Genomic DNA, 47,786 nt, shown 5'->3' with positions numbered 1-47,786 from the left:
TGGTGGGCGTCGCGCAGGACGACATCGGTAATGGCAACGGTCATGAATTCCTCCGTGAATTAAGGGTGAAGACGGCGATGGTGGTGAATGGCGGCGACAATCGCCGGCGTTAAGCGGGCGAAGTCGCCGGCGGGCGCAACGGCGGGCAGTGGCGTCGCTTTCGGCGCCGCAGCCGGTTCGGGAAAGAAGCGGTTGACGGCGGCGGACATCCCCCGGATGGCGAAAATCAGCAGAAACAGAAACGCCAGCACAAAGCCCATACCGAGAAACATCAGGGTGAAGCCTTCACCTAACAGGACGGCATCAGTCATACTCCACCTCAAAACATGGTAGAAAGAGAGGATATAAATTTAGGTAAGGTGTTAATCAAGGCGACGAGAGTGAGTAACAAACAAAAGAGATAGCTGATCACCATACATATTTGTAATAACCTTGGCGTCTTATATCCTTTATTAATATCCTTTCGCCACAGCAGCAGGCAGATAAACAGACCCGCGACAGGCGTCGACACCGCCGTTGCGACATTCGCTAAGTAAATTAACTGCACCGGAGAGCCGCCGAAGCTAAAGCAAATTAACCCCGCAACCACCAGCACCACCATGGATCCCCACTGCACCGCTTTACTTTCCAACGCAGTAGACTTATTGAACCCCGAATTAAGCAGAACAACCCCACGCTGAGTGTTTCCCAGCAATGATGAGAAACCCGCCCCCAATAACGCCACCCCCATAATGTATTTCGCGGCACGCCCCATGCTTGGCGTCAACAAATCCGCCAGTTGCGCAGGCGTATTAATCGATATCCCTTGGGGAAAAAGGACGATGGCCCCCACCAGAATAATCGCCCCGCTGATCAGCAGTACGCCGATGATATGGGCGACGGTATCGGCCACCATCACGCCATTAAAAAGGTCATCTTTCTTCCATTTTTTCTCTTTACCAAGATAGGTACCGTATATCCCGGTCGTCAGAGAGGCATTGGTGCTAATAAAGCCCAACGCCGCGACTAAACTGCCCGCGGGAAAGATCCAGTGCGTTAATCCTTCGCCACTGGCTTTCCAGTCCGGTCCTCCTGTTCCCACCAGCGTGATATAAAAAGCAAAAATCATTGCCACAATACAAATGGTGATCCCCTTCTCGACTTTGGAATAAACACCTTTAGAAAAATAGCAATAGATCATCACCGCAATCATTATTAGCGCGCCGAGCTTCCAGTCGATGCCGAAAACCAGGTTCATGCCGGCTCCGGTCCCCGAGATATTCCCCATGGTAAAAAAAAGGCAAGCTAAAAAAGTGGCGATGCCGACAAATCCTGCGGCGACTTTGCCATAATAATGACGGATAGCTTCTATCGACGGCATCCCAGTGAGCATGGAGATACGATAGGTCGTCAACATGAAGGTGATCCCCATAAAGGCAATGGGGATTAGCAGCCATAGCAGGGAATAGCCATAGTCCGCCCCTAACATCGATGCGGTGGTGATGGCGCCGGGACCGACCACTACGCCGGTGAGAACAATTCCCGGACCAATACGGCGAATTAATTGAGAGAAGGGCAGTATTTCTATTTGTGCGGGTACAGCGGTAGATGTTTTTTCTAAATTACTCATGACAGCCTCATTATAGTATCTTTATAAAAGATTATACGGCCACACTGATATACTGAATAAAACCTGATTATCTGTATTAAAATCAACCCGTATTCATAATGAATACGGGCTCGGTATTCAAATAATAAATTAAATAACCGCTTTTTTAATTCCTGCAGCACGGATAGCCGCTTTGATCTCTTCTTCTGCGCCCGGTTCAAGCGGCAGCAGAGGTGAACGAACGGTCGCATGTTCCAGAATGCCACGTTCAACCAGGGCATGTTTCAACGCCACGGTACCTTCCATATGCGATCCGCGATGATAAACGGCCTTAGTAACTGGCAGCAGGCGATCGTGAACCGCTTTGGCCTTCACATAATCCTGCGCTTTACCGGCTTCCAGCAGTTCCAGCAGGAGTTCCGGAGCAATATTGCCATACCCCACAAGGAAACCATCAATATCAAAGGCGGTATGCAGCAGATATTCATCATGACAGCTGAGGATCTGTAAATCAGGGCGTTCGCGGCGAATAACCGGAATTTCCGTATCCCAGCGGCGCATATTACGCACACCATTTTTCATCGCAAAGACCCCGGGTTGCGCGGAAATATCCAGCATCGTTTCGAGGTTATACGTGGCTTTAGTGACATCCGGATACTGGAACAGAATAAGGGGTAAGCCGCTCTCTTCGTATACTACGCGATAGCGATCCTGCGGAGCGCCTTTTTGATAGCCAAAACGCAGCCAGCCGTGTGAGGGATACAGCAGACCCGCCGAGGCGCCAGCTTCGACGGCGCGCTGCGCTTCCAGCGCCGCCACTTCCGTCCCTTCGCCAGTAATACCGGCGATCACTGGCACACGGCCATCGGTCGAGTCAACAAAACTACGGATGACGTCGGCCTGCTCCTGCTGAGTCAGGAAGGTACCTTCCCCGGCGTGTCCCAGCACCACCAGGCCTTTCACCCCTTTCACGCTGCCAAGCCAGGAACCTAAGCGTTTGATCGCTTGATGATCGATGCGGCCATCACGGGTAAAAGGGGTAACGGGGGCTGGAACAATACCACGCAAATCAAGTGCTTTCATGTTAACTCCTTTCAAATCTCAATAGATAAAGATGATAAACCTTCTTTCTTGAAATCGATTGCAGGAACGATTGCAAGTCAATTGAAATGTCTTCCCTTTACCTCCCAAGATCAAGGGGACTCTGCTAATAAATGCAGTTGGAATCACAAAAATGAGCGGCTTAAATGTTTATCAATCTGCATTACGTGATCTATTTCCCACATTGTTACTTACCACCGCTCGCGCCAATTAAGTTGCGTGGAAGAAATAACTACGAATACAATCTCAGCTGAATTTAAACAGGGAATGGGCCATGGGAAATCAGTCATCTTCAGAACAAAACGGAAGAACAATCACGATGCAGGATGTGGCCCGCGCCGCAGGTGTGAGTGTTTCAACTGTTTCGCGCGTGCTGGATGAACGCCTTCCCCCTTCCCGTAGCCCCTCCGCTGAGAAAATACGTGAAGCGGCGAAGCAGTTGGGCTATCGACGAGACTACGTGGCGTCCAGTTTGCGCCGTGGCGATACGGGCACGATAGGCGTTCTGGTCCCGAGATTGACCGATACCGTCACGGCGATGTTCTATGAAGCGGTCTCTCAGGCCGCCGCGCGTCAGGGTTATTTCACGGTGGTAGCAACCTGCGGCAACGATCCGGAAACCGAAGAGCGAGCCACGCAATCTCTGCTTGATCGTCGGGTGGACGGCCTGATCCTTTCCACTTGTCGGCTGGGTGACCGCCTGCCCCAGCAGCTGCGGGAAAAACAGATCAACCATGTTTTAGCATTAAGGACCGACGGCATTAGCCCATCAGCGGTGGGTGATGACGAACTGGGGGGCTATCTGGCGACCCGCCACTTACTGGATTTAGGCCACCGGGAAATCGGCATCATTGCCGGCCCGAATTTCTCATCGAGTACGTTAAACCGGCAAAAAGGTTTCCTGCGCGCCATGCAGGAAGCGCAGGCAGAGGTGAATCCCCACTGGTGGCGAGATTCCGACTTTACCATTGTGGCTGGTGAAAACGCCGGTTATGAAATACTGAATAGCCCTTCCCGCCCCAGCGCTATTTTCGCCGTCAATGATGACCTGGCTATCGGGGTGATGGCCGCCGCGCACCGGCTTGGCCTGCAGATTGGCAACGACGTGTCGTTGGTAGGCTATAACGACATTCCTTTGGTCAGCCGCCTGCCGATACCCTTAACGTCGGTGAAAACGCCCCTCGATCAGCTTGCCAGCCATGCCGTTGAGCTGCTGCTAAGCAATCACGCGGAAAATCCCCAGCGCTATTCTCTGCCCACGCTGATCCCCCGCGCCTCCACGCGACCATATCGCTAAACGGCGCGCAATCCTGGCCCAAAGGCGTGACTGGGCCAGGGGAAGCAACCAATATTATTTCTTGCGCGTCAGGGTGAGATTAAAGCGTAAACGTCATTCCAATTCGATACCGGGACTCTGAAATTTTATTTTGGCCGTCATGGTAACCCTGTTTCCCGAGATAATCATATTCGATATAGGGACTGAACCAGTCATTCCATTTATAGCGTAGCGTAAAGGCATTTTCTGTCGCCGACGATTTGTCATTCCTGTATTTATAATCGTCATTAACGTGTCGATAAACGGTGCCTTGATATAAGGCGCTCCATTGCGCGTTAAATTTATAGTTAACATAGATATCCAGGCGATTGACGCTGTCCCGATGCGACTCGCCGGCGCTATTGACCGTTTCGTAAGTGTTGTAGTCATAGCGGTAACGCAGGCCAAAGGTGAGGTCGGGCGTGGCTTTAACATTAACGCGCAGATAAGGCCGCAGTTGGGTACCTTTGCTGCTCCAGTGATAGATCCCGCCTGGTTGCAACGTCCATTTTTCGGCGAATGGCCAACTATAGTTGACCTCTATTTCATTGTAATCGACCGTGCTGTCGCCAAAGGAGTGGGACCCATCGGCTTTATCGGTACCATTTTTTCCCTGGTGGTTATTTTTATTGTTTTTATTATCCATCTCCATACTCGCCCACCAGCCGTTTTGCCACCCCTGGCTGACTTTATAGCGAGATTCGTAGGAGTGACTCCCTGCGCGATATCCACCTCTGACATCAAAAGTCAGGGCGTGACTGACTGCAGGTATCCCAAGCGCGCAACATACGATAAAACCGATTTTTTTATGCATATTTCATCCCTAAAACTGATCATTATTCAATGAAACGGAAAATAATATGACGGCACTAATATATTTATAAAATTAATGTGAGAACGTTTGCTATATCGTTTTCATTGGCCGGTATGATTCAATTTCCGAATATAAATGGTCAACCCGGTAAAAATATCCTTGCTATTGTCCTCACAAATTTTCAGGTTTTTTTATCAGGCGCTGCGCATTTTTGTGATCCATGCGCACCCTCTATTACCAGAGTGGACCTCACCTTTCGCCAGATCGTCAGCACGCTTCCTGCTGTAAATAACTATTCACTCTCTTATCATCATATGTACGCTTTTACGATGAGGTGCGGAGGTGAGATACCCGCGTAATTAACAATGATTAATCAATACTCTGGCGATTTTACCGACTGTTACGCTATACTAGCCTCTGAAATTGCCAGCCCGCGCCTGTGGGCGGGTGTTCAAGTAGCTTCCTTTTAGTTCGATCAACTTCCCTTCCGAGGATCTGACCTCAACGGTCAGAAAAGATATGTTAAACAGTATTTTAGTAATACTCTGTCTGATAGCCGTAAGTGCCTTTTTTTCGATATCGGAAATCTCACTGGCCGCCTCACGTAAAATCAAACTGAAACTGCTGGCCGATGAAGGCAACGTCAACGCACAGCGGGTGCTGAAGATGCAGGAGAACCCGGGCACCTTCTTTACCGTTGTGCAGATTGGCCTTAACGCCGTCGCCATTCTGGGCGGTATCGTGGGCGACGCGGCCTTCTCCCCGGCGTTTTATAGCCTGCTCAGCGGGTATATGTCACCGGAGCTCTCCGAGCAGCTGAGCTTCATCATCTCTTTTACCCTGGTCACCAGCTTGTTCATCCTGTTTGCTGACCTGACTCCGAAACGCATCGGTATGATTGCGCCCGAAACCGTGGCCCTGCGCATCATCAACCCGATGCGCTTCTGCCTGTTAGTCTTCCGCCCGCTGGTGTGGTTGTTTAACGGCATGGCTAATATGATCTTCCGCATCTTCAAACTGCCGATGGTGCGGAAAGACGATATCACCTCCGACGATATCTATGCCGTGGTTGAGGCCGGCGCGCTGGCCGGGGTGCTGCGCAAGCAGGAGCATGAGCTGATTGAGAACGTGTTCGAGCTGGAGTCCCGCACCGTTCCTTCCTCCATGACCCCGCGTGAAAGCGTCATTTGGTTTGATTTGCATGAAGACGAGCAGAGCCTGAAGAATAAAGTGGCCGAGCATCCGCACTCAAAGTTCCTCGTCTGTAATGAAGATATCGACCATATTATCGGCTACGTCGATTCCAAAGATCTGCTGAACCGCGTGCTGGCGAACCAGAGCCTGGTGCTGACCGGCGGCGTGCAGATCCGCAACACGCTGATCGTCCCGGATACCCTGACCCTCTCCGAAGCGCTGGAAAGCTTCAAAACCGCCGGGGAAGACTTCGCAGTGATCATGAATGAATATGCGCTGGTGGTCGGGATCATCACCCTCAACGACGTGATGACGACTTTGATGGGCGACCTCGTCGGCCAGGGGCTGGAAGAGCAGATCGTCGCTCGCGATGAAAACTCGTGGCTGATCGATGGCGGTACGCCGATTGATGACGTGATGCGCGTGCTGGATATCGACGAGTTTCCGCAGTCCGGGAACTACGAGACCATCGGCGGCTTTATGATGTTTATGCTGCGTAAAATCCCCAAGCGCACCGACGCGGTGAAGTTCTCCGGCTATAAGTTCGAGGTCGTGGATATCGACAACTACCGTATCGACCAGCTGCTGGTGACCCGCATCGATAACAAGCCAACGGTGCTGGTGCCCAAGCAGTCGGAAGCGGCGGAAAGCCAGAACGCCTGAGCGTCATCTTTTCTCTCTCTTAAGGGCGGATGATCATCCGCCCTTTTTATTGCCCGAATGTGAAGCGGCTCACGCCCCTCTGCCGATAGCAGATTATTACTGCTCCATAGCGAAACGTTCATGACTCCCCCGTGCGCAAAAAGGTAACGTTGCTCGCGTCTACACGATCATATTCCTGAATAAAGGAAGCGAGGGTTACCATGATAACGTCGAATAAAAATTACTTTATCAGCTGTCTGTTTTTCCTGTTTTTCTTTATAGGCTGGGGATGCTGCTACCCCTATTTATCACTGTGGTTAACGGAAACCATCGGTATTAACTACACGGACGTCGGTCTGGTTTATTCTTTCACCGCCATTGTGGCCGTCTGCGTTCAGCCATTATTCGGTTTTATATCGGATAAGCTGGTGTATCGTAAGAATTTGATGTGGATGCTGGCGATCATTATCACCTTATTCGCCCCATACTGGATCTATGTCTTCGCGCCTCTGTTAAAAATAAATGTGTTCCTCGGCGCACTGGCTGGCGGCCTCTATATTGGCATGGCCTACGGCGCAGGCTGCGGGATTTGCGAAGCCTACATCGATAAGGTCAGCCGCGCCTCCGGCTTCGAATTTGGTCGGGCGAGGATGTTCGGCGGCATCGGCGCCGCGATCGGCACCTTTGCGGCAGGAAAGCTCTACGGCATCGATCAGAACATGATTTTCTGGCTGGCCAGCGCGGCAGGTGTCTGCCTGCTGGTGATTGTCTGGAAAATGCAGATCAGCACCCATCAGCAGCAGGGGCTACTGTCTGGCAAAACGTCTCCGGTCACCCTCCGCGATGCCGCCTCGCTGCTGAAAATTAAAAAATTCTGGTTCTTCGCGCTCTATGTGATTGGCGTGGGCGCGGTCTATGAAACCTATGACCAGCAGTTCGCTATCTACTACAGCCACTTCTTTGAGAGTAAAGCCCGGGGCGCAGAAGTCTTCGGTTATTTAACGACAGGGCAGATTTTCCTTGATGCCGTCGTCATGTTCTTTGCGCCGTGGTTTGTGAATAAAATCGGCCCCAAAAATGCGCTGTTATACTGCGGGCTGATTATGAGCTTGCGCATTATCGGTTCCGCGTGGGCTATTGGCCCGATATCCATCAGCCTGATTAAACTTCTCCATGGATTTGAAAGCTCGGTGTTACTCGTCGCGGCGCTTAAATATATTACCGCTAACTTTAACCCCCTGCTTTCAGCGACGGTTTACTTAATTGGTTTTCAGTTTTCAAAAAGCTTTAGCTCTATTTTCCTCTCCACCGGCATCGGCCATATGTACCAGAGAATGGGCTTTACCAGCAGCTATATCGTGCTGGGAAGTATCGCCCTGTGCTTCACGCTCATTTCGTTTATCACGCTGGATAAAGCGCGCGTGTTCTCTTCACAACCTGTGCCCGCGAATTAATGTCAGGAGGTAGTCTGCATGTCTCAGTTATTTTATGGCGTGGCGTATTACGATGAATATATGCCGGAAGATCGGCTGGCCAAGGATATTGCCTTAATGCGCGAAACCGGCATTAACGTAGTGCGTATCGCCGAGTCCACATGGAGTACGCTGGAGCCCGAAGAGGGCCAGTACAATTTCTACCATATCGACCGGGTGCTGGCGGCGATGCATGAGGCCGGCATCGCGGTCATCGTCGGGACGCCGACCTACGCGGTCCCGGCCTGGCTGGCGGCGAAACATCCCGATATTCTGGTCACCACCGTCACAGGGCAGCAAAAGTATGGCCCACGGCAGATCATGGATATCGTCAACCCGACCTTTCGCCGCTATGCCGAAAAAATAATCCGCACGCTGATGGCGCATGTGCAGCACCATCCGGCAATTATCGGCTGGCAACTGGATAACGAAACCAAGCATTACGACAATATCGGCCGCTATATGCAGGAGGGCTTTGTGCGCAGCCTGCAGGAGAAATATCCTGACCTCCGGCAGCTAAATCACGATTTCGGTCTGGATTACTGGAGCAACCGCATTGACCGCTGGCAGGATTTTCCGCCGGTGGAAAATACCATCAACGCCAGCCTCGCCTGCGCCTTTTTCCGTTATCAGCGCCAGCAGGTCACCGAGTATCTGGCCTGGCAGGCGGAGATCGTGCGCGAGTACGCCCAGCCGCACCAGTTCGTCACCCACAACTTCGATTTTGAATGGCGCGGTTACTCTTACGGCGTGCAGCCGCGGGTCGACCATTTTGCGGCAGCGCAGGCACTGGATATCGCCGGTGTTGATATCTATCACCCGAGCCAGGCGCACCTGACCGGGCGGGAAATCGCCTTCGGCGGCGCCATCACCCGCTCGCTTAAGCCGGGCCAGAACTACTTCGTGCTGGAAACGCAGGCGCAGGGTTTCGCCCAGTGGACTCCCTTCCCGGGCCAGCTGCGCCTGCAGGCGTTCAGCCATATCGCCTCCGGCGCCGCCATGGTCTCCTACTGGCATTGGCATTCAATTCATAACGCCTTCGAAACCTACTGGAAGGGGCTGCTCAGCCACGACTTCTCGCGTAATCCGACCTGGCAGGAGGCCACCACTATCGGGGCTGACTTTGCCCGCCTGTCGCCGCAGCTGGCGGAGCTGAAGGCCGAAAACGACGTTGCGCTGCTGATAAGCAATGAGGCAATGGACGCCCTTAACCAGTTCCGCCCCGGCGACGCCGAGGGCAATATTTATAACGATATTTTCCGCCGCTTCCACGATGCGCTGTATGACCACAATATCAGCCTCGATATCATCCACGACGTCAACGAGGAGACTTCTCGCTACCGGGTGCTGATCGTTCCCGGCCTGTACGCTGCCGATGATGGCCTGCTGGCGCGTATCAACCACTATATCGCCGAGGGCGGCAGAGCGCTTATCGGCTTTAAATCGGGTTTTAGCGATGAAAACGTCAAAGTGCGCCGCAGCGCGCAGCCTGGGATCCTTCGGCAGAGCTGTGGCGTCAGCTACAGCCAGTTCACCCTGCCGGAAGGGACAACGGTAAGCTCATGCTGCGCGGATATTGATTGCCGCAACGACAATCAGGCGGAGCTGTGGATGGAGCTGCTGACGCCCGATGCCGGGACCCGCACTCTGCTGCGCTATCAGCATCCGGCATGGGGCGAGTACGCGGCCGCCACCGAAGCGGATTATGGCCGGGGACGATCGATGTACGTTGGCTTCCTGCCGCAGAAGCGATTGATTAGCCAGCTGTTTGATGTACTCACTGCCGATCTCGCATTGCGCTCGCGCACTTCCGCCTATCGCTACCCATTAGTGGTCAAAAAGATGCGTAATCGCGCCGGGAAAACCATCCACTTCCTGTTCAATTACTCTGGCGAGACGCTCGATTTCGGTAGCGAAACGGCGGGGAACGACCTGCTGAGCGGGGAAACAGTGCGCAGCGGCCAGCCGTTGCGCCTCAGGGCATGGGAATTTACTATCATCGAAAGGTAATGACGCTGCGACGCTCAGGTGGGAGAGAGAATGGAACTTGATATCAATGAGCTACTCAATTTCTCGCCATTGATGAAAACCTTTACCTTCAATGCCTGGGTTGTCGCGGGCTTCACGCCGATAACCCGCGGCTCCAAACTGGACTACTACATTAATCGTCCGCAGGGGATGAAAGGTTACATCATCAATCTGACCCTGCGTGGCCAGGCGCGGGCGAAAGCGGGCGATGGCTTTCTTCTGTGTCGGGAAAACGATCTGCTGCTGTTTCCCCCCGGCGTGCCTCATCATTACGGCAGAGACGAACACAGCGAGTATTGGGACCATCTCTGGATCTACTTTATTCCCCGCCCCTACTGGATAGACTGGCTAAAATGGGACCAAACCACGCACGGCATCGGCAAAACGACCGTTGCTGACCCCGACCAGCTCCAGCACCTGCGCGATCTGTTCCATGAAGTGATACGCCACCACTCGGCCTCCGCGCCGCTGTCGGAAGCGCTGGCGATGAACGCCCTGGAAAGGTTGATCCTCCGCTGTTTTCAGCAACAGCCCATCAGCAACCGCCACGCCCACGATCCGCGAATTAACGCCGTCTGCGACTACCTTAACGCCCATATCGCGCAAGAGGTAAAAATCGAGACCCTGGCGGCGATGGTATTTATCTCTCCTTCACGTCTGGCGCACCTTTTCAAAAATGAGCTGGGGCAGACGGTTTACGCCTGGCGGGAAGCTCAGCGCATCAACCGCGCCAGGTGGCTCATTCAGAGCACCACACTCCCGCTTAACAAGATTGCCTTATCGGTGGGTTACAGCGATCCGGTCTATTTCACCCGCTTGTTTCGTAAACATAACGGCATTCCACCGGGGGAGTATCGCAAACGCTATGCGGAGATGAAGGGCTGAAAACATCAACGGCCCCCATCGGGAGCCGTCTTTTACCTACTACGTACTGCTACGTGTCAGGTTATGCCATCTCAGTTTGCAGACGCAACACCTGACGATTGACTTCGGACATCACTGACAGATGCAGCTTGTCCTTGACCTTCGGGATAAGGATTTTGCCCTTATCAAATTCAAATGCGCCAACGTCCTTGATGTACAACCGTCCACGAAACAGGATCTTCACGTACTTCGCCACTTGCAGCGGATTGTAGCGTTGGAAAATTTTCATTCTTCTCTCCTGCCAGGGTTACGCTCCTGTGGTGCCACAGTTAGCCCACGTATCGGGAGCGCAAATTTTAATGCCCTAAAACTATAGTCCAGAATCTCAGAGGGACCCAGTGTGTATAAGTTTATTTACCGTTTGATGACAATAATTCAGAATTTTCGTTTCGGACATACGATGAAGTAAGTATAAGTCGCCGTTTTTCGACTAATTTGTGCGTCAACACGCAAACTGGCATCCTCATTGCGGGTAATCGTCGCCAATCGCACTTATCATTAAACGAGACCAAGTGGTCGGATCACCTGCACAAAAATGATTAAGGATTCCGCATGACCCTACGTAGCATACTGGCCGCCTCGTTACTCCTCTTCCCGCTGCTGGCCTCAGCGCATAACTTTGTCGACGGCCAGCGCGTGGCGCCGGTCGGCGTCGCGGATCGGGGCGAACTTATTCTGGATAATGATAAGTTTAGCTATAAAAACTGGAATAGCTCGCAGCTGGTGGGAAAAGTGCGAGTCATCCAGCACATCGCTGGACGCTCGTCAGCAAAAGAGAAAAATGCCAACCTGATCGAGGCGATTAAAGCGGCGAGCTTCCCACACGATCGCTATCAGACCACCACCATTGTCAATACCGACGATGCCATCCCGGGCACCGGCATGTTCGTGCGCAACAGTATCGAGAGTAATAAACAGCTCTTCCCGTGGTCGCAATTTATCGTCGACAGCAACGGGCTGGTGCGGAAAGCCTGGCAGCTGGACGAGAAGAGCTCCGCGATTGTGGTGCTGGATAAGAGCGGGCGCGTACAGTGGGCCAAAGACGGCGCGCTCACCCAGCAGGAGGTGCAGCAGGTGATCGACCTGCTGCGTAAGCTGCTTAATAAATAGAGACCCGGAAGCCGGGGTTGAGGAAGGATTCACGCGGCGTGTAGTCGAGGGTTTTCCCCTGCCAGTCGTGAACATGCGCCCCGGCGGCGACCGCGACCGCATGGCCGGCGGCGGTGTCCCAGGTGCTGGTCGGCCCGAAGCGCGGATAGAGCTGGGCCTGACCTTCCGCCACCAGGCAGAACTTCAGCGAGGAGCCGATAGAGGTGGTCTGGTGCTCGCCCAGCTGCTCAAGGTACTCCTGCAGCTCCGGATCGTTGCCATGGGAGCGGCTGATCACCACCAGCGGCGGACGGGCATCGCGGACCTGGATCTGCTTGCGCACGCCGCACTCTTCTTTCCAGGCTTTGCCTTTTTCCGCGCTGTACATCACCTTCATCACCGGCGCGTAGACCACGCCCAGCGTCGGCTTGCCGTTTTCAATCAGCGCGATATTGACGGTGAACTCGCCGTTACGCTTAATAAATTCTTTGGTGCCGTCCAGCGGGTCGACCAGCCAGTAGCGCTGCCAGTGCTGACGCACTTCCCAGGCCGGCGGGTCCTCTTCCGACAAAACAGGAATGGTGGCATCCAGCGCCTGCAGGCCGCTGACAATGACTTTATGCGCCGCGATATCCGCCGCCGTGACCGGAGAATCATCTTTCTTGCTGGCGACGTTGATCGGTTGGTTTCCATCGTAAACTTCCATGATGGCATCGCCCGCGTTCCGTGCAAGCTGACATACTTGTTCTAACATTCTCCACCTCGTCTGGTTACAGTGGCGTTAACTCGTTGTTTTATTTATATCGCATCACCGCAAGATCCGCTATCTGTGATAACGATGGCGGTTTCGCTGCCCACTTTTCTGGCAAGATTCACATTTCTGTAAGCAACAGAATATAAATACATTTTCTTCTGTGCTATCGCTCATAAAAAAAGGACGCCTCTGATGATTAAGTTTAGCGCAACGCTCCTGGCCACGCTGATCGCCGCCAGCGTCAGCGCCGCAACGGTCGACCTGCGGATCATGGAAACCACCGATCTGCACAGCAATATGATGGACTTTGACTATTACAAAGATGCCGCCACGGAGAAATTCGGCCTGGTGCGTACCGCCACCCTGATCGAACAGGCGCGGGCAGAAGCGAAAAACAGCGTACTGGTAGATAACGGGGATGTGATCCAGGGGAGCCCGCTGGGCGACTACATGGCCGCCAGGGGGCTGAAAGAGGGCGATGTTCATCCAGTGTATAAGGCGATGAACACCCTGAATTATGCCGTCGGCAACCTGGGCAACCATGAATTCAACTACGGCCTCGACTTCCTGCACAAAGCGCTGGCGGGGGCGAAATTCCCCTACGTGAACGCCAATATCATCGATGCCAAAACCGGCAAACCGCTGTTCACCCCCTACCTGATTCAGGATACCCCGGTTCAGGACAGCGACGGTCAATCCCACACCCTGCGCATCGGCTATATCGGCTTTGTGCCGCCGCAGATCATGACCTGGGATAAAGCCAATCTTAGCGGCAAAGTGACGGTCAACGACATTACCGAAACCGCGCGCAAATATATCCCGGAGATGCGGGCGAAAGGCGCTGACGTGGTCGTAGTGGTCGCGCACTCCGGCCTCTCTGCCGACCCGTATCAGGCGATGGCCGAGAACTCGGTCTACTACTTAAGCCAGGTGCCCGGCGTTGACGCCATCATGTTCGGCCACGCCCACGCGGTGTTCCCCGGCAAAGACTTCGCCAACATTAAAGGCGCGGATATCGCCAGAGGGACGCTGAACGGCGTGCCGGCGGTAATGCCGGGAATGTGGGGCGATCACCTCGGGGTGGTCGATCTGGTGCTGAACAACGACAGCGGAAAATGGCAGGTGACTCAGAGTAAAGCGGAAGCGCGGCCAATCTACGACGCGGTGGCGAAGAAATCGCTGGCGGCTGAAGACGGCAAGCTGGTGGCGGTGTTGAAAGCCGATCACGACGCCACTCGCGAGTTCGTCAGTCAGCCGATCGGCAAGTCCGCCGACAACATGTACAGCTATCTGGCGCTGGTGCAGGACGACCCGACGGTGCAGGTGGTCAACATGGCGCAAAAAGCCTACGTCGAACACTACATTCAGGGCGACCCGGACCTGGCGAAACTGCCGGTGCTCTCCGCCGCCGCGCCGTTTAAAGTCGGCGGGCGTAAAAACGATCCGGCGAGCTTCGTGGAAGTGGAAAAAGGCCAGCTCACCTTCCGCAACGCCGCCGACCTCTATCTCTACCCCAACACCCTGGTGGTGATGAAGGTCAGCGGGAAGGAGGTCAAGGAGTGGCTGGAGTGCTCCGCCGGGCAGTTTAACCAGATAGACCCGGCCAGCAGCAAGCCGCAGTCGCTGATCAACTGGGACGGCTTCCGCACCTATAACTTCGACGTGATTGACGGGGTGAACTACCAGATCGACGTCAGCCAGCCGGCCCGCTACGACGGCGAGTGCCAGATGATCCATCCGCAGGCAGAGCGCATCAAGGGCCTGACCTTCAATGGCAAACCGGTCGATCCGCAGGCCACTTTCCTGGTCGCCACCAATAACTATCGCGCTTACGGCGGTAAATTCGCCGGCACCGGCGAAAGCCATATCGCCTTTGCCTCACCGGATGAAAACCGTTCGGTGCTGGCGGCGTGGATTGGGGCGCAATCGAAGAAGGATGGCGCGATCCATCCGGCGGCGGATAACAACTGGCGCCTGGCGCCGATCCACAGTAAGACACCGCTGGATATTCGTTTTGAGACCTCGCCTGGCGACAAAGCCGCGGCGTTTATCAAAGAGAAAGCCCAGTATCCGATGCGCCAGATGGCCGCCGATGATATCGGCTTCGCCATTTATCAGCTGGATTTGCGTCAGTAATGCCTGTTCCCCGGTGGCGCTGCGCTTACCGGGGCTACAAACCGGAGCTGACGGGTAGCCCGGATAAGGCGCCAGCCGCTATCCGGGTACATCTCCCCGGTGGCGGGGCTACAGGGAGTGATACATTTTCACTCCCCGTGGCTCGCCAGCACCGCGGGCAGATTAACCTCGATCCAGTCCGCCAGGGCGGCCACCTTATCGCTCACCTGCAGACCGAGCGGCGTCAGGCTATATTCAACGTGCGGCGGCACCACCGGATAAGAGACGCGGTCGATAAAACCATCCTGCTCCAGGGCCTGCAGCGACTGCGCCAGCATCTTTTCGCTGACCCCGCCCATTTTGCGCCGCAGATCGCTGAAGCGATGGGTCCCCTCGCGCAGCGCCACCAGAATCAACACGCCCCAACGGCTGGTGACATGTTTAAGCACATCGCGCGACGGGCACTGTTCCGCAAACAGATTGCCGTTGCGCAGTTTATCGCTCAGCGTCGGTTCGGCCATTTTCATACTTACCTTTTTGTACGTACTTACTAAAAGTTAGTTAAGGTGTTAGCTTACCACAACTGCCAATAAACACGAAGGAGAAGCCCCATGATCGCCCTTACCGGTGCCACCGGCCAGCTTGGCCACTACGTTCTGCAAGACCTGCTTAAAACCGTTCCTGCCAGCCAGATTGTGGCGATTGTCCGCAACCCGGCCAAAGCCCAGGCGCTCAGCCAGCAGGGCGTCGTCGTCCGCCAGGCCGACTATAGCGACGAAGCGGCATTGACCGCCGCGCTGCAGGGCGTGAATAAACTGCTGTTAATCTCCTCCAGCGAAGTCGGCCAGCGTGCCGTACAGCACCGCAACGTCATCAACGCCGCCAAAGCCGCTGGGGTGACATTCATCGCCTATACCAGCCTGCTGCACGCCGACACTTCGCCGCTGGGCCTGGCCGCAGAGCATATTGAAACCGAGCAGATGCTGGCCGACTCTGGCATCGCTTACGCCCTGCTGCGCAATGGCTGGTATACCGAAAACTATCTGGCCAGCGCGCCGCCGGCGCTGGAGCACGGCGTGTTTATCGGCGCCGCCGGCGAAGGTAAAATTGCCTCCGCTACCCGCGCGGATTATGCCGCCGCGGCCGCCCGCGTTATCGCCGGTGAAGGCCATGCAGGGAAAGTTTACGAACTGGCGGGCGATAACGCCTGGACGCTGAGCGACCTGGCTGCCGAGCTGAGCACGCACAGCGGGAAAAACGTGGTCTATCAGAACCTCAGCGAAGCCGACTTCGCCGCCGCGCTGAAAAGCGTCGGCCTGCCGGCGGGTCTGGCGGATATGCTGGCGGACTCCGACGTCGGCGCCTCGAAAGGCGGGCTGTTTGACGACAGCCACACCCTGAGTACATTGATTGGCCGTCCGACCACTTCCCTTGCCGAAAGCGTGAAAGGCATTCTGTAACCGCCCCTCTCAGCTTTTGCGGTTGCGTCCCGGCGGTTCCTCTCTCATATTGAAGAGATCAACCGTCGGGAGGCAGGCATGCAGGGCGTACCACCCCAATTTAGTGATGAAAAAGATCGTGCGCGCTTTCGCCATCTCGAACAGCTGCCCGGGGTGGAGCTTTACCACGCCCATATCTCCCGCTACGCCTTTGAACCCCATACTCACGAAGCCTTCGGCATCGGCGTGATTGAGCAAGGCGCCGAGCGCTTTCGCTACCGTGGCAACCAGCATATCGCCGCCGCCAACGCTATTGTCACCATGAATCCCGACGAGCTGCACACCGGCGAAGCGGAAACCGCCGACGGCTGGCGCTACCGGATGATTTATCTGGAGCCGGACCGTCTGGAGGCCATCACCGGGGTGCGCGACTGGTGGTTCAGCGAGGTGGTCCGCGAGGATCCCCTGCGGTCCCGGCGGATTGGCCAGCTAATATATGGCCTGTGGCACAGCGACGATGCGCTGGCCCAGCAGGGAATGCTGCTCGACCTCATCGACACCTTCCGCCCTCTGGCCCACCATGCCTCGGCGCAGGGCGAGACAGGACATCGCTTCGACCGCGTGCGCGACTACCTGCACGATAACTATATGCGCCCCATCACCCTCGACGAGCTGGCTCAGGTGGCGGCGCTTAGCCCGTACCACTTTCAGCGCCAGTTTAAAGCCCACTATCATGTGACGCCCCATCAGATGTTGATGGCCATCCGCCTGTGGCGCGCCAAGGCGTTTCTCACCCACGGCATGCCCGCCGCCGAAGTGGCGATAGCCGTCGGCCTTACCGACCAGTCTCACCTGACCCGCGCCTTCACCCAGCGTTACGGCATTACGCCGGTACGCTATCAGAAGCAGGTCGCCAGGCGCTGATGCGCAATCTCATACAATATTCCCGCCCGCCCTCCTTCTACACTGCAGACAACCGTGATGACAATGGATGCAATGATGATTAGTGGTGTGTTGTACGCCCTGCTGGCGGGGCTGATGTGGGGATTAATCTTTGTCGGGCCTTTGCTGGTGCCCGAGTATCCGGCGATGCTCCAGTCGATGGGACGCTATCTGGCGCTGGGTCTGATCGCCCTGCCGCTGGCATGGCTCGGGCGCGCGCGTTTGCGCCAACTGAGCCGGAACGACTGGTGGACCGCGCTGGGTCTGACGATGATGGGAAATCTTATCTATTACGTCTGTCTGGCCAGCGCCATTCAGCGCACCGGGGCGCCGGTCTCCACCATGATTATCGGCACGCTGCCGGTGGTATTGCCGGTCTTCGCCAATCTGCTCTACAGCCAGCGCGACGGAAAGCTGCCGTGGCGGCGCCTGTTTCCGGCGCTGGTCTGCATCGCCGTCGGCCTGATCTGCGTTAACGTCGCGGAACTGCGCCAGGGTTTGCCTGATTTTAGTCCGTGGCGCTACGGCTCCGGCATTGCGCTGGCGCTGGGGTCGGTGGTCTGCTGGGCCTGGTATGCGCTGCGCAACGCCCGCTGGCTGCGGGAGAATCCGCATCAACCGCCGATGATGTGGGCTACCGCTCAGGCGCTGGTGACGCTTCCGGTTTCGCTGGCCGGTTATCTCGCCGCCTGCGCCTGGCTGCACGGTCAGCAGGCCGGGTTCCCCCTGCCCTTCGGCCCGCGCCCGGCGGTGTTCATTACGCTGATGCTGGCCATCGCGGTGCTCTGCTCATGGGTCGGCGCGCTGTGCTGGAATATTGCCAGTCAACGGTTGCCGACGGTGATCCTCGGGCCGCTTATCGTTTTCGAAACCCTGGCCGGGCTCCTGTATACCTTTCTGCTGCGACAAAGCTTACCGCCGCTGTTAACCCTGAGCGGGATCCTGCTGCTGGTGCTCGGCGTGGTCTCCGCCGTACGCGCCAGGCCGGACAAACCGACGTTGCAACCGCTGACGCACGAAAAAAAGTAGCCGGGCCCTCTTAAGGGGTATTCCCTCGCCATAAAGATGCATTTAAAATGCATCTTATATTCCTGATGACGAGGTAACTGCTATGGCTTTCCGTGACCAACCTTTAGGCGAGCTGGCGCTGTCCATCCCCCGCGCCTCCGCCCTGTTCCGTCAATACGATATGGACTACTGCTGCGGCGGCAAACAGACGCTGGCGCGCGCCGCATCGCGTAAAGCGCTGGATGTCGCGGTGATCGAAGCCGAGCTGGCGAAACTGGCCGAGCAGCCCGTCACCCACGACTGGCGCGCGGTGCCTCTCGCGGAGATTATCGACCATATCATCGTTCGCTATCATGATCGGCACCGCGAACAGCTGCCGGAGCTGATCCTGCAGGCCACCAAGGTGGAACGGGTCCATGCCGATAAACCGAACGTGCCGAAAGGGCTGACGAAGTACCTGACCATGCTGCAGCAGGAGCTCTCCAGCCACATGATGAAAGAGGAGCAGATCCTGTTCCCGATGATCAAACAGGGGATGGGCGCCCAGGCCGGGGGCCCCATCAGCGTGATGGAAAGCGAGCATGACGAAGCGGGTGAACTGCTGGAGGTGATCAAACATATCACCCATAACGTGACGCCGCCGCCGGAAGCGTGCACCACCTGGAAAGCGATGTATAACGGTATCAACGAGATGATTGACGATCTGATGGAGCACATCAGCCTGGAAAATAACGTGCTGTTCCCGCGTGCCCTCGCAGGAGAATAACGAAAAAGGCGCCCGCAGGCGCCCTCGACATTGTCCGTCTTATTTGGCCACTCCGGGTGGCCTTTTTTATGACGGTCCGTTGCAAGCAACGTTAAAATGCTCTTTTATTTCGCCAGACGCTTTTTGCCGGCAAACAGCCAGCCCGCACCCAGCAGAACGAACCACAGCGGGGTGACCATCAGCGCTTCACGGGTATCATCTTCGAGGGTCAACAGCACCAGTACGAAGACGAAGAAGGCCATGCACACCCAGCACATTAATTTGCCCAGCGGCATCTTATATTTGGACTTCTCGTGCAGCTGCGGACGCTTTTTACGGTAGACCAGATAAGAGCAAAGGATGATGGTCCAGACGAACATGAACAGGATCGCCGACACCGTGGTGATCATGGTGAACGCGGCGATCACGCTCGGGTTGACCATCAGCATCACCACACCGCCCAGCAGGCACATGCAGGAGAAGGTTAAGCCCTTCGCCGGCACCGCACGCTTCGACAGCTTGGCGAACATCTTCGGCGCCTGACCATCCTGCGCCAGACCGAACAGCATACGGCTGGTGGAGAAGACGCCGCTGTTGGCCGATGAGGCTGCGGAAGTCAGCACCACGAAGTTAATCAGGCTCGCCGCCGCCGGCAGACCAACCAGCACGAACAGCTCGACGAACGGGCTCTTGCTCGGCACCACAGAGCTCCACGGCGTCACCGACATAATCACAATCAGCGCGAAGACGTAGAACATAATGATACGCAGCGGGATGGAGTTAATCGCCCGCGGCAGGGATTTTTCCGGGTCTTTGGTTTCGGCCGCGGTGGTACCGACCAGCTCAATCCCCACGAAGGCGAATACCGCAATCTGGAAGCCGGCGAAGAAGCCGCTCAGCCCTTTCGGGAACCAGCCGCCGTCATTCCACAGATGCGCGAAAGAGGCTTCGACGCCGGTCGGCGATTTGAAATGCATCATGACCATCACCAGGCCGACCACGATCAGCGCCACGATGGCGACGATTTTGATCATCGCGAACCAGAACTCCATTTCGCCAAACATTTTAACGGTGGCGAGGTTCAGGCCCAGCAGCAGCAGGATCACCGCCAGCGACGCGACCCAGTCGGAGAGTCCGGGAAACCAGAACTGCGCGTAGGCAGTGATCGCCACCACGTCCGCCATCCCCGTCACCACCCAGCAGAACCAATAGGTCCAGCCGGTAAAGTAGCCCGCCCAGGGGCCCAGCAGATCGGCCGCAAAGTCGCTGAAGGATTTATATTCGAGGTTCGACAGCAGTAATTCGCCCATGGCTCGCATAACGAAAAACAGCATAAAACCGATAATCATATAAACAAAAATAATGGATGGCCCGGCAAGGCTGATGGTTTTGCCAGAACCCATAAATAATCCAGTGCCGATCGCCCCGCCAATTGCAATCAGCTGAATATGTCGGTTTGTGAGATTTCGCCGTAGCGATTGTTCAGTCGGCTCCTGCTCGACAGCAGCGACTTTAACCTGATCTACCATGTGATTTCTTCCTGTTGTACCTGTCTGTGTTGTTCAGGCTCTGATGGCCTGTCGTCTGTCATTAACCCCAGCAAGGGCTAGTCGATATTAGGTAAGAATCGGAGGGATGAATACTATGATTTAGATATAATGTTAATTTTATGTTTAAAGTGAGTGTTATATCACTCATCTAACGCGAAATAGCTCACAAAAATACACCCATACGCGATGAATGCAAAACATAATTCCAATTAATTTTTAACTTAAGGATTTTACGCTATTTTTGTGGCTTCCCCCGCCGCTGGGGAAGAGGAAGCCTCTGCTGTTTAGATAATATCCAGCAGTTCAACTTCGAAGATCAGAGTGCTGAACGGAGGAATCGACGCGCCAGCGCCGCGCTCGCCGTAGGCGAGGTTGTGCGGGATGGTCAGTTCCCATTTGGAACCTACCGGCATCAGGGTCAGCGCTTCAATCCAGCCGCCGATTACGCCGGTCACCGGGAACTCTGCCGGTTCGCCGCGAGCGACGGAGCTGTCGAAGACGGTACCGTCGATCAGTTTACCGGTGTAGTGCACGCGTACGCGGTCGGTACGGGCCGGGATCGGACCTTCGCCCTGGGTCAGCACGCGGAACTGCAGACCGGACTCGGTGCTGTTCACACCCTCTTTCTCGCGGTTTTCATCAAGGTATTTCTGGCCGTCAGCGGCCATCGCCTGGAAACGCTCGCGACGCACGGCGTCGGCGCGCTCGTGGATTTCACGCAGCGCACGGTGGACGGCTTCTACCGGCACCTGCGGCTGGTTACCTTCCAGCGCATCGGCGATACCCGCCACCAACGCTTCCGGCAGCAGCCCCTGCAGGCCGGATTCGCTCAGCTGTTGTCCAACCTGCAAGCCGATACCGTAACTTGCCTGCGCTTCGATAGTGTCAAAAGTTGGGGTTGCCATCTTTGTTCCTTTTTTGGGTGATAAACATCAAGAGAAAAGCGTCCGGAAGCATAACAGCCATAGCGAAATGGGTAAAACTTTGTCGGCGGATGATGACAAATCTCAGCGAAAAAGAAACAATAGGCGGCATCAGGTTAACTTCACTTTGTTCCGGTCATCAGGACGTTAGCCATCTATACTCATAGGCAGGATAAAAATATGCGGAGCAGGAGGAAAGCCATGCCCGGGCGCTTTGAACTGACATCTACCCTGGCGAAAATCTGGCACGCCCCGGATCATTTTCGCCTCCTGGACCCACTGCCCCCGATGCACCGCCGGGGAATTATCGCTGGCTTCCTGTTGGTGATTATCGGCATTCTGCTTCCCTCAGACGATAGCCAAAACCCGGCGTCCACCAGCCGTGAAGCAAACCTGAATCTGCAGTCGCAGTCCCAACCGCAAGCTGGCGGCAATCAGGCCGTTCCGCTGCCGCCGATCACCAATACGCCTACCGTGAGCGATGCCGACCAGATGGCGCCGGTCGCCCCGGAGCCGATTCAGGATGAGCAGCCGGATCAGGCGCAGACGCAGCAGCCCGCCGCCTCCCAGCCCTATCAATCCTCATCGCAGCAGTCCGCGCCGGGTATTGAACAGCAATGGCGGACCTATCGCATCGAGTCAGGCAAAACCCTGGCCCAGCTGTTCCGCGATCATGGGCTGCCGGCCACCGACGTTTACGCCATGGCGCAGGTTGAAGGCGCAGGTAAACCATTAAGCACGTTGCAGAGCGGACAGACGGTGCAGATTCGGCAGAACGCCAACGGCGTGGTCACCGGGCTCACTATTGATACCGGCAACGGCCAGCAGGTGCTGTTTACCCGCCAGTCGAACGGCAGCTTTGTGCGTGCGCGCTAGCAGCGAAGACGACAGCGAGCGTTACGCCGCCGCAAAATGAAAGGCGCTAAAAAGCAAAACGCCGGCACAAGGCCGGCGATTTGTTGTTACCAGAACGTCAGAGGCCGATTACTCAGCAACCACGTTGATGATAACTTTAGCGAAAACTTCGCTGTGAACCTGGAAGTCCACTTCGTGCTCGCCAACGTTACGCAGAACGCCGTTCGGCAGGCGAACTTCGCTCTTAGCAACTTTAACGCCTGCTGCAGTGACAGCGTCAGCGATGTCGCGAGTACCGATGGAACCGAACAGTTTACCTTCGTCGCCAGCTTTAGACGCGATGGTTACGGATTCCAGGGCGTTGATCTGCGCAGCACGAGCTTCAGCAGCTGCCAGAACGTCAGCCAGTTTGGCTTCCAGTTCAGCGCGACGTGCTTCGAAGAATTCAACGTTTTTCTTGGTAGCAGGAACAGCTTTACCCTGCGGGACCAGGAAGTTACGAGCATAGCCCGCTTTAACGTTAACCTGATCACCCAGGCTACCCAGGTTTGCTACTTTATCAAGCAGAATAACTTGCATTACCTTATCCTCTCAAAGTCGTATTAATGGACCGTGACCGATTACTGATGACGATCAGTGTACGGCAGCAGGGACAGGTAGCGAGCGCGTTTGATAGCGCGAGCCAGCTGACGCTGGTATTTTGCACGGGTACCGGTGATACGGCTCGGGACAATCTTACCGCTTTCGGTGATGTAGTTTTTCAGCGTAGCGATATCTTTATAGTCGATCTCTTGAACGCCTTCCGCGGTGAAACGGCAGAACTTGCGACGACGGAAATAACGTGCCATATGGCTAGTCTCCAGAATCTATCAATTCAATCTGCTCGGCATGCAGAACCATTTTGCTCAAGCCGTTCTTTGCCTTATGGCAAGAGATGAACCCTCGAACGGTTACTGCGCTACCGACCGTTATACTGTGAGTAATGGCCTGGTTCTCGTGACCGCTAATAATAACGGGCATTTGACACCATGCCTGCCGGTGAAAACCGGCTTCCTCCTGCACTGAACGATGCTCAAGCACGAACTGGCAGTGAGGAATTCCTGACGGGCTGACCTTACGAAGTGGAGTCCTGCAAATAATGCCGGACAGCTCCAGACGGTTGGTCATCAGGATTACTCTTCAGAATCCCCAGCTTCAGAATCATCTGCGGTTTCGTTGGCGAAATCTTCGCGACGCTCACGGCGCTCGTCTTTCGCTTTAACCATCGGAGATGCTTCGGTAACAGCGTGCTTAGTACGCATTACCATGCTGCGGATAACGGCGTCGTTGAAGCGGAAGTTAGTTTCCAGCTCATCGATCGCTTCCTGCGGCGCTTCAACGTTCAGCAGAACGTAGTGAGCTTTGTGCAGTTTGTTGATCGGATAAGCCAGCTGACGGCGGCCCCAGTCTTCCAGACGGTGGATCGTACCTGCTGCTGCAGTGATTGCACCAGTGTAACGTTCGATCATGCCCGGAACCTGTTCGCTCTGGTCAGGATGGACCATAAAAACGATTTCGTAATGACGCATCGAATTGCTCCTTACGGATTATTCAGCCTCCTGTCTGGGTCAGCCGCGGCCCATGGAGGCAAGGAACGTGTTAAAGGGCGGCTGAAAAATTGACGCGTCATTCTAATGGCGGCCCCCCAGGAACACAAGCGCATTTGCACAAATAATTCGCACTAAGCGCCAAGTGGCGCTAAGTGGGTGATTTAAAATTAACCAGCAAAGGAAGCGGCATTTTTTTGAACAACTGCATCAGAAAAGGTCGCGATACGCCGTTCAATCAGCGATTACACTTAAATCAGAAACCCAATGACCACAGGAGAGCCCCGAGTCAGCGTCAGGACTGTCAGTCAGGAGCGTAGTATATGAAACTGAAAATCATCGCCATGATGGCTGCGCTTTTCTTCAGCGCCAACGCGTTGGCAGCTATCCAAATCACCGAACGACAGGCCCGCAACATGGACGATGTGCAGAGCCTCGGCGTTATCTATATCAATCACAATATGGCCACTGAGCACGAGGCCGAACAGGCCCTTAGCCAGCTGAGCGATGCGCAGGGGGCGAAATATTTTCAGCCCATCCTGATGCACGAACCAGAAACCAACGGCCCGCTTCGCGCCAGCGCGGTGATTTACCGCTAATGTCGGGCCCATTCTTCGCCTCTCCTCGCGAGGGGCGAAGCAAGGCCAGCGGCTAAACGCAATTGAGAATAATTTTATAAATCAACTTATCAGCGTCATCGCAACCTGATTTAATCAGCCACTCGCCATTTGATATTCAGGAGTGATTGATGGTTCCGCGTTTCGCCACCTTAGGCCGCATCCCCAAAGGCGTTTGGGTGCTCGGCGGCGTCAGCCTGCTGATGGATGTGTCGTCCGAGATGATCCACAGTCTCTTACCGCTGTTTATGGCCACCACCCTCGGCGCCAGCGTGATTATCATCGGTCTTATCGAGGGGCTGGCGGAAGCCACCGCCCTGATCCTGAAAATCTTCTCCGGCGCGATCAGCGACTACGTCGGTAAGCGCAAAGGGCTGGCGCTGCTGGGCTACGGCCTGGGCGCGCTCAGCAAGCCGCTGTTTGCCATCGCCCCGACCGCCGGCGTGGTGTTTAGCGCCCGCATGATCGACCGCGTAGGCAAAGGCATTCGCGGCGCGCCGCGCGACGCGCTGGTCGCCGACGTCACCCCACCGGAGATCCGCGGCGCCGCCTACGGGCTACGTCAGGCGCTGGATACCGTTGGCGCCTTTCTCGGCCCGCTGCTGGCGGTGCTGCTGATGTTTATCTGGGCCAACGATTTTCACGCTATATTCTGGGTGGCGGTTATTCCCGCCGTGCTCTCTATTCTCCTGCTGGGTTTTGGCCTGCAGGAGCCAAAATCCGCCATCGACCATCAACGCAGTAATCCGCTGAAGCGCGAAAATCTGCAAAAGCTCTCCGCCGCCTACTGGTGGGTGGTCGCCATCGGCAGCATCTTCACCCTCGCCCGCTTCAGCGAAGCCTTTCTGGTGCTGCGCGCCCAGCAGATGGAGATCCCGCTGTTTACCATTCCGCTGGTAATGGTGGCGATGAACCTGGTCTACAGCGTTACGGCCTACCCGTTCGGCAAGCTCTCTGACAGCATGAGCCACAGCAAACTGCTGCAGTGGGGACTGCTGGTGCTGATCCTCGCCGATATCGTGCTGGCCCTCAGCGCCCACTGGAGCACGCTGCTGGTCGGGGTCGCGCTGTGGGGAATTCATATGGGGATGACCCAGGGGCTGCTGGCGGCGATGGTCGCCCATACGGCGCCGCCGGCGCTACGCGGCACGGCGTTCGGTATGTTCAACCTGATGAGCGGCCTGGCGCTGTTGCTGGCCAGTACCGGCGCAGGCGTGCTGTGGGAAACCTTCGGCGCCGCTTCGACGTTTTACGCTGGCGCGATAATTTGCGTGGTCACGCTCATCGGCATGCGCGCTATGCCGTCGGCTTATCGTCAGGGCTAAAAACGGCTCCGGGGCCAGGCCAGTTGCTTTACCGTGACGGTGAAAGCCCCGGAGCGCGTCGTTTACTTCTGCCCGTAGTAGGCGTTCGGCCCGTGTTTACGCAGAAAATGTTTTTCCATCAGCCAGCTGTCAATCGGCTGCAGCCGCGGATTAATGCCGCGGGCAATCCACGCCATGCGCGCCATCTCTTCCATCACCACCGCATTGTGCACCGCCTCGTGGGCGTCTTTCCCCCAGGAGAACGGCCCGTGCTGATAGACGACGATCCCCGGCGTATGCAACGGGTTTGCCTCGCCCAGCGTTTCGATCATCACCTTCCCGGTGTTCAGCTCGTAGCCCTCATCCACCTCCTGCGCGCTAAGCGCCCGGGTGCAAGGGATATCACCGAAAAAGTAGTCCGCATGGGTGGTGCCGAGCGCCGGGATCGCCAGCCCCGCCTGCGCCCAGGCGGTAGCGTGCGTCGAATGGGTATGCACCACCCCGCCAAGGCCGGGATAACGGCGATAGAGCGCCAGATGGGTAGCGGTATCAGAGGAGGGACGCCAGCGTGATCCGCGTTTAAAGATGCTGCTGGAAAAAGGCGACCGTCGTGGCCAGCGCCTCCGGGGTGATACGATGGCGGACGCCTTTCTGCCAGACGCAGGTCAGCCTGGCGGCAAGATCGCTCTGCCTGAGTGCCTGCTCAAGCCGGAAGGTCTCTGCCGGCGGCACCACGTCGTCGGCATCGCCATGCCAGAGCAGCAGCGGCCGCCGGGCGAGCGACGCCAGCTGATGACTGACATCCCACTCGCTGAGGCTGTCGCCATCAAAGCCAGGCGAGGGAAACAGGGTTTGCGACAGCGAACGAAAATAACCCGACCCCATCAGGCAGGCGACGCTGTTCAGCTCGGGATGATGCGTCATGATACCCAGGGCCGTCATTCCCCCCATCGACGCCCCCGCCACCGCCAGTCGCTCTCCTTCCAGCCAGCCTTCGGCGATAATCGCCTCGCGCAGCGCGGGAAACTCTCTGAAATTCTGCTGCAGGATCGGCCAGAAGCGCTGCATCCGCCCGGTCTCATCACCGTGATAGCGCGCGCCATGCTCCGGCGCGTCCGGCATAATCACCCGGAAACCCGCCTGGGCCAGCGCCACTGCAAAGTAGCTGTAAACCAGTTTTGACGAGGTAAAGCCATGATAAAAGACGATACAGGGCAGTGGCTTATCCAGACTCTCCTGCGGGCAGGCATGCAAAATTTCGCCACCGCCGAGGTTGCGCATTTCGAGTGCAATCATTTATCGTCTCCCTTATCTATTGTGGTTAGGCAGCATGGGAAAATGCATTCACCAGGCAACCCCGTTTGCTACGATTCATAATGTTGAGAACCCGGTTACGCTTTCACAACATTTTCATTCGAAAATCGCGTCAGAGATAACAGTTCGGGAACATTCCCCGGAAATCCTGTTAAGGCTACCACTACACTATCACTATCAGGAAACGAGATATGGTTATGCGCAGGTTTTGTCCGTGGTTACTGGCTATCGTCCTCAGCGGGTGTAGCGCTCTGCAGGGAACGCCGGAAGCCCCGCCGCCCGCCACCGACCATCCGCAGGAGATCCAGCGCAACCAGACGGCTGGCCTGCAGAAAATGGCCACGGTGAGCGTACTGATGTACGGTTCGCCGATGGATGTCGAAGCGGCGCTGAAGGCCAAAGCAGAAGCGGCCAAAGCCGATTACTACGTCATCATCATGATCGATGACACCATGGTACCCGGCCAGTGGTATTCGCAGGCGATCCTCTATCGTCGATGACGAGACGGCGTCTTTAAATCTGCTTTACACAGCTTTGCGTCCATTCACGTTCTCCTGTGCATAATAACGTTCGGCCAGCCACCTGGCAGGACGTTAGCAACGGACTGCCCTTGGGACTACGTGAAATGGAGCTGACGATGAAACGATCTTTTACCCTATCCAGCCTGCTGTTAACCACTGCGACGGCCAACACCTCCGCGCAGTCAGCCGAATTCGCCAGCGCGGATTGCGTCACCGGCCTGAATGAAATCGGTCTGATCTCCGTCGCTAATCTTTCCGGCAGCCAACAGGATGTGGAGCACGCCATTGCCCGCAAAGCGGACGAGCAAGGCGCCTCCTGGTATCGCATTATTCAGATGTACGAGGAACAACAGCCGGACAGCTGGCGCGTGCAGGCCATTCTCTACGCCTGAGGCGCCTGACGCCCCCGCCCCATGGCCCGCAGCAGCAGGTCGTCGAGGGTCGGCGCGTCAAGACGTATGCCGCCGCGCGTGTCGAGCATCATCCGGCACCAGGCTTCGGCCAGCGGCGGCGAAGCGAAACGCAACATCTGCGCTCCCGCCCCCAGACGATAGACCAGCCGGGCAATCTCTCTGCCCTGCTCTTCGGCGGGTCGTTTCAGCAATTGCTGCAGCTGACGCCATGCGCGGTCGAGATGGCGGTTCTGTCCTTTCACCTCCGCACACTCCGCGGCCAGCAGCTCCATCGCCGCCGGCTGCTTGCTCAGCACCCGCATCACATCGAGGCACATAATATTGCCGGAGCCTTCCCAGATGCTGTTGACCGGCATCTCGCGATACAACCGCGGCAGCTCACTCTCCTCGCAATAGCCGATCCCTCCCAGGACTTCCATCGCCTCAGCGACGAACGGGATGCCGGCCTTGCAGATGGCAAACTTGGCCGCAGGCGTAAACAGACGCGCCCAGGCGCTTTCCCGGGCATCATCCCGACGGTCCCAGGCCCGCGCCAGACGAAACAGGAACGCGGTTTGTCCTTCAAGACGGAGCGCCATTTGCCCCAGCAGCTGGCGCATCATCGGTTGATCGACCAGATTTTTACCGAACGCCTGGCGCTGTAACGCATGATACAGCGCCACCGAGAAGGCCCGGCGCATCAGGGCATGGCTACCCAGCGCGCAGTCAAAGCGGGTCAGGCCGCCCATCCTGAGGATCTGCCGCACGCCGTCGCCCTCGTCGCCCACCAGCCAGCCGCAGGCGTCATAAAACTCCACTTCGCTACTGGCGTTGGAGCGGTTGCCGAGCTTTTCTTTTAAGCGCTCCAGCCGCACGCCGTTGCGCTGTCCGTCGGGCAGCAGGCGCGGCACAAAGAAGCACGACAGGCCCGCAGGCGCCTGGGCCAGCACCAGGTGGGCATCGCTCTGCGGCACCGAGAAGAACCATTTGTGTCCCACCAGCCGGTAAAACCCTTCCGCCGTTTTCTCCGCGCGGGTGGTATTGCTCAGCACATCGGAGCCCCCTTGCTTCTCGGTCATCCCCATGCCAATCAGCAGGCCGCGCTTCTGGCCGCCCGGCGCGAGGTGGGGATCGTAACGGTCGCTCAGCAGCGGCGACAGCCAGTCGCCAAAAGGCGCAGGCAGGGCGTGCTGCAGCAGAGGCGTCGCGGCGAAGGTCATGGTAATCGGGCACAGCGTTCCGGCCTCTACCTGGGCGTGGAGCAGAAAGCGAGCGGCGCGCGCGACAAACGCGCCTTCACGGGCCTCCTCCTGCCAGGCGAGATTATGCACCCGGTTCGCGCACAGCCCCTGCATCAGCAGGTGCCAGGCGGGGTGGAAGCGAACGTCGTCCAGTCGGGCGCCGGTGGCGTCATAGCGCAGCAGCTCCGGCGGGTTGCTGTTGGCCAGGCGTCCCAGCTCCAGCGATTCTGCGGTCCCCAGCTGCTGGCCAATGCTGGCGAGCAGATCGCCATCCCAGCCGGCGCCTTCACGGACCACCGCTTCACGCAGGGCGGTATCAGACAGGAACAGATTGCTGTTATTCAGCGGGGTCGGTTGATTAAAAACGGTGTGCGTTTGCCAGTGCATCGTGTCTCCCTCCATCAATGGCGATAACCATAAGTATGGTTATCCGGGGAGATACTCGCCCGCGAGAGCGGTCACAAAAAAGCCATCCCGGAGGATGGCTTTTCAGTTCCGTCAGCGGATCAGCTTAGCTGCGCTGGCGTACCGCCTCAAACAGGCAGATACCAGTGGCCACCGAGACGTTCAGCGAGGAGACGCTGCCCGCCATCGGGATGCTGATCAGCTCATCACAGTGCTCGCGGGTCAGGCGGCGCATACCTTCGCCTTCCGCGCCCATCACCAGCGCCATCGGCCCGGTCATTTTGCTCTGGAACAGCGTATGGTCGGCTTCACCTGCGGTTCCGACGATCCAGACGTTCTCCTCCTGCAGCAGGCGCATGGTGCGCGCCAGGTTGGTGACGCGGATCAGCGGGACGTTCTCCGCCGCGCCGCAGGCCACTTTCTTCGCCGTCGCATTCAGCTGCGCGGAACGATCTTTCGGCACAATCACCGCGTGCACGCCGGCAGCATCGGCGCTGCGCAGGCAGGCGCCGAGGTTATGCGGATCGGTCACGCCGTCAAGGATCAACAGGAACGGCTGATCGAGCTGCGCCAGCAGATCCGGCAGATCGTTCTCCTGATACTGACGCCCCGGCTTCACACGGGCAATGATCCCCTGGTGTACCGCGCCTTCGCTCTTCTCATCGAGGAACTGGCGGTTGGCCAGCTGAATCACCACGCCCTGCGCTTCCAGCGCGTGGATCAGCGGCAGCAGGCGCTTATCCTCACGGCCTTTCAGAATATAAACTTCCTGAAAACGCTCAGGTGCGCGCTCCAGCAGTGCCTGCACCGCATGGATGCCGTAAATCATTTCACTCATTGATGTACTCGTTTTAGGTTCTGTTATCCGCCCTTCACCCCGTTCTGCGTCAGCAGACTTCAGAGTGAAGGGTGGTCAATCACTCGGCGCTCTTCTTCTTTGCCGCGCGCTTGGCTTTGGTCGCGGCGGCGATTTTCTGCGTTTTCGCCGACGGTTTTTTCGCTTTCTTCTCGCCTTTCGGTTTCGCTTTCGCCTGGTCTTTTTCTTTGCGGAACGCGCTGTCCGGCTCGAAGTTCACCTGCTTACCAACCTGACGACGACGGCCGCCCGGTTTGCCGGAGGTGCTCTTTTTCGCTTTCTCACGGGCGGTTTTGCCGACATTACGCGGCGCGCGCTCGCTGGAGATCAGGGTAAAGTCGATTTTACGCTCGTCCATGTTGACCGCTTCCACACGGACTTCCACGCGGTCGCCCAGGCGATAGGTCTGCCCGCCGGACTCGCCGATCAGACGCTGCCCCACCTGGTCGAAACGATAGTAGTCGTTATCCAGGGAGGAAACATGCACCAGGCCGTCGATAAACAGATCGTTGAGACGAACGAAGAAGCCAAAGCCGGTCACGCTGGCGATAACCCCGGAGAAGATATTGCCTACCTGATCCTGCATGAAGTCACACTTCAGCCAGTCGGAGACTTCGCGCGTCGCTTCATCGGCGCGACGTTCGGTCATCGAGCAGTGCTCGCCCAGCTGCAGCATCTCTTCCATGCTGTAGTGCCAGCCGCCGGTCTCCGTGCTATTGCCTTTATGCCCCTGCTCTTTGGCCAGCAGATATTTGATGGCGCGGTGCAGCGACAGATCCGGGTAACGACGGATCGGCGAGGTGAAGTGGGCATAGGACTGCAGCGCGAGGCCAAAGTGGCCGCGGTTTTCCGGATCGTAGACCGCCTGCTTCATCGACCGCAGGAGCATCGTCTGCAGCATTTCCGCATCCGGGCGATCGGCGATGGAGGTCAGCAGTTCGGCGTAATCGCGCGGCTCCGGCTTGTTGCCGCCCGGCAGTTCCAGACCCAGCTCCGCCAGCACGCTGCGGAACGCGGTAATCGCCTCGGTGCTCGGCTTATCGTGAATACGGAACAGCGCCGGCTCCTGCGCCTTCTCAACGAAGCGCGCAGCGGAGATGTTCGCCAGGATCATGCACTCTTCAATCAGCTTGTGCGCATCGTTACGCTGGGTCTGTTCGATACGCTCGATACGGCGCTCGGCGTTGAAGATGAATTTAGCTTCTTCACTTTCAAATGAGATACCGCCGCGCTCTTCGCGGGCGCCATCCAGCACCTTGTAGAGGTTATGCAGTTCTTCAATATGCTTCACCAGCGGCGCGTAGTGCTCACGCAGCTCCTGGTCGCCCTGCAGCATATGCCACACCTTGGTATAGGTCAGGCGAGCATGTGAACTCATCACCGCTTCATAGAATTTATAACCGGTCAGACGGCCTTTTGACGAAATCGTCATCTCGCACACCATGCACAGGCGATCGACCTGCGGGTTCAGCGAGCACAGACCGTTAGACAGCACTTCCGGCAGCATCGGCACCACCTGCGACGGGAAGTAGACCGAGGTTCCGCGGCTGCGCGCTTCAGCGTCCAGCGGCGTCCCTGGACGCACGTAGTAGCTGACGTCGGCAATGGCTACCCACAGGCGCCAGCCGCCGCCGCGTTTCTTCTCGCAGTACACCGCGTCATCGAAGTCGCGGGCATCTTCGCCGTCAATGGTGACCAGCGGCAGGGAGCGCAGATCGACGCGCCCGGCTTTCGCCTCTTCCGGCACCTGCTCTTTCAGGCCGGAAACCTGGTTTTCTACCGCCGGCGGCCAGACGTATGGAATTTCATGGGTGCGCAGCGCCATATCGACGGCCATGCCGGTACCCATGTTGTCGCCCAGCACTTCGACGATTTTCCCCACGGCTTTGGTGCGACGGGTCGGGCGCTGGGTCAGCTCGACCACCACCACGTAGCCCATCCGCGCGCCCATAATCTCTTCCGGCGGGATCAGGATATCGAAGCTCAGGCGACTGTCGTCCGGGACGACGAAACCGACGCCAGCGTCGGTAAAGTAGCGGCCAACAATCTGGCTGGTTTTCGGCACCAGGACGCGGACAATGCGCGCTTCGCGGCGGCCCTTGCGGTCCGCGCCCAGCGGTTGGGCCAGCACCTGGTCGCCATGAATACAGGTTTTCATCTGCTCTGACGACAGGTAGAGATCGTCTTTGCGCCCTTCAACGCGCAGGAAACCATAGCCATCACGGTGGCCGATAACGGTTCCTTTGAGGAGATCAAGGCGCTCCGGCAGCGCATAGCACTGACGGCGGGTGAAGACCAGCTGACCGTCGCGCTCCATCGCGCGCAGGCGGCGGCGCAGCGCTTCGGTTTGCTCTTCGCCCTCGATATTTAACTCGATGGCCAGCTCATCGCGGCTGGCAGGCTTTTCCCGTTTGGTTAAATGTTCGAGGATAAATTCCCGGCTCGGGATTGGGTTCGCGTACTTCTCAGCTTCGCGTTCCTGGAATGGATCTTGTGACATATCGGTTCCTCCGTTGTCATCTCCGGCAGAGTGGCGTCACTCCACCAGCAATAATTTATAAAGCGGTTGATTCTTCTCAACCAAATCAGCCAGCGTATAGTTATCCAGTTCCTTGAGAAAACTCTGCGCGGCTTCAGCTAGCGCCTGTTTCAAACGACAGGCTGGTGTAATGTGACAAAACTCGCTGCTGCAGTTGACCAGCGATAAGGGTTCAAGGTCGCGCACCACGTCACCGACGCGGATCTGTCCTGCTGGTTTGCCGAGGCGAATGCCCCCGTTCTTCCCCCGCACGGCAGTTACGTAGCCCATGCGACTTAACTGATTGATTATTTTAACCATATGATTACGGGAGACGCCATAGACCTCGGTCACTTCCGAGATACTGGTCATCCGTCCTTCCGGCAGCGACGCCATATAAATCAGCGCCCGTAGTCCGTAATCGGTGAAACTCGTTAACTGCACATAAACCTCAGGGAAAAGAAAACAGGGTATGTCGAGCGACATCATTATTATTGATGATAAACCAGCCAGCGCTCAGGCCGCTAATTTATTTAAAATGGGGCGGGCGAACAGCAAAAACAAGGGCGCCCGAACGGCGCCCCTTGCGAGTGATTATGCGTCGAACGGGTCGCGCAGAATCATGGTCTCGGTACGGTCTGGACCGGTAGAGATGATATCAACCGGAACGCCGGTCAGCTCTTCAATACGCTGGATGTAGTTCAGCGCTGCCTGCGGCAGGCCGCTGCGCTCTTTCACGCCGAAGGTGGTTTCAGACCAGCCCGGCATGGTTTCGTAGATAGGCTCGATACCTTCCCAGTTGTCGGCTGCCAGCGGAGTGGTGGTCACTTCGCGGCCATCCGGCATACGGTAGCCAACGCAGATTTTCACTTCTTTCAGGCCGTCGAGGACGTCCAGTTTAGTCAGGCAGAAGCCGGACAGGGAGTTAATCTGCACCGCGCGACGAACCGCGACGGCGTCCAGCCAGCCGGTACGACGACGACGACCGGTGGTGGCGCCGAATTCGTTACCCTGCTTGCAGAGGAACTCGCCGGTTTCATCAAACAGCTCGGTCGGGAACGGACCCGCGCCTACGCGAGTCGAGTAAGCTTTGATGATACCCAGAACGTAATCCACATAACGCGGGCCCAGGCCGGAGCCGGTCGCCACGCCACCGGCGGTGGTGTTGGAAGAGGTTACGTACGGATAAGTACCATGGTCGATATCCAGCAGCGTGCCCTGCGCGCCTTCGAACATCACGAAGTCGCCACGTTTACGCGCCTGATCCAGCAGGTCGGAAACGTCCACCACCATGCCGGTCAGGATGTCGGCAATCGCCATCACATCGTCCAGCACTTTCTGGTAGTCAACGGCTTCTGCTTTGTAGAAGTTCACCAGCTGGAAGTTGTGATATTCCATCACTTCTTTCAGTTTATCGGCGAAGGTTGCTTTATCGAACAGATCGCCAACGCGCAGACCGCGACGAGCGACTTTATCTTCGTAAGCCGGGCCGATGCCGCGACCGGTGGTGCCGATCGCCTTCGCGCCGCGCGCTTTTTCACGCGCCACGTCCAGCGCCACGTGATAGTCAAGGATAAGCGGGCAGGCTTCAGAGAGCAGCAGACGCTCGCGAACCGGGATACCACGGTCTTCCAGGCCCTTCATCTCTTTCATCAGCGCAGCCGGAGACAGCACGACGCCGTTACCGATGATGCTGGTGACGTTTTCACGCAGAATGCCTGATGGAATAAGATGGAGAACGGTTTTTTCACCGTTGATTACGAGAGTATGGCCGGCGTTGTGACCACCCTGGTAGCGCACAACATATTTAGCCCGTTCTGTCAGGAGATCGACGATCTTCCCTTTACCTTCGTCACCCCATTGGGTGCCCAGTACGACGACGTTGTTACCCATTTTTCAAAATCACCGTTTGCTTAAAAATGGATTCTACCATCGCTTTTTCAGAGTTACAGCACTTTTTGCATCCAAAATAAGGCAAATCCGACCACTTTTTGATCAGCCAATCGATTTCCTCAACATGTAGTAGATCACAATCCCGGCAACCACAAGTCCGCCGCCAAAGCGCCGCAATAAATTATCCGGGAGCTGGCTCAGGCTGGCGACCATCTTGCGCCAGGCGCGCGGATAAAGTAGCGGGCCAAGCCCTTCGAGTACTAAAACCAGCGCCAGCGCCAGCCAAATGGTGGAGTTCATCGTCAACCCTAATTGAAAAGTATCATCGCCGCCTTCGCAGGCGTCATCGGCCAGCACAGTGAATTCATTCACTCATTTCACATTGTCCCGTATTTCAGCTTCATTATGAACCAGCAAAGTGAAACATAATTCACAACTAATTGTATTGATGGATATTTTTTAAACTGTAACTATGCCGTCGCGTACTACAACCCGGTACGTCTACATAATCAGGAAGATTATCATGAGAGAATTAACCGCATTTGAAATCGAAAATGTGAGCGGCGCAGGTTGGTTACAGGATGGCCTGGCCTCCTTAGGTAGTAAGGTCGGCGCCGCCGTATGGACGATGGGCACCGATGCCCTGAGCATCAACCTGCCGCTGCTTGGCACCATTAATCTGGCCGATCTGGCGCCGGACCTGGGCAAAACCCTGGGCGAAAGCGTTGGCTCATCTATCGGCGGCACCATCGAGAGTACGCTGGCGAGCCTGCCGGTGATCGGTGGCCTGCTGAACAAGCTGCTCGGCAACTAATTCACGCCGTCGTAGCATAAAAAAAGGCGCCTGTCTCAGGCGCCTTTTTGCATTAACCACTGTAGGTTACTGTCATCTTCGACTTATTTACGCACCGAATCCGGTGAACGCATATAGCGGAAGAAATCGCTATCCGGGCTCAGGACCATGACATCCTGATTGCTCTGGAAGCTCTTCTCATAGGCGCGCAGGCTACGAATAAAGGAATAGAAGCCCGGATCCTGGCTGAACGCGTCGGCAAACAGTTTTGCCGATTCCGCATCGCCTTCACCACGCAGGATACGGCCCTGGCGCTCGGCTTCCGCCAGCGTCTTGGTGACTTCATAGTCCGCGGTCGCGCGCAGTTTTTCCGCCTCTTCCTGACCCTGTGAACGGTGGCGACGAGCAACCGCTTCACGCTCCGCGCGCATACGGTTGTAGATCGCTTCCGACACTTCCGCCGGCAGGTTGATCTGCTTGATACGCACGTCGACGACTTCAATACCCAGCGCCGCCATACTGTTCGGGTTGATCACCTGCACTTTGCCGTTGGTTTCAGCTTCCACGCGCTCTGCCGCTTTGGCAATCGCGTCGTCAGCTGCCGGCGTGCTAACCTCGTCTTCCGTACCGGCCGACCCTGAGTTCAGCGCATCACGCACTTCCAGCGTCAGACGGCCACGGGAGTCGGTGACGATGTCTTTCACATCCAGACGGCCGATTTCAGAACGCAGACGGTCCGAGAATTTACGCTTCAGCAGCACCTCTGCCTGGGAGACGTCGCCGCCGCCGGTGGCCAGGTAGTAACGGCTGAAGTCGCTGATGCGCCATTTAATATAGGAGTCGACGATCAGGTCTTTCTTCTCTTTGGTGACAAAACGGTCAGCCTGGTTATCCATGGTCTGAATACGCGCATCCAGCATTTTCACCGATTCGATAAACGGGATCTTGAAGTGCAGGCCTGGCGCGTATACCAGCGGCTTGTTTTCGTCGTCGCGCAGAACTTTACCGAAACGCAGCGTGATACCGCGCTCGCCCTCCTTCACGACAAAGACTGACATGTAGAGCACTACCAGCACGATGACAATGATCGCGATAACAGATTTACGCATCGTTATTCCCCCTGACGCTGGTAGTCGTTACGCTGCGCGTTAGCGCGGCGTTGGTCCATAATGCTACCCCCGGTTGAGCTCGAGGTTGATGAGGTGCTGGCGCTGCCAGTGCTGGATGCAGGCGGCAGACGCAGCAGATCGCTGGCGTCACTGCTATCGCTCTTTGCTGCCGGCGCAGCGGCGCCTTTCAGCATCTGGTCCAGCGGCAGAACCATCAGATTGCCGTTTTTGCTGTCATTAACCAGCACTTTACGGGTGTGGCTCAGCACTTTTTCCATCGTTTCGATGTACAGACGCTCGCGGGTAATCTCCGGCGCGGCTTTGTATTCCGGCAGGATCTTAGCAAAGCGAGCCACTTCACCCTGGGCTTCCAGGACGGTCTGGGTCTTATAGGCGCGTGCCTCTTCGAGGATACGCTGCGCCTGACCATTCGCGCGCGGCTGGACTTCGTTGGTGTAAGCCTCCGCTTCACGAATGTACTGCTGTTCGTTCTCACGCGCGGCAATGGCATCGTCAAACGCGGCTTTCACCTCTTCCGGCGGACGTGCCGTCTGGAAGTTGACGTCCAGCAGAGTGATGCCCATGTTGTACGGGCGAATCGTCTCTTCCAGCTCACGCTGAGTATCGCTACGGATCACGGTACGACCTTCGGTCAGAATGCGATCCATGGTGTATTTACCGATCACCCCGCGCAGCGCGCTGTCGGTGGCCTGACGCAGGCTGTCGTCCGCGCTGGTGACGCTAAACAGATAGCGCTCCGGATCGGTGACGCGGTACTGCACGTTCATCTCAACGCGCACCACGTTTTCGTCAGAGGTCAACATGACGCCGGACGCCGCCAGTTCACGTACCGACTCCACGTTTACTGCCTGCACGTTATCGATAAAGGTCGGCTTCCAGTTCAGGCCCGGCTCAACCAGATGGCTGAACTTACCAAAACGGGTGACCACGCCGCGTTCGGCTTCTTTAATAGTATAGAAACCGCTGGCCGCCCAGATAATCACTGCCGCCGCGGCAACGATGCCGACAATACGCCCGCCCATCGGTCCGCGAGGTCCCTGCGCGCTATTGCCGCCGCCCAGTCCGCCCTTGCCGCCGCCGAGCCCGCCAAGTTTTTTACTTAACTTGCGGAAGATATCATCCAGATCCGGCGGCCCCTGCTCGCGACCGCCTTTGTTGCCATTTCCCTCAGAGTTGCCGCCAGGTTTGCTGCTCCCCCACGGGTCGCGGTCCTGTCCGTTATTACCGGGCTGATTCCACGCCATGTATATGCTCCATATTTGTTTTTGATATCCCCACAGGGGTCAATATCTTCAGGCAAGCTGCAAGGTCAAACCACATAGTCAACAAGCGTTGGCTCTTGCTTACAGAGGCGCCGCCAGTCAACGATCGGCATGCGCACCTGCAGACTCACGCTGCCGTCATCCTCCATCCACTCTTTTTCTATCGCCTGAAGCTGATAGAAACGGCTTCTCAGTCGCCCTTCTTTCGGCGGTAAGCGCAGCGTATGCTGGGCCACTTCACCGGAAAGGCGCTCCGTTAACGCCTGAAAAAGCAGTGGTACGCCAACCCCGGTCTGAGCGGAAAGCCAGACCCGAATCGGTTTATTTTCATCGTCGCGATCGATGCGCGGTTCAAAATCGTCCAGCATGTCGATTTTGTTCATCACCAGCAGCGCCGGGATCTCATCGGCCTCAATTTCAGCGAGAACCGTATTTACCGCATCAATGTTTTCCTGCACGCGGACATCCGCCGCGTCAATCACATGCAGTAGCAGCGTCGCCTGACGCGTCTCCTGCAACGTCGCTTTAAACGCGGCCACCAGATCGTGCGGCAGGTGGCGAATAAAGCCGACGGTATCGGCCAGCACCGTTTCGCCGACGTCAGGGACGTCAATGCGGCGCAGCGTCGGGTCCAGGGTCGCGAACAGCTGGTTCGCGGCATAGACCTCGGCGGCGGTGATCTGGTTAAAGAGCGTTGATTTTCCGGCGTTGGTGTAGCCCACCAGCGACACGGTTGGAATATCGGCTTTCGCGCGCGACCGCCGCCCCTGCTCACGCTGTTTTTCGACTTTTTCCAGCCGCGACAGGATCTGCATGATGCGGTTACGCAATAAACGACGGTCAGTTTCGAGCTGGGTTTCACCCGGGCCACGCAAACCGATCCCGCCCTTTTGTCTTTCAAGGTGGGTCCAGCCGCGGACAAGGCGGGTCGCCATATGGCGCAGCTGCGCCAGCTCGACCTGCAGTTTCCCTTCATGGGTGCGCGCGCGCTGAGCGAAAATATCTAAAATAAGACCGGTACGATCGATAACCCGGCATTCGCACAGGCGTTCCAGGTTGCGTTCTTGCGCCGGACTCAGGGCATGATCGAAGAGCACGACCGAAGCGCCGGTCGCTTTAACGGCTTCCGCAATTTCGACTGCCTTACCTTCACCAACAAAATACTTCGGGTGCGGTGCTTTACGGCTACCGGTAATCACCTGCATTGCTTCGACACCGGCGGAAGAGGCCAGAGTTTCAAACTCCTGGAGGTCTTCCATATCTTTGTCTTGCGAAAAATAGATGTGTACCAGTACCGCCTGCTCACCGGCGTCATAACGGTCAAACAAGCGTAAACCCCTTATAAAATACCAGCGGGGAACGCAGAAAACCTGGCTCCCCGGCGTGGAAAAACAGCACTAGCCTTATTCGGCGTCGTCGCTGTCTTGTTGTGGCGCAGAAGAGCCCTGCGCGCTACCACCGTGGTGATAGTTACTGGAACCGCCGCCAGCATTGTTGCTGTGGTGAGACACCGGGCGAGACGGGACAACAGTAGAAATTGCGTGCTTATAGACCATCTGGCTGACCGTGTTCTTCAACAGGATCACGAACTGATCGAAAGACTCAATTTGCCCTTGCAGCTTGATACCATTCACCAAATAAATAGAAACCGGAACGCGTTCCCGACGCAAAGCGTTCAGGAACGGATCTTGTAAAGATTGCCCCTTAGCCATTCTCTCTTTTCCTTATATGTATGCTTGTTTTGTACTCAGAACCTTACGATTCTCAAAAAAAATTACGCACGATACCGTTTAATTGTACACGTTCAGTTCTGGCTCGCACCAACAACCTGTAATACTTTGTTGAGCGCTTGTTCAGGTTGTTCACTGTCTAACCAGTGCACACCTTCCCAACCGCGCAGCCAGGTGACCTGACGTTTGGCTAACTGTCTCGTGGCGCAAACACCTCGATAAACCATCTCATCATATGGGATCTCGCCATTGAGATATGACCACATCTGGCGGTATCCGACACAACGGATGGAAGGCATATCCGTATGCAAATCTCCGCGGGCAAAAAGCGCCCGTACTTCTGCTTCAAAACCTGAAGCTAACATCTGATGAAAACGCTGTTCTATGCGTTGATGGAGCAGTTCACGGCTCGCCGGGGCGATGGCGAACTGATGCACCTGATATGGCAGAGCGTCTCCTGACGTTTGCGTCAGTTCCGTTAAAGTTTTACCCGAAATGAAAAAAACTTCCAGTGCCCGGGAAAGCCTTTGCGGATCATTTGGATGAATACGCGCAGCCGCTACGGGATCGATCTCCTGTAACTGCTGATGTAACGCGTTCCACCCCTGCTCTGCGGCCTGTTGCTCAATCCGCGCTCTGACCTCTGGGTCAGCGGACGGTAAGGGCGACAATCCTTCCAGCAACGCTTTGAAATACAACATCGTCCCGCCGACTAACAGCGGAATTCGCCCGGCGGCGACAATTTCCGCCATCGCCGCCAGCGCATCGCGGCGAAAATCCGCCGCGGAATAGGCCTCTGCAGGATCCAAAATATCCAGCAGCCGGTGCGGCGCGGCGCTCAGCTCTGCGGCATCCGGTTTGGCGGTGCCAATATCCATTCCCCGATAAATGAGGGCGGAATCAACACTAATCAACTCTACTGGCAAAACTTTACGTAAGGCTATCGCCAGCGCGGTTTTGCCGGAGGCCGTCGGGCCCATTAAAAAAATTGCCTTGGGCAGGCTCGCCTCGGTTACATCATTCATCTTTCAGGGCATTCATCGCCGAATGGAGATCTACAGGTTGTAACAGGCCACCCGGCGGCGTTCTCACCAACTGCGGGCAAAGACGCTCAACGTCCGCCAGCAGCGCAATCGCCTGCGCCATATTCCATGACGTCTGTTCGCTCGTCAGATTACGCGCCATCCATTGGGCGATATTGCCGACGTCGAATGCGTTTTGCTGCGCCAGGTAGCCTATCAGTTCAGGAATCAAGATTTGTAAATTTTGTTGTCTTAAGGGTAAAGGGACCGCGCGCACCGTCACGTGCAGAGCATCGGTATGCATATCGATCCCCAGCTGCGTCAGCGCCGGCTGCGCGGCGGCCAGCGCCTGTTTTTCCCCTTCCGTCACTTTTAACCGCAGGGGGATCAGCAGCGGCTGGGCACAGACGGCCTCTGCTCCCGGGGTTAACTGCGCCTGGCGCAGCCAGCGCTCGGCAACGGTCAACGACAGCAGCGCCAGGCCGCCCTCGCGCTCGAGCAGCGCGCAGTCGCGGCTCACAATCGTCAGCACTCTGCCAAAGCTCTGGCTGTGACCGGCCAGTTCCGCCGTGGCCGGAGTCTGTAACGCGGGCTTTGGCGCCGTTGGCGTGTCGAGCAACTGACGATAAAGCGCCCCTTGCTGCTTCTGGTAACCCGGCTGCGCGTGCGGCCAGCTCGCGCCGCCCGGCCTGCCGCTGGAGGCCGCAGACTCACGCGATGGCGTGATGCTGAAACGGGTTGCCGGTTCACGCGCTTCCGACGGCCGCGCAAACTGGTTGCCGCCCGCCGCGATCCGGTTCTCCGGCATCGCACGGGGCGCCGGCGGGTCGTCTTTTTCCGCCAGCGGCGCGTCAAGTTGCTGCTGCAGCACGCTCAGTACGCCCTGGTAGATAAAGTCATGCACCAGGCGCGACTGATGGAAACGCACCTCATGCTTGGCCGGGTGGACGTTCACATCCACCTGATGGGGATCGATCTCCAGATACAGCACAAACGCCGGCTGCTGATCGGCCCCCAGTTTGTCTTCACAGGCCTGGCGGATAGCGTGGTTGATCAGCCGGTCGCGCATCATCCGCCCGTTAACGTAGCAATACTGAATTTCCGCCAGCGCAGGGGTGGTATGCAGCGGATCGGCGACCCAGCCGCGCAGGGTCAGATCGCCATGCTGCCACTCAATCGCCAGGGCATGTTCAAGAAAGGCGGCGCCACAGATGGTTCCCAGCCGCCGCTCCCGCTGGCCATCCTGAGCGACTGCCCGATACTGGCGCATCACCTTGCCGTTATGGCTGAGGTTGATGGTGACGTCGAAGCGCGCCAGCGCAATGCGGCGGACCACCTCGTCAATGTGGCCGAACTCAGTCTTTTCGGTACGCATAAATTTGCGCCGCGCCGGGGTGTTGTAGAACAGATCGAGGACTTCCAGGGTGGTGCCGACCGGGTGCGCCGCCGGCTTCACCGTCACCGCCTGATCGCGGCCTTCGGCATACGCCTGCCAGGCTTCCTGCTGTTCCGCCGTGCGCGAGGTGAGCGTCAGACGCGCCACCGAGCTGATACTGGCCAGCGCTTCGCCGCGAAAGCCGAGGCTGATAATGGCTTCGAGATCGTCGAGCGAGGCGATTTTGCTGGTCGCGTGGCGAGCCAGGGCCAGCGCCAGCTCGTCTTTTTTGATGCCGCAGCCGTTATCGCGAATGCGAATGAGCTTCGCGCCGCCGCGTTCGATATCAATATCAATTCGCGTGGCGCCCGCATCAAGGCTGTTTTCAACCAGCTCTTTCACCACCGACGCGGGCCGTTCCACCACTTCGCCGGCGGCAATCTGGTTGGCGAGCTGCGGCGGCAGAACCTGAATCGGCATCCCCTGCTCCTTAGTTAATCAACATCCCGCCTGGCGCTGCGGCGCTGGCGGTCTGCGCCGCCTCGCCGCGAGGCGCAGACTGCAGCGGATGCTGCATAAAGTAGTTGCGCAGACCGTTGTAAATCGCCTCCGCAATCTGCTCCTGGTAATCATCGCTCCCCAGCAGCCGTTCTTCCCCGTTGTTACTGATAAAGCCTGTTTCCACGAGGATCGACGGAATGTCCGGCGAGCGCAGTACGCCGAGGCTGGCATGCTCAGGACGGCGCTTATGCAGATTGCCAATCCGCTGCAGCTGGCTGAGCACGTTAGTCGCCACATCGTAGCCGACACGCTGGGAGTGACCGAACTGCAGATCCAGCACCGCCTGGCTCAGGTAGGGATCGGCCTGGCTGTTCGCCAGCACATCGCCCGCGCCGCCGAGCAGTTCAGACTGCTTCTCATGCTGCTCCAGCCAGCCGGCCATTTCACTGTTGGCGCGACGGTTCGAGAGCACCCATACCGAGGCGCCGGTGGCATCGCGGTTTGGCGCGGCGTCGGCATGGATTGAGACGAGGAAGTTGGCGTTTTGCTTACGCGCCACATCCGAGCGCCCCATTACCGAAATAAAGTAATCCCCGTCACGGGTCAGCACTGGTTTAAACTGCGGATCGGCGTTCAGCAGCGCCCGCAGCTTGCGCGCGATAGCGATAGTCACGTTCTTCTCTTTGGTGCCATTCGGGCCAATCGCGCCAGGATCCTGACCGCCGTGCCCGGCGTCGATGGCGATAATCACCTTATCCTGCGCCGACACCGTGCGGGCCGCCGGACGGGTCACGGTCTGATTGTTGGTCATCGCCGGCTGAGAGGGGGTCATCACCGTCTGCCGATCGTGGCCCGACGAGCTAAACGGATTGCGTCCCGCCGTCGCCGTCCGGGAAGGCATTACCGGCGGCGGGTCGGCCCGTTTCACCACCACAGGAGGCGGCGGCGGTGGCGGCGGCGGCGCGTCGGCGTTGATGGTAAAGACCACCGTGTAATTCGCCCCGTTCTGCTGCTTCACCGCCCGGGTTTTGCCATCTTCCGTCAGATCCACCAGCAGACGCAGCGTCTGCGTATCCTGCGGCGTACCGGCGCGAATACTCTTCACCAGGTTGCTGCCGCTAAATTTCAGCGGCAGTCCCTGCAATACGCCGGTCTGCTTGATATCCAGCGCCACCAGTCGTTTGCCCTGCGGGGTAAAGGAATACTCCGGTTCACCGACAAAGCTAAGAGTTATACGGGCCTGCTGGTCTCCGTTGGAGACCTGGATATCGGATAAACTCGCCGCAGTGGCGTGAAGACTCGACAGCATCAGCGCAGCGGCAAGCCAGGTGGTTATGCGATACTTCATCCCGTCATCCTTCAGGCTAAATGGCTAAACGCGCCAGTAAAGACTCACCCCGTGAGGAGATCGCGGTAATGCGCGCCTCACGCCCTTGTGCCTGGTAATCAAGGTGAATTTCAACGTCCGGGTCAGGCAGGACACCTGCGCCTTGCTGCGGCCATTCCACCAGGCAGATGGCATCGTCGGCAAAATAATCGCGGATCCCCATAAATTCCAGCTCCTCAGGATCCGCCAGGCGGTAGAGATCGAAGTGATACACCATCAGTTTGTCGAGGATGTACGGCTCCACCAGGGTATAGGTTGGGCTTTTGACATTGCCGCGGTGACCGAGCGCCTGTAAAAAGCCGCGGCTAAAGGTGGTTTTCCCCGCGCCTAAGTCACCATACAGGTAAATCACGGTGGCGCCGGTACAGGCCTGCGCAATACGGTCGCCCAGGGCCAGCGTGGCCTGCTCATCGGGTAAAGGAATCACTCGGTTAATCATGGTCTACGTCAATCACATCCGGGTTAACAACACGCCTGAGCGTGGAAAAGAGATCGGTCGCCAGCATGCCGCGGGTGCCCTCGCGGGCGGCCAGTCGGTCGGCGGCATCGCCATGCGCGACGCCCCCTGCACAGGCAGCATCATACGGCGTCAGGTGCTGTCCTAACAATGCGGCGATAATGCCAGTGAGCACATCGCCCATTCCGCCGCTGGCCATCCCGGCATTGCCGGCGTCGATAATGCCCATCGCCCCGCTTTCACTGGCCACCACCGTGCCCGCGCCTTTCAGCACGACCACGCCGCCATACCGTTTTACCAGACGCTGCGCAGAAAGTAAGCGATCGCTTTCAATTTCTGCCACGCTGACGTTCAGCAGACGGGCCGCTTCGCCGGGGTGCGGCGTCAGCACGCGATTGTGACGTTTATCGGGATTGAATGCCAGCAGGTTCAGCGCGTCTGCGTCCCAGACCATCGGTTTGTTAACACTTTCCACCATGCGCAGGGCGCTGCGTCCCCACTCGTTCTGCCCCAGGCCCGGGCCAATCGCCACCACATCCGCCCATTCCAGCGCGGCTTTCAGGGTCTGCGGCGTCAGCTCATCCACCATTAATTCCGGCCGGGCGGTGACAATGGGCGCCACGTTCTCAGGGTGAGTGAGTACTCGCACCAGCCCTGCGCCGGCGCGTAAAGCCGCTTCACCGCACATGCGAATCGCGCCTGCCGTGCCGCGATCGCCGCCGACGATCGCCAGCTTGCCGTGATCGCCCTTATGGGAGGTAGCCCGGCGCGGCGGCAGCCAGTCGGCAAGGTGGGCGGCGCAAAATCGCGTCAGGGGGGTACTTTGTCCGGCGAGCCAGCGCTCAAGCCCCAGCGCATGATGGTGGAGCTGCCCGACGACATCCCGCGCCTTGCCGGTCAGCAGCCCCGGCTTGAGCGCAATAAACGTCAGCGTATGGTCGGCCTGAATGACCGCCCCCGGCGTCGCGCCGGTCTGCGCATTCAGACCGGAAGGGATATCCAGAGCCACCACCGGCGCAGGATGGTGGTTCGCCTGGTGGATGAGCGCCGCGATGGATTCGCGCGGCGCACTGCGCAACCCGGTGCCAAGCAGGCCATCAATAATCAGTGAGATATCGTCTGGCCAGGGGACTGTGGCCGCATGGATCACGCCGCCGGCGTTAAGCCATGCCTCCCGCGCCGCCTGCGCCTCTTCCGGTAGCGGGCTGTCACTCTCCACCGCCAGCAGCGTCACCCGCCGCCCGGCGGCCTGGGCCAGACGCGCGACGACATATCCGTCGCCGCCGTTGTTGCCATGCCCGCAGAGGATCAGCCAGTGCGCGCTGTCAGGAAAAGCGCGGCTGGCCAGCTGGAACGCCGCCTCGCCCGCGCGCTGCATCAGTTCAAACAGCGTCAGTCCCAGGCTGTCCGCCGCCTCTCGTTCGGCCAGGCGCAGCGCCTCCGCAGGCCAAATGTTGTATGGTATACTGTCAGGGTTTTTCGTCATTGTATGGTCCATCATGTCACAGCCCCTCGATCTCGTTCAGTTAGCGCAACAAATCAAACAATGGGGCACAGAGCTCGGGTTCCAGCAGGTCGGTATCGCCGATACCGACCTTAGCGCCAGTGAACCCAAACTGCAGGCATGGCTGGATAAACAATACCACGGCGAAATGGAGTGGATGGCCCGTCACGGTATGATGCGCGCCCGCCCCCACGAACTGCTGCCCGGTACGTTACGCGTCATCAGCGTGCGGATGAACTATCTGCCCGCCAACGCCGCCTTTGCCCGCACCCTGAAAGATCCCGCGCTGGGTTACGTCAGCCGTTATGCCCTTGGGCGTGATTATCATAAGCTGCTACGTAATCGCCTGAAAAAACTGGGTGAGAAGATTCAGGAACAGTGTGCTTCGCTCAATTTTAGACCTTTTGTCGATTCCGCGCCTATCCTGGAGCGGCCCATCGCAGAAAAAGCGGGCCTTGGATGGACAGGTAAGCACTCACTTATCTTAAGCCGCGACGCCGGATCCTTCTTTTTCCTCGGCGAACTGCTGATTGACCTGCCCCTGCCGGTCGACAGCCCGGTCGCGGAGGAGTGTGGACGCTGCGTCGCCTGCATGACCATCTGCCCCACCGGGGCCATCGTCGAGCCCTATACCGTCGACGCCCGCCGCTGCATCTCCTATCTCACCATCGAACTGGAAGGCGCGATCCCGGAGGAATTCCGTCCGCTCATCGGCAACCGGATCTATGGCTGCGACGACTGCCAGCTCATCTGCCCGTGGAACCGTTTCTCACAGCTCACCGATGAAGAGGATTTCAGTCCTCGCCAGGCGCTGCATGCCCCGCCGCTGGTGGAGCTGTTCGCCTGGAGCGAAGTGTGGTTTCTGAAGGTGACCGAAGGGTCGGCGATTCGTCGCATTGGTCACCTGCGCTGGCTGCGTAATATCGCCGTCGCGCTGGGTAATGCGCCCTGGGATGAAGCCCATCTTCGCGCGCTGGAGAGTCGCCTGGGCGAGCACCCGCTTCTCGACGAACACATTGAGTGGGCGATGGCCCAGCAGCTGAAAAAACGGAGCGCCGACGCCGTTGAAGTACAGCTGCCGAAAAAATTACGTCTGGTCAGGGTGGTAGAGAAAGGGCTGCCGCGCGACGCCTGATTCATTCACAGGCTGTGAATAAAATCTAAAACACATTGCGTTTCAAGGCGCAGACCGAGGTCAAGTGATCGAATTAACATTTCGAAATGAAATTTAATTGTTAAATTTCAATTAGATATAAAGATATTATTTACAAAGCGAAGCATTTACGCCGTCAGAGACGAAACGACAACCTGTGGATAACTCTGTTCACAGTATTTCTGCAGACCAAACGAAAATCATCCCCGGCGCTGGATTGCACTGTGGATAAATAAGAGATGGAAGGAAATTTGGAGCGGGAAACGAGACTCGAACTCGCGACCCCGACCTTGGCAAGGTCGTGCTCTACCAACTGAGCTATTCCCG

The 47,786-nt window shown here is 57.2% G+C and carries 46 protein-coding genes and 1 pseudogene; 18 read left to right on the top strand and 29 right to left on the bottom strand.

The window, feature by feature from the left end; translation table 11 throughout:
- Positions 1-59: 59 nt before the first annotated feature.
- From QLG03_RS24895 to QLG03_RS24885, 3 genes are all read right to left on the bottom strand, one after another.
- The gene (locus tag QLG03_RS24895) at positions 60-311 is read right to left on the bottom strand and encodes an oxaloacetate decarboxylase subunit gamma (RefSeq protein WP_048296485.1); all 252 of its coding nucleotides are present in this window, start codon (positions 309-311) and stop codon (positions 60-62) included.
- Positions 312-319: 8 nt separating this feature from the next.
- Positions 320-1,609 (bottom strand): Nramp family divalent metal transporter, encoded by a 1,290-nt coding sequence (locus QLG03_RS24890; RefSeq protein WP_102002711.1) that lies wholly within the window; start codon positions 1,607-1,609, stop codon positions 320-322.
- 129 nt (positions 1,610-1,738) lie between these two features.
- Positions 1,739-2,671: a dihydrodipicolinate synthase family protein gene (locus QLG03_RS24885; protein WP_032454645.1), complete on the bottom strand. Its 933-nt coding sequence runs from the start codon at positions 2,669-2,671 to the stop codon at positions 1,739-1,741.
- Between the two features lie 292 nt (positions 2,672-2,963).
- On the opposite strand from QLG03_RS24885, the gene QLG03_RS24880 reads away from it, so the two are divergent.
- Positions 2,964-3,986, top strand: a complete 1,023-nt coding sequence (locus tag QLG03_RS24880; RefSeq protein WP_032454644.1) for a LacI family DNA-binding transcriptional regulator — start codon at positions 2,964-2,966, stop codon at positions 3,984-3,986.
- A gap of 79 nt (positions 3,987-4,065) precedes the next feature.
- On the opposite strand, the gene QLG03_RS24875 is transcribed toward QLG03_RS24880, so the two are convergent.
- Positions 4,066-4,818, bottom strand: coding sequence for an oligogalacturonate-specific porin KdgM family protein (locus QLG03_RS24875; protein ID WP_032454643.1), 753 nt, complete (start codon positions 4,816-4,818; stop codon positions 4,066-4,068).
- Between the two features lie 519 nt (positions 4,819-5,337).
- Here QLG03_RS24875 and QLG03_RS24870 point away from each other — a divergent pair.
- The 4 genes from QLG03_RS24870 (at position 5,338) to araC (ending at position 11,039) form a co-directional block, all read left to right on the top strand.
- Positions 5,338-6,675: a hemolysin family protein gene (locus tag QLG03_RS24870; protein ID WP_023291742.1), complete on the top strand. Its 1,338-nt coding sequence runs from the start codon at positions 5,338-5,340 to the stop codon at positions 6,673-6,675.
- A gap of 200 nt (positions 6,676-6,875) precedes the next feature.
- Entirely contained in the window at positions 6,876-8,108 is a 1,233-nt protein-coding gene (locus tag QLG03_RS24865) for an oligosaccharide MFS transporter (RefSeq protein WP_032454642.1), read from the top strand.
- 18 nt (positions 8,109-8,126) lie between these two features.
- The gene (locus QLG03_RS24860) at positions 8,127-10,136 is read left to right on the top strand and encodes a beta-galactosidase (protein ID WP_048296482.1); all 2,010 of its coding nucleotides are present in this window, start codon (positions 8,127-8,129) and stop codon (positions 10,134-10,136) included.
- Positions 10,137-10,166: 30 nt separating this feature from the next.
- Positions 10,167-11,039: an arabinose operon transcriptional regulator AraC gene (gene araC / locus QLG03_RS24855; RefSeq protein WP_023291739.1), complete on the top strand. Its 873-nt coding sequence runs from the start codon at positions 10,167-10,169 to the stop codon at positions 11,037-11,039.
- 61 nt (positions 11,040-11,100) lie between these two features.
- Here araC and QLG03_RS24850 read toward each other — a convergent pair whose 3' ends face one another.
- Positions 11,101-11,307, bottom strand: a complete 207-nt coding sequence (locus QLG03_RS24850) for a DUF1107 domain-containing protein (protein WP_002886707.1) — start codon at positions 11,305-11,307, stop codon at positions 11,101-11,103.
- A gap of 323 nt (positions 11,308-11,630) precedes the next feature.
- Between QLG03_RS24850 and QLG03_RS24845 the strand changes: the two genes are divergently transcribed.
- Complete coding sequence (locus QLG03_RS24845; RefSeq protein ID WP_023291738.1) at positions 11,631-12,188, top strand: YtfJ family protein; 558 nt, start codon at positions 11,631-11,633, stop codon at positions 12,186-12,188.
- On the opposite strand, the gene cysQ is transcribed toward QLG03_RS24845, so the two are convergent.
- Positions 12,178-12,921: a 3'(2'),5'-bisphosphate nucleotidase CysQ gene (cysQ, locus tag QLG03_RS24840; RefSeq protein ID WP_023291737.1), complete on the bottom strand. Its 744-nt coding sequence runs from the start codon at positions 12,919-12,921 to the stop codon at positions 12,178-12,180. The genes QLG03_RS24845 and cysQ overlap by 11 nt on opposite strands.
- A gap of 192 nt (positions 12,922-13,113) precedes the next feature.
- Here cysQ and QLG03_RS24835 point away from each other — a divergent pair, with 192 nt between their 5' ends.
- Positions 13,114-15,057, top strand: coding sequence for a bifunctional 2',3'-cyclic-nucleotide 2'-phosphodiesterase/3'-nucleotidase (locus tag QLG03_RS24835; protein ID WP_255989464.1), 1,944 nt, complete (start codon positions 13,114-13,116; stop codon positions 15,055-15,057).
- A 128-nt stretch (positions 15,058-15,185) separates the two neighbouring features.
- On the opposite strand, the gene QLG03_RS24830 is transcribed toward QLG03_RS24835, so the two are convergent.
- Positions 15,186-15,557 (bottom strand): helix-turn-helix domain-containing protein, encoded by a 372-nt coding sequence (locus tag QLG03_RS24830; RefSeq protein ID WP_032429258.1) that lies wholly within the window; start codon positions 15,555-15,557, stop codon positions 15,186-15,188.
- Positions 15,558-15,647: 90 nt separating this feature from the next.
- Here QLG03_RS24830 and QLG03_RS24825 point away from each other — a divergent pair, with 90 nt between their 5' ends.
- From QLG03_RS24825 to ytfE, 4 genes are all read left to right on the top strand, one after another.
- Positions 15,648-16,496 (top strand): SDR family oxidoreductase, encoded by an 849-nt coding sequence (locus QLG03_RS24825; RefSeq protein WP_048296478.1) that lies wholly within the window; start codon positions 15,648-15,650, stop codon positions 16,494-16,496.
- A 78-nt stretch (positions 16,497-16,574) separates the two neighbouring features.
- Complete coding sequence (locus QLG03_RS24820; protein ID WP_048296477.1) at positions 16,575-17,399, top strand: AraC family transcriptional regulator; 825 nt, start codon at positions 16,575-16,577, stop codon at positions 17,397-17,399.
- Between the two features lie 75 nt (positions 17,400-17,474).
- Positions 17,475-18,446: a DMT family transporter gene (locus tag QLG03_RS24815; RefSeq protein ID WP_044525189.1), complete on the top strand. Its 972-nt coding sequence runs from the start codon at positions 17,475-17,477 to the stop codon at positions 18,444-18,446.
- Between the two features lie 82 nt (positions 18,447-18,528).
- Entirely contained in the window at positions 18,529-19,191 is a 663-nt protein-coding gene (ytfE, locus tag QLG03_RS24810; RefSeq protein WP_255989467.1) for an iron-sulfur cluster repair protein YtfE, read from the top strand.
- Between the two features lie 104 nt (positions 19,192-19,295).
- On the opposite strand, the gene cycA is transcribed toward ytfE, so the two are convergent.
- Both cycA and fklB read right to left on the bottom strand, forming a co-directional pair.
- Positions 19,296-20,699, bottom strand: a complete 1,404-nt coding sequence (gene cycA, locus QLG03_RS24805) for a D-serine/D-alanine/glycine transporter (RefSeq protein ID WP_023291730.1) — start codon at positions 20,697-20,699, stop codon at positions 19,296-19,298.
- A gap of 305 nt (positions 20,700-21,004) precedes the next feature.
- Complete coding sequence (fklB, locus tag QLG03_RS24800) at positions 21,005-21,625, bottom strand: FKBP-type peptidyl-prolyl cis-trans isomerase (protein ID WP_002886687.1); 621 nt, start codon at positions 21,623-21,625, stop codon at positions 21,005-21,007.
- A 219-nt stretch (positions 21,626-21,844) separates the two neighbouring features.
- Between fklB and QLG03_RS24795 the strand changes: the two genes are divergently transcribed.
- Positions 21,845-22,519, top strand: coding sequence for a LysM-like peptidoglycan-binding domain-containing protein (locus tag QLG03_RS24795; protein ID WP_023291729.1), 675 nt, complete (start codon positions 21,845-21,847; stop codon positions 22,517-22,519).
- Between the two features lie 108 nt (positions 22,520-22,627).
- Here the strand turns inward: QLG03_RS24795 and rplI are convergent, their stop codons facing one another.
- The 4 genes from rplI to rpsF are packed head-to-tail and all read right to left on the bottom strand — an operon-like array spanning position 22,628 to position 24,066.
- Entirely contained in the window at positions 22,628-23,077 is a 450-nt protein-coding gene (gene rplI, locus QLG03_RS24790) for a 50S ribosomal protein L9 (RefSeq protein ID WP_004206464.1), read from the bottom strand.
- Between the two features lie 41 nt (positions 23,078-23,118).
- Positions 23,119-23,346, bottom strand: coding sequence for a 30S ribosomal protein S18 (rpsR, locus tag QLG03_RS24785; RefSeq protein ID WP_000135199.1), 228 nt, complete (start codon positions 23,344-23,346; stop codon positions 23,119-23,121).
- A gap of 4 nt (positions 23,347-23,350) precedes the next feature.
- Positions 23,351-23,665, bottom strand: coding sequence for a primosomal replication protein N (priB, locus tag QLG03_RS24780; protein WP_002885722.1), 315 nt, complete (start codon positions 23,663-23,665; stop codon positions 23,351-23,353).
- Positions 23,666-23,670: 5 nt separating this feature from the next.
- Complete coding sequence (rpsF, locus tag QLG03_RS24775) at positions 23,671-24,066, bottom strand: 30S ribosomal protein S6 (protein WP_008807174.1); 396 nt, start codon at positions 24,064-24,066, stop codon at positions 23,671-23,673.
- Positions 24,067-24,407: 341 nt separating this feature from the next.
- Here rpsF and QLG03_RS24770 point away from each other — a divergent pair, with 341 nt between their 5' ends.
- Positions 24,408-24,683, top strand: a complete 276-nt coding sequence (locus QLG03_RS24770; RefSeq protein ID WP_004206463.1) for a DUF1471 domain-containing protein — start codon at positions 24,408-24,410, stop codon at positions 24,681-24,683.
- Between the two features lie 149 nt (positions 24,684-24,832).
- The gene (locus tag QLG03_RS24765; protein WP_023291728.1) at positions 24,833-26,026 is read left to right on the top strand and encodes an MFS transporter; all 1,194 of its coding nucleotides are present in this window, start codon (positions 24,833-24,835) and stop codon (positions 26,024-26,026) included.
- Between the two features lie 62 nt (positions 26,027-26,088).
- Here QLG03_RS24765 and yjfP read toward each other — a convergent pair.
- Positions 26,089-27,286: pseudogene (yjfP, locus tag QLG03_RS24760) on the bottom strand (esterase).
- A 224-nt stretch (positions 27,287-27,510) separates the two neighbouring features.
- Between yjfP and bsmA the strand changes: the two are divergent.
- Together bsmA and yjfN are read left to right on the top strand one after the other, a co-directional pair.
- Positions 27,511-27,819 (top strand): biofilm peroxide resistance protein BsmA, encoded by a 309-nt coding sequence (bsmA, locus tag QLG03_RS24755; RefSeq protein WP_023291718.1) that lies wholly within the window; start codon positions 27,511-27,513, stop codon positions 27,817-27,819.
- Positions 27,820-27,956: 137 nt separating this feature from the next.
- Entirely contained in the window at positions 27,957-28,232 is a 276-nt protein-coding gene (yjfN, locus tag QLG03_RS24750; protein WP_004206450.1) for a DUF1471 family protease activator YjfN, read from the top strand.
- On the opposite strand, the gene QLG03_RS24745 is transcribed toward yjfN, so the two are convergent.
- From QLG03_RS24745 to QLG03_RS24720, 6 genes are all read right to left on the bottom strand, one after another.
- Complete coding sequence (locus tag QLG03_RS24745) at positions 28,223-29,860, bottom strand: isovaleryl-CoA dehydrogenase (protein WP_023291717.1); 1,638 nt, start codon at positions 29,858-29,860, stop codon at positions 28,223-28,225. The genes yjfN and QLG03_RS24745 overlap by 10 nt on opposite strands.
- A gap of 124 nt (positions 29,861-29,984) precedes the next feature.
- Entirely contained in the window at positions 29,985-30,716 is a 732-nt protein-coding gene (rlmB, locus tag QLG03_RS24740; protein ID WP_002885669.1) for a 23S rRNA (guanosine(2251)-2'-O)-methyltransferase RlmB, read from the bottom strand.
- A 79-nt stretch (positions 30,717-30,795) separates the two neighbouring features.
- Positions 30,796-33,234 carry a ribonuclease R gene (rnr, locus tag QLG03_RS24735; protein ID WP_023291716.1) on the bottom strand — a complete coding sequence of 813 codons (2,439 nt, stop codon included), beginning with the start codon at positions 33,232-33,234 and terminating at the stop codon, positions 30,796-30,798.
- A gap of 36 nt (positions 33,235-33,270) precedes the next feature.
- On the bottom strand, positions 33,271-33,696 hold the full coding sequence (gene nsrR / locus QLG03_RS24730) for a nitric oxide-sensing transcriptional repressor NsrR (RefSeq protein WP_002885667.1): 426 nt from the start codon (positions 33,694-33,696) through the stop codon (positions 33,271-33,273).
- Positions 33,697-33,846: 150 nt separating this feature from the next.
- Positions 33,847-35,145 carry an adenylosuccinate synthase gene (locus tag QLG03_RS24725; protein ID WP_012543110.1) on the bottom strand — a complete coding sequence of 433 codons (1,299 nt, stop codon included), beginning with the start codon at positions 35,143-35,145 and terminating at the stop codon, positions 33,847-33,849.
- A 102-nt stretch (positions 35,146-35,247) separates the two neighbouring features.
- The gene (locus tag QLG03_RS24720) at positions 35,248-35,445 is read right to left on the bottom strand and encodes a DUF2065 domain-containing protein (protein WP_002885664.1); all 198 of its coding nucleotides are present in this window, start codon (positions 35,443-35,445) and stop codon (positions 35,248-35,250) included.
- 223 nt (positions 35,446-35,668) lie between these two features.
- Here QLG03_RS24720 and QLG03_RS24715 point away from each other — a divergent pair, with 223 nt between their 5' ends.
- Positions 35,669-35,959: a hypothetical protein gene (locus QLG03_RS24715; RefSeq protein ID WP_023291715.1), complete on the top strand. Its 291-nt coding sequence runs from the start codon at positions 35,669-35,671 to the stop codon at positions 35,957-35,959.
- Between the two features lie 83 nt (positions 35,960-36,042).
- Here the strand turns inward: QLG03_RS24715 and hflC are convergent, their stop codons facing one another.
- The 9 genes from hflC to nnr form a co-directional block, all read right to left on the bottom strand.
- Positions 36,043-37,047 (bottom strand): protease modulator HflC, encoded by a 1,005-nt coding sequence (gene hflC / locus QLG03_RS24710; protein ID WP_004192484.1) that lies wholly within the window; start codon positions 37,045-37,047, stop codon positions 36,043-36,045.
- A gap of 2 nt (positions 37,048-37,049) precedes the next feature.
- Positions 37,050-38,312 (bottom strand): FtsH protease activity modulator HflK, encoded by a 1,263-nt coding sequence (hflK, locus tag QLG03_RS24705; RefSeq protein WP_004206443.1) that lies wholly within the window; start codon positions 38,310-38,312, stop codon positions 37,050-37,052.
- Between the two features lie 65 nt (positions 38,313-38,377).
- On the bottom strand, positions 38,378-39,658 hold the full coding sequence (gene hflX, locus QLG03_RS24700) for a ribosome rescue GTPase HflX (protein ID WP_004146725.1): 1,281 nt from the start codon (positions 39,656-39,658) through the stop codon (positions 38,378-38,380).
- Positions 39,659-39,733: 75 nt separating this feature from the next.
- Positions 39,734-40,042 (bottom strand): RNA chaperone Hfq, encoded by a 309-nt coding sequence (gene hfq / locus QLG03_RS24695; RefSeq protein WP_002885659.1) that lies wholly within the window; start codon positions 40,040-40,042, stop codon positions 39,734-39,736.
- A 92-nt stretch (positions 40,043-40,134) separates the two neighbouring features.
- Positions 40,135-41,085 carry a tRNA (adenosine(37)-N6)-dimethylallyltransferase MiaA gene (gene miaA, locus QLG03_RS24690; protein ID WP_004206442.1) on the bottom strand — a complete coding sequence of 317 codons (951 nt, stop codon included), beginning with the start codon at positions 41,083-41,085 and terminating at the stop codon, positions 40,135-40,137.
- A complete protein-coding gene (gene mutL, locus QLG03_RS24685; RefSeq protein WP_147733892.1) occupies positions 41,078-42,937 on the bottom strand; it encodes a DNA mismatch repair endonuclease MutL in 1,860 nt (619 codons plus the stop codon). Before mutL ends, miaA begins: the two co-directional genes overlap by 8 nt.
- 10 nt (positions 42,938-42,947) lie before the next feature.
- Positions 42,948-44,306 (bottom strand): N-acetylmuramoyl-L-alanine amidase AmiB, encoded by a 1,359-nt coding sequence (gene amiB / locus QLG03_RS24680; RefSeq protein ID WP_044525185.1) that lies wholly within the window; start codon positions 44,304-44,306, stop codon positions 42,948-42,950.
- Between the two features lie 16 nt (positions 44,307-44,322).
- Positions 44,323-44,784 (bottom strand): tRNA (adenosine(37)-N6)-threonylcarbamoyltransferase complex ATPase subunit type 1 TsaE, encoded by a 462-nt coding sequence (tsaE, locus tag QLG03_RS24675; protein ID WP_139620694.1) that lies wholly within the window; start codon positions 44,782-44,784, stop codon positions 44,323-44,325.
- On the bottom strand, positions 44,777-46,288 hold the full coding sequence (gene nnr, locus QLG03_RS24670) for a bifunctional ADP-dependent NAD(P)H-hydrate dehydratase/NAD(P)H-hydrate epimerase (protein WP_187142940.1): 1,512 nt from the start codon (positions 46,286-46,288) through the stop codon (positions 44,777-44,779). Before nnr ends, tsaE begins: the two co-directional genes overlap by 8 nt.
- Before the next feature lie 13 nt (positions 46,289-46,301).
- Between nnr and queG the strand changes: the two genes are divergently transcribed.
- A complete protein-coding gene (queG, locus tag QLG03_RS24665; RefSeq protein WP_255989477.1) occupies positions 46,302-47,441 on the top strand; it encodes a tRNA epoxyqueuosine(34) reductase QueG in 1,140 nt (379 codons plus the stop codon).
- Positions 47,442-47,786 lie beyond the last annotated feature (345 nt).

Source organism: Klebsiella sp. V115_8, from assembly GCF_029967715.1.
GTDB lineage: Bacteria > Pseudomonadota > Gammaproteobacteria > Enterobacterales > Enterobacteriaceae > Klebsiella > Klebsiella quasipneumoniae.
This window is presented reverse-complemented; position numbering and strand designations above follow the sequence as displayed.

Excerpts from the sequence above, each read along its gene's own strand:
- QLG03_RS24890 (WP_102002711.1), bottom strand. The coding sequence starts at position 1,609 with ATGAGTAATTTAGAAAAAACATCTACCGCTGTACCCGCACAAATAGAA.
- cysQ (WP_023291737.1), bottom strand. The coding sequence starts at position 12,921 with ATGTTAGAACAAGTATGTCAGCTTGCACGGAACGCGGGCGATGCCATC.
- QLG03_RS24815 (WP_044525189.1), top strand. The coding sequence starts at position 17,475 with ATGATTAGTGGTGTGTTGTACGCCCTGCTGGCGGGGCTGATGTGGGGA.
- rpsR (WP_000135199.1), bottom strand. The coding sequence starts at position 23,346 with ATGGCACGTTATTTCCGTCGTCGCAAGTTCTGCCGTTTCACCGCGGAA.
- yjfN (WP_004206450.1), top strand. The coding sequence starts at position 27,957 with ATGAAACGATCTTTTACCCTATCCAGCCTGCTGTTAACCACTGCGACG.
- priB (WP_002885722.1), bottom strand. The coding sequence starts at position 23,665 with ATGACCAACCGTCTGGAGCTGTCCGGCATTATTTGCAGGACTCCACTT.
- rplI (WP_004206464.1), bottom strand. The coding sequence starts at position 23,077 with ATGCAAGTTATTCTGCTTGATAAAGTAGCAAACCTGGGTAGCCTGGGT.
- QLG03_RS24715 (WP_023291715.1), top strand. The coding sequence starts at position 35,669 with ATGAGAGAATTAACCGCATTTGAAATCGAAAATGTGAGCGGCGCAGGT.
- tsaE (WP_139620694.1), bottom strand. The coding sequence starts at position 44,784 with ATGATTAACCGAGTGATTCCTTTACCCGATGAGCAGGCCACGCTGGCC.
- rlmB (WP_002885669.1), bottom strand. The coding sequence starts at position 30,716 with ATGAGTGAAATGATTTACGGCATCCATGCGGTGCAGGCACTGCTGGAG.
- QLG03_RS24865 (WP_032454642.1), top strand. The coding sequence starts at position 6,876 with ATGATAACGTCGAATAAAAATTACTTTATCAGCTGTCTGTTTTTCCTG.
- QLG03_RS24745 (WP_023291717.1), bottom strand. The coding sequence starts at position 29,860 with ATGCACTGGCAAACGCACACCGTTTTTAATCAACCGACCCCGCTGAAT.
- queG (WP_255989477.1), top strand. The coding sequence starts at position 46,302 with ATGTCACAGCCCCTCGATCTCGTTCAGTTAGCGCAACAAATCAAACAA.
- cycA (WP_023291730.1), bottom strand. The coding sequence starts at position 20,699 with ATGGTAGATCAGGTTAAAGTCGCTGCTGTCGAGCAGGAGCCGACTGAA.
- araC (WP_023291739.1), top strand. The coding sequence starts at position 10,167 with ATGGAACTTGATATCAATGAGCTACTCAATTTCTCGCCATTGATGAAA.
- QLG03_RS24765 (WP_023291728.1), top strand. The coding sequence starts at position 24,833 with ATGGTTCCGCGTTTCGCCACCTTAGGCCGCATCCCCAAAGGCGTTTGG.
- QLG03_RS24825 (WP_048296478.1), top strand. The coding sequence starts at position 15,648 with ATGATCGCCCTTACCGGTGCCACCGGCCAGCTTGGCCACTACGTTCTG.
- bsmA (WP_023291718.1), top strand. The coding sequence starts at position 27,511 with ATGGTTATGCGCAGGTTTTGTCCGTGGTTACTGGCTATCGTCCTCAGC.
- nnr (WP_187142940.1), bottom strand. The coding sequence starts at position 46,288 with ATGACGAAAAACCCTGACAGTATACCATACAACATTTGGCCTGCGGAG.
- hflK (WP_004206443.1), bottom strand. The coding sequence starts at position 38,312 with ATGGCGTGGAATCAGCCCGGTAATAACGGACAGGACCGCGACCCGTGG.
- QLG03_RS24875 (WP_032454643.1), bottom strand. The coding sequence starts at position 4,818 with ATGCATAAAAAAATCGGTTTTATCGTATGTTGCGCGCTTGGGATACCT.
- QLG03_RS24895 (WP_048296485.1), bottom strand. The coding sequence starts at position 311 with ATGACTGATGCCGTCCTGTTAGGTGAAGGCTTCACCCTGATGTTTCTC.
- hfq (WP_002885659.1), bottom strand. The coding sequence starts at position 40,042 with ATGGCTAAGGGGCAATCTTTACAAGATCCGTTCCTGAACGCTTTGCGT.
- QLG03_RS24835 (WP_255989464.1), top strand. The coding sequence starts at position 13,114 with ATGATTAAGTTTAGCGCAACGCTCCTGGCCACGCTGATCGCCGCCAGC.
- QLG03_RS24795 (WP_023291729.1), top strand. The coding sequence starts at position 21,845 with ATGCCCGGGCGCTTTGAACTGACATCTACCCTGGCGAAAATCTGGCAC.
- rnr (WP_023291716.1), bottom strand. The coding sequence starts at position 33,234 with ATGTCACAAGATCCATTCCAGGAACGCGAAGCTGAGAAGTACGCGAAC.
- QLG03_RS24845 (WP_023291738.1), top strand. The coding sequence starts at position 11,631 with ATGACCCTACGTAGCATACTGGCCGCCTCGTTACTCCTCTTCCCGCTG.
- hflC (WP_004192484.1), bottom strand. The coding sequence starts at position 37,047 with ATGCGTAAATCTGTTATCGCGATCATTGTCATCGTGCTGGTAGTGCTC.
- miaA (WP_004206442.1), bottom strand. The coding sequence starts at position 41,085 with ATGAATGATGTAACCGAGGCGAGCCTGCCCAAGGCAATTTTTTTAATG.
- QLG03_RS24880 (WP_032454644.1), top strand. The coding sequence starts at position 2,964 with ATGGGAAATCAGTCATCTTCAGAACAAAACGGAAGAACAATCACGATG.
- ytfE (WP_255989467.1), top strand. The coding sequence starts at position 18,529 with ATGGCTTTCCGTGACCAACCTTTAGGCGAGCTGGCGCTGTCCATCCCC.
- QLG03_RS24885 (WP_032454645.1), bottom strand. The coding sequence starts at position 2,671 with ATGAAAGCACTTGATTTGCGTGGTATTGTTCCAGCCCCCGTTACCCCT.
- QLG03_RS24820 (WP_048296477.1), top strand. The coding sequence starts at position 16,575 with ATGCAGGGCGTACCACCCCAATTTAGTGATGAAAAAGATCGTGCGCGC.
- amiB (WP_044525185.1), bottom strand. The coding sequence starts at position 44,306 with ATGAAGTATCGCATAACCACCTGGCTTGCCGCTGCGCTGATGCTGTCG.
- QLG03_RS24870 (WP_023291742.1), top strand. The coding sequence starts at position 5,338 with ATGTTAAACAGTATTTTAGTAATACTCTGTCTGATAGCCGTAAGTGCC.
- fklB (WP_002886687.1), bottom strand. The coding sequence starts at position 21,625 with ATGGCAACCCCAACTTTTGACACTATCGAAGCGCAGGCAAGTTACGGT.
- QLG03_RS24830 (WP_032429258.1), bottom strand. The coding sequence starts at position 15,557 with ATGGCCGAACCGACGCTGAGCGATAAACTGCGCAACGGCAATCTGTTT.
- QLG03_RS24850 (WP_002886707.1), bottom strand. The coding sequence starts at position 11,307 with ATGAAAATTTTCCAACGCTACAATCCGCTGCAAGTGGCGAAGTACGTG.
- mutL (WP_147733892.1), bottom strand. The coding sequence starts at position 42,937 with ATGCCGATTCAGGTTCTGCCGCCGCAGCTCGCCAACCAGATTGCCGCC.
- QLG03_RS24725 (WP_012543110.1), bottom strand. The coding sequence starts at position 35,145 with ATGGGTAACAACGTCGTCGTACTGGGCACCCAATGGGGTGACGAAGGT.
- QLG03_RS24720 (WP_002885664.1), bottom strand. The coding sequence starts at position 35,445 with ATGAACTCCACCATTTGGCTGGCGCTGGCGCTGGTTTTAGTACTCGAA.
- rpsF (WP_008807174.1), bottom strand. The coding sequence starts at position 24,066 with ATGCGTCATTACGAAATCGTTTTTATGGTCCATCCTGACCAGAGCGAA.
- QLG03_RS24770 (WP_004206463.1), top strand. The coding sequence starts at position 24,408 with ATGAAACTGAAAATCATCGCCATGATGGCTGCGCTTTTCTTCAGCGCC.
- QLG03_RS24860 (WP_048296482.1), top strand. The coding sequence starts at position 8,127 with ATGTCTCAGTTATTTTATGGCGTGGCGTATTACGATGAATATATGCCG.